Below are 57,671 nucleotides of genomic sequence, written 5' to 3'. Positions count from 1 at the left end.
GAACAGCATTTGATATTATCTCAAAGTTTGCGGATGGCGAACAGACTGTTTCGGTTGAGGACTTACCAAGTAATCATCGTCGGTATTTCGTCACTCTTTTGACGATCCTTCAGGAAGCTGGAGCAGCGACGGAATGCGGGGTAAATCGCTTTGAATTGAATAGCGATTTTGAGCTTCCTGATTTCGATCTTCTGGTTGAGAGTGTGCTGGAAGAAAGCCCGCAAGACATCGCCGCTGCAACCATTCTTGCAACCACACGCAAATTCGTTCTCGATAGCCTTGACCTTGATAGTTTTGAGGGCGATGACTTCGAACATTCCAGTGCGATGCTCGAGCAATACTGGTATTCCTCCCCGGAAGCACAAACACGAAGCCAGAGTATCTCTGAATGGCTTAGAACCGCGCTTGCGACCTGGGACACAGACACGCCGCTTCATGTACTGGATCTAAGCGGCTCAGGGCTGAATCTGGCCAAAGATATTCAACAGATACTCCCTAGCCAAGTAACAAAGGTTTCGATCGCTGACAGCAATCACAAAAGCGCTGCGCGTTTGTCTGCCAGTGTTTTGGATGAACCTAACATCACTGTATTTGATACGAGCAATCTGGATAGTAATCACACTTGGGGTGCTGCGTTAGAACAGGGACCATTCGATGTCATTGTATCATCTGGCCTTCTTCACGAAGCATGTCAGAGCGAGGCAAACCTCTTTGAAAAACTCGGGCAATCACTGACAGAAGGCGGACAGTTCCTCGCGATCGAACCGCTTTCAGATGTTTTCCATGATGTAACTTTTGGTCTGTCTGAAGACTGGTTTGCCGGCTCAATTTCCGACGAGTATCCAGTCGGCCCGCTGAAAACAAGCAATGACTGGCTGGATCAGTTTACCTCGACATCGTTCAACGCTCCAATCGCAATTGAGGCACTCAAAGAAGGTGCATCAATTGTTTTGCTGAATGCGACTGCAAAACCTGTAGACGTAAGTCAGCAGCTTGATCCAACGGCCGATTTACCTGAGAGCAAGGCCATGGTCATTCTGGCAGGTAACTCAAAGCTGGAGCAGGAAATTGCGAAGGCTATACAGAGTGATGAGAGATTAGCAGCCTGTAATATCAAGCTTCTAGATGCAGATAGTGGGCAGTTCGACCTGAATGAAGCCAGCGGTTGGAAGTGCGCGCTTGCTGGTTCTGCTTTCCTTGATGCTGAACTCAAAACCATCATCCATCTGTATGGTCTGGCAGAGGCCGGTGACGCCCCTGTAGACCAAGTCATGAAGCGCTGTGCAACTTGTGTTGGCCTCGTAAAGGCTTATCCAGGTTTAGCCGGTCAACTCGCACTTGTTGCTCCAGGTGGCAGCGGTCATAACGCTGAACTTGAAGCTCCTGCACAAAGTGCAGCCTGGACGTTTGCACGTGTTCTTGGCAATGAGGCTCCAGAACTGACACCTCTTACCCTTGATGTTTGCATTGAAAAAGGTGCCGAAGGCATTGCCTCCGACATATTGGAGGCTGTTTTCTATCAGAATATGGAGAATGAACTCCATCAGCCGCAAAAAAGCCGAGTAGTTTCACGTGTTAAATCCGGGTTTGGCCAATCCACCTGGAAACCTGCAGAGAATGTTGAACTAAACTTCTCAGAGGCAGGTTCTCTCAACCATCTGAACTGGCGTGGACAGCAACGTACTGAGCCATCTGAGGATCACGTTGAGATTAAAGTCGCCGCGACTGGCTTGAACTTCCGTGATGTTATGTGGACTTTGGGCATGCTTCCAGAAGAAGCACTTGAGGACGGTTATGGCGGACCTAATCTTGGCCTGGAAATTTCAGGTACTGTTACACGTACTGGTGAGAATGCCGGCGACCTGTCCGTTGGTGACAAAGTAGTTGCGTTTACGTCTGGTGGATACTCTTCCTATGTCACCTGTCCTAAATTTGCGGTGGCGAAACTGGACCAAAGTCAGGATCTTGTCTCTGCTGCGACTTATCCAGTTGCATTCCTGACTGCTTATTACTCGCTCATCCATCTTGGTGAACTCAAAGAAGATCAATGGGTTCTCATTCACGGTGGCGCAGGCGGCGTTGGTCTTGCAGCACTACAAATTGCAAAGCATGTGGGCGCTAAGGTCATTGCCACCGCTGGGTCTGAAGAAAAACGAGAGATCCTTCGTCTGCTCGGTGCCGATCATATTCTTGATTCTCGCAGTTTGCAGTTCCCTGACAAGGTCATGGAACTTACTGATGGAAAAGGCGTACATTCAGTCTTGAACTCGCTTGCAGGCGAAGCGATGGAAGCAAGCATCAATATTGTACGCCCGTTTGGCCGGTTCCTTGAGCTTGGCAAACGAGACTATTACGCAAACACCAAGATCGGTTTGCGCCCGTTCCGTCGCAATGTCTCTTACTTTGGGATCGATCTGGATCAGATCCTGCTGCATGATAGTGATCTGGCACGCAAGCTCATTGAAGATGTCTTTGAGCTGATCAAAGACGGTACTTTCACGCCATTGCCTCACCGCGTGTTTGAGGGTCGCAATGTTCAGGATGCCTTCCGGCTCATGCAACGGTCCGGGCACATCGGCAAGATCCTGATCACGCCACCAAAACCTGAAGAAGTTAAAGTTCCGCAAGAGCGTACCTCTCTCAAATTTGCTCAGGATGGTCATCATGTGGTGATCGGCGGTCTTGGTGGCTTTGGCTTGGAAATCTGCCGCTGGTTGGCTGATAATGGCGCACGGCGTATTACACTCACAAGCCGGTCTGCAAAGGTGAGCGAGCAACACGAAAAACTGTTTGAGACCTTGGCGGAAAAAGGCGTAACTGTCTCCGCGGTGAGCTGCGATGTCACAGATAGAACAGCAGTTCACGGCTTGCTGAGCGAACTGCGCCAGTCCGCACCACTCAAGAGCATCACCCATGCTGCGATGGTGTTGGATGATGGCATTATCCAACAGCTGGACGAGAAGCGGTTCCGCAAGGTGCTTGAGCCAAAAATTCAAGGTGCAAGTCTGCTGGATGAGCTGACACGTCAGGACGAGTTGGACCAGTTTATCCTGTTCTCCTCTGCAACCACCCTGATCGGGAACCCTGGCCAGTCTCATTACGTCGCTGCCAACGGATATCTCGAAGGACTTGCAAGAGCCCGCCGTAAAGCTGGCAAACCTGCAATTGCTGTCGGCTGGGGTGCGATCGGCGATGTGGGCTTCCTTGCCAGAAATGCTGAGGTTTCCGACAAGCTTTCCAGGCATCTGGGTGAAGCAACCATTAAGGCTCGTGAGGGTCTGGATATTCTCAAGCTTGCCATGGAGCAGGATGATGGGTCCGCACCAGGTGCAGTGGTTCATATTGGCCGTTTTGCATGGGCAGCAGCTCATCAATCTTTATCATTGTTGAGCAAGCCGCTCTTCCGCGAAATCGTTGGCCGCAGCGATACGGATGGAGACAGCGACAGTGCGACCGATATTCTGTCTCTCATTGAAGGCAAGTCGGATACAGAAGCCAAAGAGATTGTCGCTCATATTCTTGCCGGTGAAATTGGCCGCATCCTGCGCCTACCAGCAGAGGACATTTCTCATCAACGCCCACTTGCGGAGTTTGGAATGGACTCCTTGATGGGGCTTGAACTGAGAATGGGAATTCAGAAACGCTTCAATCTGGAGATTCCGCTGGTATCTATTTCGGGCGGAACGTGTTTGGATGACTTTGCTGCGCAAATCCTTCAAAAACTTCGCAAACGCGAAGGTGGAGAGGCTTCTGCTGAGGATGGGTCTCACAACGTTCTGGCCAGCCAACACCTTTCCGATGATCTGGATGACGCTCAAAAATCAACTGTGCGCGAAATCCTAGATACTCATCAGGACAAAACAGCAAGACTTTTGAATTAATGGCCAAATCAGACAAGAAAAAACTAAGCAAAGATGACCGGTTGAATGCTTTGAGCGCTGTCAGGCGCTCAAAGTCTGCCCTTCCAAAGCAGAAGACTGCCAAGCCTCAAGCTGATAAAGCAATCGCTCCAAAGTTTGCGGACCTTCCGGGATTTAAGGAAATTCGCCTTCAAAAAGCAGCGGCGGATCTGTTGCAGATCAACAATCCTTTTTTCCGTGCGCATGACGCACGCGCCGGGGCAACGACACTGATTGACGGAGAAACTTACCTTAATTTCTCCTCCTACGATTATCTGGGATTGAATGGGCATGAAAAGGTCCAGGAAGCTGCCAAAACAGCCGTCGACCACTATGGCATTTCAGCCAGTGCCAGCCGGGTTGTTGCTGGCGAGCGTGTAATCCATACCGAGCTTGAAAACCTCATTGCTTGGATGCACGGCGTTGAAAGTTCTGTTGCTTTTGTCAGTGGCCATGCAACCAACGTCACCAGCATCGGCCAATTGATGCAGCCGGATGATCTGATCATTCATGACAGCTATATTCACAACAGCATCGTCACAGGAGCAAAGCTTTCTGGTGCTGTTCGGCAATCCTTCCCCCATAACAATTTCGAGGCTTTAGAAAACATTCTGGAGCTGCGCGCCCATAAACACCCGCGTACACTGATCGTGGTTGAAGGCGTTTACTCAATGGATGGGGACTATCCGGATCTTCCACGTCTGATTGAGATTAAAAAGAAATACGGTGCCTGGCTCATGGTCGATGAGGCGCACTCCATCGGCATTCTCGGAGAGACAGGCCGCGGCCTCGCCGAGCACTTCAAGGTGGACCCGAGAGATGTCGATATTTGGATGGGTACATTCTCCAAGACATTGGCAGGGTGCGGCGGATACATCGCTGGCTGTAGTGATTTGGTTGACTATCTCAAACTCACAGCCTCAGGTTTCGTGTTCAGTGTCGGCATTGCCCCACCAATCGCAGCAGCGGTTTGTGAAGCCATTCGCCTCCTGGAAGCAGAGCCTCACCGGGTACAGGCAGCACAGTCAAACGGGCAGTATTTCCTTGAGAAGGCTCAGGCGGTAGGTCTAGATACTGGTGTCAGCCAAGGCTGTGCAGTTGTTCCGATCATGATGGGTGATTCATTAAAGGCGACTGTTTTGGCTGCGCGTCTGCTCGATCGCGGGCTCAATGTATTGCCAATTATCTATCCGGCAGTTCCAGAAAAATCAGCTCGTCTGCGCTTCTTCATCACGTCAGAACATACTGAAGAGCAATTAGATCTGGCGATCGAACTGGTGAACGAAGAAATAGCGAATTACGATAGAAATCCTATTTCGATTCAACAGGTTATGTCTGCTTAATTAGTGATATGAAATTAAATCAGCGCTGATAATTAAAGCGCTGATTTGCCAATCTGCGCAGTTTCCAGGGCAGCAGCTTTCCGATACGAATACTCAGCGCCAGCTGCCATGGGAACGCGTAAAACGCCTTTTTCCGTGCAATCGCTTTCATTATTGAAGAGGCAGCTTCCTCTGCCGTGTATTCATAAGGCCGCCAGCTTTTAAACTGATCGGCCATCGGCGTCAGAATATATCCCGGACAAATCACAGATACCGACACCCCCCACTTATAAAGATGGTCCCGCATCGCTTCACCATATGCGATCACGCCAGCTTTTGAGGCCCCATATGCAGGTCCATCAGATATCGGTTGCATTCCTGCCAACGAGCTGATCAACGCAATTCGCCCACATTTACGCTGCTGCATAAATGGTGCGACCGCTGTCAAAACATTGACAGCTCCCCCTAAGTTAGTCGCAATCTGAGCATGTGCTGTCTCTGCCGTCTCGACAGCGCCATCAACCTCATGTGACCCTGTGATGCCTGCATTAGAGATGACCAAATCGAGAGATGTGTGCCGCTCTAACTCTTCAACCCAGTTTTGAAGAGCCACCGCATCACAAACATCAAGCGCTTTCCAGAGTACATTGCTCCCTACCCGCTCAACCTCGCGCACAGTCTCAAGCAGCCGCTCCTCATTTCTCCCAGTCAAGCAAAGAGTTACGCCTTCACCCGCATAAGAAGTAGCCAAAGCTCTCCCCAACCCGGAGCTGGCACCTGTGATGAGAATCGATCTCGGAGAAAACATAAAAAAGGGGCTCCACACAACGCGTATTTCATATGTTTTGGCAAACAGATAGTTAACGTGCAACCTAGATTTCTACGGACTTCCAGAAAGTGTGACTTTCTCCAGAGAAAACAACAGGTAGTTGAACTCCTTTCCAATCACAAATTTGAAATCTATCTCAGATTGAGGTATTAATCTCTTCATTCGAGCTGGGTGTTTTTAACATGCGTATTTTTAATCCGGCAATAAAGTGGATAGAAGATTTATGAATTTATTACCCGACTCGACCAAGTTACGGTCGACCCAAGTATTTTCAGACTTCTTTAAATCCATTGCTGTCATTACACCCTTGCTGGGTCTCCTAGCTGGCTGCGCTGCACTACCTTCAGCTGGCCCTATGTCTGCAGAGATTCAGGCTGGTTCTTCTGATCGACGTGCGGATCCCTTCGACTATCATCTCATTGATCTTGACGATTCCGTTGTATCAGTGCTTTCAGCCTATCAACCTAATGGTTTGTCAAAAGTTTTCACGGGTGAAAAATGGGCTCCAAAACATATCGTTGGCATTGGAGACACTGTTTCTGTTGTCGTTTGGGAACAAGGCATTGATCGTTTATTTACACCGACAGGACAAGCCGGAGGTGTGGAGTTAGGCCCATTCGTGGTAAGCCAAAGTGGCGCAATTACTATACCATATGTAGGAAAGGTAAATGCGCGTGGGAAGTCTGTTGAGCGGCTTCAAGAAGCGCTCCAAGTCGCGCTAGATCGCAAAGCAAATAATCCGCAAGTAATTGTAACACTTGTACAGAACGCAAGCAGTTTAGTCACCATAAATGGCGCTGTTAAAAATCCTGGGCAATATCCCTTAGATCTGAATGGCAAGCGATTGCTCGATGTTGTCGCGAATGCTGGCGGAAACTCACTGCCTGCAACAGAAAGTTATGTGTCGATTACGCGTAATGAGCGTCAGGCAAAGCAGCTGTTGAGCACCATCTTTCTGAAAAACTACGAAAACGTGTATATGCGACCAGGAGATCGTGTCTTCATCACGCATGACCCCCAGACATTCACAGCTTTTGGAGCAGTACCAAAGGTTGGAGAATATCCAATTCAAGCCTCCAATGTATCTCTTATTGAGGCACTAGGCCGTATTGGTGGTCTCGACGAAGCATCTGCAGACTCAAAAGGGTTATTTGTTTATCGTTATGAGAAACCAGAGATTCTTGCAAAGTTGAGCTCAGATTATAAGATTGTGAATAACGTCGGTGTTCCAGTTATTTATCGACTTAATATGCGCGATGCCCGCTCTTATTTCAAAGCGCAGCTCTTCACGTTAAGGGATAAAGACGTGGTATATGTTTCCAGCGCCTATGGGGCCGAGTTAAATAAGTTTGTCAAAATTCTAAGCGGAACTTTGGCGATTGGAAAAGTAGCTCGTACGTTCTGAGTTTGAGGCCAATAAGACACAGCGCACGTCATGTGTCTAAAGCGAAACCAAAGCATATTTCTCAAACTGAATAGTCATGTTATGTTCTATTATGATCATGCTGAGAGTTTGAAATAGGCATTCCCTCGACGATTATATGCACATTTGAAAAGGTGAAGACCTAATATGGAAAAAGGGACAACCGCAAAAGTTGCAAAGATTCGTCGTGCAGATGCATCCGCTCCAGATCAAATTGCGCAATCTGAAAACTCTACTAGAGCGAAACCTGCCGAGCGTCCTGCAAGATCTAAGTCTTCACCCAAAAAGGCAGCTTCAATCGTCGCACTGCCAATTGATACATCAAATAAGACGAAAAAAAGAGACACTGAATCACAAGTTTTCTTTCGAAGTTTGAGACCACAACAACTGAGGCGAAGAGCGTTAGCTCTTTCATTCGCTTTGATGGTTCTTTTGCCTAGTATATTAGGTGCTACTTACTTTCTGCTTATTGCCTCTGAGCGCTACGCATCGTCGATAGGATTTTCAGTTCGTGGAATGGATGGTACATCCGCTGGGGGCGATTTCCTAGGAGCGTTGACTGGATTAGCCAGTGTAGGAACGACAACTACAGACTCCTTTATTCTAATGGATTATCTGGAAGGTAGAGAGGTCGTAGAAAAGCTCTCTAAAGATATCGGTATTGTTAGCCACTTCAGTAAGGATAATGTAGATTTTGCCTATCGTTTGGATCCAAACCTACCAATAGAGGAATTAGTCGCCTATTGGCAAAGTATGATTACAACGAGCTTTGATAATACCTCGAGCATTATTGAGGTAGAAGTTCAAGCATTTTCACCAGAGATGAGCGAGCTTATTGCTTCACATGTTCTTTCTTATGGGGCAGAACTTGTGAACACACTTTCTCAGAGTGCACGTCGTGATGCAGTAAAGTTTGCTGAAGAGGAAGTCCTCCGCGCAGAATTACGCTTAAAGATGATCCGTAGGCGAATAAAGGATTTTCGAAGCGCTGAAAGCTCAATTGACCCGACAAAAAATGCTGAAGTTCAAATTGAGCTTATTGCTGGGCTAGAAAAGCAGCTCTTGGATACTAGGTCGCGACTTGCAACACTTGTTGGAACTATTGATGAGAGTTCCCCGACAATCCGGCAGTTGCGGAAACAAGAAGAAGTTTTAATTAAGCAAATATTAAATAAGCGGGATGAAATAAGCGGGAAAAACCTGACGCGTCTTCAGCCTTTAGCTAGCGGATCAGATCGTCTTTCCTCGCTATCCGCACTATTGGCAAATTACGAAGAACTGGTAGTAGAGCAGGAGTTTGCCCAACAAGCCTACACTTCAGCACTTGCTGGTTTGGAACGCTCGCGCGCGGAGGCAGATCGCCAGCAACGATATCTTGCAGTTTTTCATCCTCCAGCAAAACCACAAGAAGCAATTTATCCGAGGCGCTTGGTCAATTCTCTCATTCTGTTTCTTGGGTTACTCGCCGTTTGGGCACTTGCTATAGTGATTGCTTATTCCATCCGTGACCATCTCAAATAGTTAGTGCATATGGAAGGCGTTATCACCACTCAAGTACGTGTCATTGGTGCATTAGTTCTACGAGAAACTAGAACCGCATTTGGCGACACCCAGTTGGGATACCTATGGGCAGTTGTCACTCCGACTCTAAGCACTCTTGTATTAGTCTTTATTTTCTCTACTGTTGGAAGGGCCCCTGCATTCGGAACAAGTTTTGCTTTGTTTTTTGCCACGGGTGTTTTCCCTTTTCAGACATATTCTAAGTTATCAAATTCATTGATGACGGCAATTAGTTCTAGTCGCGGTCTGTTGAGCTACCCACTAGTCAAAGAAACCGACATTCTATTGTCAAAGTACATTTTGATTACCTTGACATATTTCATGATAATCATTGTTTTTTTTACTACATTAGTTTTGTTCAATGATGCACCTATACCTGTTCGAGTTGAAGAATGTGGAATTGCTTTCTTCATGCTTACGTTACTTGGGTTAGGAGCCGGAGCAACAAATGCAGTCATTTTTAGATTGTGGCCAACCTGGAAGCAATTGGAAGCTATTATAAGCAGGCCTTTATTTTTTCTTTCTGGGATATTCTATGTACCTAGTGATTTTCCGACTGATATTGTAAAGTTATTGTCATGGAATCCCGTTCTTCATGGCATCGAGTGGTTTCGAGAAGGCTACTACGGGAATTATGATAGTATTGTTCTGGATAGAACTTATCTTCTAACTGTCGCTACAATACTTCTGCTTATTGGCTTCTTTGGCGAGCGCCTCTATAGAAAGAAATCTATTAGATGATAGAATTTCAAGAGGTCCATAAAAGTTATCGCCTCAAAGGCGTGACTAAGACAATTTTAAACAAACTCACAACTAGATTTCCAACCGGCAAAAACATCGGCATCTTAGGACATAATGGAGCTGGCAAATCTACACTTATGCGTCTAATCGCTGGTGCAGAGTTGCCTGATAGTGGTCGGATAAAGCGCAACGTGAAAATATCATGGCCTCTAGGATTTGGCGGCGGCTTTGCAGGAAAGATGACTGGTATTGAGAATGTGCGTTTCGTGGCGCGAATGTACGGTGAAGACACTGAGCGCATGGTAGAATTTGTTGAAGATTTCTCTGAGCTTGGCCCTTCGATGACACTTCCGATTCAGACTTATTCTAGCGGTATGAAGGCACGCCTCGCTTTCGGAGTTAGCATGGCGATCAATTTCGAGTGCTATCTTATTGATGAGGTCACGGCCGTTGGAGATCGGCGTTTCAAACGAAAATGCGACGAAGTATTCGAAAGCAAACTTAAACACGCCAATATCATCATGATTTCTCATTCAGAACGAACGATAAAAAAACTCTGCGATACCGCTTGCCTGTTGCATGAGGGTGAGTTGATTATGTATGACTCTGTCGATGAAGCGCTTGCTCAGCATCGCGAAAATCAGCTTAAGTAGCTGGGTGTGGATGTTCTAGTGGATCGATCAGTTCTTATTCTACAATCCCACCCTTCTGCCTTTTGTCGGGCGCTTGTTGAAGAGTTTGAAGCTCGCAAGGTCAAGTACACCATTGTTAATTTTTCTCTCAGTGACTGGTATTTTCGCGTTGGGTTGGGGGCGAAAGCTTATTGGGGGCGGTTGAAGAACTGGCAAAGCAAGCTGGAGCGGTTGATTGATGAGAATGGCATCACGGACATTCTGTACTATGCGGATCGGCGACCGTATCACCGGGTAGCGCATGATGTTGCCATGCAACGGGGCATCAACACGTTTGCCTATGAGTTTGGCTATATGCGCCCGGATTGGATCACGCTGGAGCGTGGTGGCATGGGAGTGTATTCGCACTTCCCGAATGATCCGGCGCAGATTAGACAAAGCGCCGCTGACTTGCCGGAACTGGCAGCTACAAGCCGTTTTCCGCATGCGTTTTTGCAGGAGGCGACCAATGAGGTCATCTGCAACCTGATTCCGATCTTCTTCCCGTATCTGTTCCCGTTTTATCAGCGGGATCGCTACTATCATCCGTTCAGGGACTATTTCAGCTACATTCCGCGCCTGATGCGCCAGAAGCGGCTTGGGCAGGAAGCGGAAGAAGCAATCAACACGCTCATAAAAGAGCAGGCCGAGTATTTTGTCGTTCCCATGCAAATGCAGGGCGATTATCAGATCAGGCATCATTCGCACTACAAGCATCTGTCCGGTTTCATTCGTGAACTTTACAGCACGTTTTCGCAAAGCGCCTCAGCTGCGAGCAAACTGGTATTCAAGCTTCATCCGTTTGACAACAACGTTGAGAACTGGCCGAAGGTCATTCGCGAAATTGCAGCAGAGTTCGGTTGCTTGGAGCGCACAATCATTATTGATGGTGGCAATCTAAATCAGTTGCTCAGGCATTCGCGCGGGTGCGTGTTGGTGAACAGCACGGTTGGCATGGAAGCACTGAAAAGCGGCGTACCAGTGAAAGCCATGGGTATTGCTGTCTATGATATTGCCGGATTGACGGACCAGCGGTCTCTGGATGACTTTTGGAGGGAACCAGCTCTACCGGATGCTGACCTTTATCACGACCTGGAAAAGCTTATGGGGCACACCATTCAAGTTCATGGAAGCTTTTTTAATCCCGAAGGTCGGAAGATCGCGGCGCAAGAGTTTGTGAAACGTATGATGGAGGATGGTGTCAACGGACATGGTGCGTTTGTTGAAACGCCACCGCGTCTGGCGCAAGCCAAAGCTGCTGGCGTTCCCATCCCGGAAAATTGTTACTGGAGTGACAAATGACTTCAGAAAACAAGCGCTGCATATTGCTGCTGCAAGGTCCACTTTCCAAATACTACGCCCGCACTGCACACCATTTGGAGAAACTGGGCGCAAAGACGCTTAAGGTCCATTTTTGTGGCAGCGATGTCCATGACTGGGAGCAAACAGAAGCCATCCATTTTTCTGAACCTGCTGAGAACTGGGCTCTTTTTCTGGAAGCCTTGATTGTTGCGCATGGGGTCACTGATATTCTGCTTCATGGAGACCGGCGCTACTACCATAAAGTGGCCATCGGCGTTGCCAAGCGCTTGGACGTCACCATCATTGCAACCGAGCTTGGCTATCTGCGTCCGGATTGGATGACAGTCGAGTATGGTGGCTGTTCTGCGCTTTCGCATTTCCCGCAGAACAAGCAAGACCTGATGGCGCTGGAGACACAGCAGGCGGATGACACGTCCACCGTCCTTTATCCGGGCAGCTATAAGCAGATTGTGCTGCAAGAGCTCGGTTTCACATTCTACAACGCAGTTCATGCCCGCAAGTTTCCGCATTACCACAATCACCGCACGGAATCTCGTGTGCAGGTTTATGGTGGCTGGCTCAAGGCTCGCCTACAGGCCAAGCGCCGAAAGCAGGAAGCCGATGTTATCTGGGACCAGTTGAAGCAAAGCGGCACACCTTATTATCTCTTTGCCTTGCAGCTGAATGGGGATTTTCAGATCCGGGATCACTCTCCCTTTGCCAGCATTTATGAGGCCATTGAGAAGGTCATCACCTCTTTTGCCCGCAATGCACCAGAGGGGACATTGCTGTTGCTCAAGAGCCATCCGCTTGAATACCGCTTCAAGGAGCTGTCTCGGGCAATTGTTGAGGCCAGCCGGAAGCATGGTGTTGAAGAACGAACGCAGCTCATTCATGGGCAGACGATCAAAGCACTTGCTGAACCATCCCTTGGGATGCTGACCATCAACAGTTCTGCCGGCATTGAAGCGCTTGAATATGGTGTGCCCACCTGCTGCATTCTGCCAACAATTTACGATATGGACGGCCTGACGCATCAGGGCGATTGGGAGACGTTCTGGCGCTCAGCAACACCGCCGGAGCCAGATGTGTTTCGCAAGTTTATCGATGCGTTGAAATCCACCATTCAGGTGCGCGGGTCACTTTACAATGCGGCTGGCCTGGAAGCTGCGGCAAAGGGGACAGCAGAAAAGATCCTCTCCACCTCCTACGCAGAGCAACGCCTGAAACGGGTAGAGCCGCCAAGGATGGAAAAAGCACGGAAAATGGGCGTCACCTACGACTACTTTATGTAGTTGACGACCACACTATGCAATTGGGGAGTACGCATGCAGATCTGTCTTGTTTCCAACGCCAGCGTTTACACTGATGCTGCTTTACATTCTTTGCTGGCATATCCGGAAATCAAGATCTGCGGCCTTGTGAAGTGCACCGCCGTATCTGGCAAGCGCAATGACTGGCGGGCTTATAAAGACCTGATGCTCCGCTCCGGTCCGCTTTATGCGGGATACCTGGGCGCCGTGACAAAGCCGGCCTACCGGATGCCACATGTTCCCAAATGGAAGAGCATGCGGACCTGGGCTCATAGCCTGCAATGTCCTGTTTTACCAACGAATGACGCCAGCGCGCCTCAGACTCTCGACTTTATCGAGCGTTGTAAGCCGGATTTGATCCTCACGGTTCATCTGGGGCAGATTTTGAACGCGGCATTTTACGAGCGGTTTTCCGGCAGGACCTACAACATCCATCCCGGTAAACTGCCGATCTACAAAGGGCCGGATCCGATCTTTCATGCAATTTTGGAGAATGAACAGGCTTTCACCCTCAGCCTGCATGAGAGCATTCAAAAGATTGATGCTGGTAAAGTGCTGGCGGAAACGACTGTGGTGCCGGAAAAGAGAACGCTCTTTCGCACCAACCTTGACCTGTTCCGCAAGACAGGGAAGCTCGTCGCCTCCCATTTCCTCGGCAAGAACGACTGTCCACCAGCGCCGGATGACCGGGCGCCGCGGTATCGCAGCTGGCCCACCAATGGTGATATCCTGAGGTTTTTGGCCCGCGGCAACCGGCTTTAAACCGCACGGTAGGCACGCGGCACGTTAGTCGGCGCGCGCAGCCACTTCCTCTGAGGTCTCGGGTTCAACTCCCGTTTCCTTCTCAGCCGCACGGATACGCTGGCGAGACAGCGAGAACAGGCCTGCACCCACCACGATGATTGCACCGAGAATGGTGCTCCAGATTGGCAGGTCGGAGAACACTAGGAACCCGATCGGGATTGACCAGACCAGCTGAAGATAGTTGAACGGCTGAATGTCGCTTGCCTGTGCCAGCGAAAGAGCTTTCATCAGCAGAAAGTGTGCGGAGGTCCCCGTTGCGCAAATGCCGAGCAGCAGCGCCCATTCCACCTCATCAAACGCCATCATGTGTTGAGAGCCGATGATGGTGGAGAGAACTGTACCCACAATGCCAACATAGAGAAATGACGTGAGCGCGCTGTCATCCTGGCTCGCAACACGGGTAAACAATTGGTAGAGCGCAAAGCTGACCGAGGCAGCCAGCGCCACCACAGCGCCCCAACCGCCGATATTGCCGTCCGGCTGCAGCATCACCAGCAAGCCTGCCATACCGCAGAACATTGCCAGAATGCGGCGCCAGCCAACCGTCTCGCCAAGGAAGAGAGCCGCAAGTCCCGTCACGATCAACGGATGGGCCTGAAAAATTGCCGTTACATCGGCCAGTCCCAGCATGCTGAAGGCGAAGGTGATCAGGCAGATTTCTGCAAACAGTAGAAGGCCGCGAATAATCTGGAGCAACGGACGTTTGGTGCGCACCACATTATAAAGCCCTTGTTCACTGATCATGGCCCAGCCAACCGCAATCACCAGCAAAACCCAAAAGCGCACCATCATGATGAACCAGACCGGATGGTCTGACACGAGCTGCTTGGTGATCGCATCCTGCATCGCGAAGATGAGCGTAGACAGGATTGTAAGCGCGATACCCATGTTTCGTTTGCCGAGGAGCTGAGCCATTTTGTGTCCTTGTTAGCAGCACAAATCCGCTTACCGAGGCGAACCGGAAAGCGAATACAGTGGGAGGAAATGTGCTGAAAAGAATTCTTGGATGCCAATCGACATCAATACTGCACGTATACTGTGATGCATCACAAAGCAAATGCAAAAAGCAAGGGACACTCCTTTTTGCATCACAGTTAGGTCAGGTGCTTTGTTTTTTGAAAAACGGAGCTTAGCAGCCTTCCGTCACTTCCTGCAGGTCGGCAGGCTCGTCACATACTTTCACAAGCTTCGACAACAGGGCGATCACCAGGGGAAAGACCAGCGAGCTGATAACAACAGCAAGCGCGAAGGCGACAGAAAACGACTTGAACCACAGCACAATAAAGTTTTCGACAAACCCGAGGTTCAACACCAGCATGGCAAATGACATCATTATGCTCATGAAGAATGAAATGCTGATACGCAGCAGGTAGCCATAGGTCCGTGGGGAAACATTCATGCACTTATCTCTATTTTTTGTTTGAGGTCAAACTATATGAAATCAAGTCAAACTGTCAAGATACCGTAGCGCATAGCAGTTATGCAGAGCCGTGGTTTCATCATCTCACCAAAACCACCAGTAATTGCATTGTATTTTCAGTATGATCCGACATTAAATTCAGCGAATTATTAAAGCGGCAATGCCTACACTCGCAAATCGGGTCATTTCCCGCGAGGACCCTCGATGTGACCATCATGATGCAATCGAGTCAGGCTCTATGGATACAAACAACAGCTTATATCGCCCTCCGGCACCTCACCCATACACTGAAGGCACGGGGGACTTTGATGGCGTTGAGACAAACCTCCTGAGGCACCTCCCGGAAGAACTTTACAAAGCAGATATCGTTGACATTTCCACGGCAGAGCAACCCAATTACCTGATCAACGACCCGGACCTCATCTCCGTAATTTTTGAAGAGAAACCCGAGATCTTCGTCAAAGCCGAGGGAATGATTGAGCTGTTGCGCCCGTTGCTGGGCGATCATCCTATTGTGACGAGCAACAACCGGTGTGTAGACCAGCGCGATATGATCCGGCCCATCGGCACCATGCGCACCCAGCAGGTGAATTTTGAGCACATCCAGAACTCAATCAACCGGTTCGAAGATTACTGCGAAGAAATTCAAAATGAAAACCGGGTGATAGACCTGTCTTTGCTGCTCAGACGCCTGAATGCAGACATCGCTTACAGAATGCTGTTTTCCAACGAGCTGCCAACAGATGTGTTCAACGAGATCAACTCCCATGCCCGTGACTTTGAGAAGCGCATCTCACAGGTGATCCGTGAGACGGCAGAACAAGGTGTTGCCTGGCAGCTGCCCAAGCTACCGCAAACAGCCATGTATGCGGCCCAGCAACTACGATATCTGGTCAGTATGCTCATTGATGGCAACATCCAGCACAACAGCTTTTCCCATCACAGCTTCTTACATAAGTTTCTCATTGCCCGCTCTCCAGAAACCAATATCCCCTTCACTCGCAAGCAAATCGTGGACCACGTCACCACAATCCTGAACAGTCAGGAGCTGGCTGCCGCAGCTTTGATGTGGGCGTTCTTTGTGCTCTCCCAATGCCCTGAGGCCAAGCAAAAGATCCGTGAAGAGGTCAGCAAAGTGGGCGGGCAGGACAATATTCAGTTCGAGCAGCTTTCACGCCTCAGATATACCCGCAATGTCTTCCGCGAGATCCTGCGGCTTTACCCGCCTATTCCGCACCTGACCCGTCGCGCCAGCAGACCAATCAAACTGGGTAAACTGGACTTGCAGGAAGGTGCGCAGATTACTGTGTCCCCATGGATTGTGCATCGACATCAGCAATACTGGTTCAATCCGGACCGTTTTGATCCTGAACGCTATATGCGCAAAGACCAGCACATCATCATGAAGAGCTTCCTGCCCTTTGGACGCGGCCTGCGCATGTGCACCGGCGCAAGCTCCGCCATTCTTCAAGGCACGCTTATTCTGGCAAACCTCGTTACCCGGTTCGACATAGACATCCTCAACGCCGACAAAGTAGAGCCGGAAGGTGTCCTCTTCCTCGAACCCACCCGCCCCATCGTCTGCAAAGTCACACCACTCCGCAGTTAGGCGGGCATTCCAACATCACAACCGCTCGACGCCAGTCCTCATTCAGTGCTAATGCATTGCTCTGCTGAGTAGCTCCGACATGTGAGGGTGGTTATGTCTGTTGAGTTGAAACCGATGGTATTGGCGGAGGTGCCTGTGCTGAAAAATATGTTTCAGCTCTACCTCTATGACATGTCCAAATACATGCACTGGCCGGTTTCTGCAGCGGGCGGGTTTGAGTTTGATGAGAACATCGTGCTTGCTTACTTCCGCGAAGCCAACCACCATCCCTATTTCATAATGCAGGCTGGCGAGATCGCAGGTTTTGCGCTGGTGCGGCAGTATCCCTATGACACCACGCTGATCGACATGGGCCAGTTCTTCGTGCTTGGAAAGTTCACACGGCAAGGCTTGGGACAAGCGGCCCTGAAAGCCTGCCTGAAGCTGCATCCGGGAGACTGGCAAGTGCGCGTGCTGCCCAAAAACTCTGGAGCACTGGCGTTCTGGACAAAAACAATCTCCGAGTTGACCCATGCCAGCCACACGACCCGCTCCGGTGACTATCAAGGAACAGAGATGACCTTTCTCCACTTCTCCAGCCAAAGCGCTCTGGCCTCCACCACCTAACCAACAGTTGGTGCAAAAGCGTAGCAGAGCATTGCCAACATCAATCACAATGGGTTGAAGGGGCTTTTCGACGGGCGAGCCTCTCCCTATTATCTCATCAAAATTTTAGTGATGATTGAACTCGATCCTATCGGAATGGAGAATTGTATGAGTCAGCAAGCGTTTAAGGCGCATAGCCTTCTTGGTGCATTTGTTGCGGACGCCGCCTCGCTGGGGCTGCACTGGCTCTATGATGTTGATCGCATCCATCATGTCACGCAGGAGCACGATGACTCTGCTGCTTTCGTGCCGCTGACCCCATCTTACTTTGAGGGTGTGCCAGCTTATTTCGCTCATGCCAATCGGCAGGACGGCCAGTTCACCCAATACGGTGAAAACCTTCATCTGGTACTGAAACACTTGCTGGCTCACGACAAACACCTGAAGATGGAAGAGTTTCAGCAGGCCTTTACGGCTCACTTCGGCGCTGGTGGCACCTATAACGGCTATATTGACCGCCCAACACGGGGTACGCTGGAAAACATTGTTAATGAGAAGCTCACCCCCTCTGGCGTAGATGATGATCAGCTTCCTGCGCTCTCCAGGATTCCGGCCGTGCTGTTCGCCTATGAGCAGAGCGAACAGATGCAGGATCAGGTGGAAGCGATTATCCGCTCCACAAATGACAATGAAGAATCCGTCGCTTACGGCTTTATGTTTGCCGATCTTTTGGACCGTGTTGTGAACGGTGATGACTTGCAAAGCGCCTTGTCCGCTGCAGCTGATGCCGCCCATCCTGATATTCAGGAGAAGCTTTTGGCTGCTCTTTCCGCATCAGAAACGGACCCCGTTGCATACGGTGAGAGCACGGGCCGTGCTTGTCACCTTGGCATGGGCGTGCCGCTGAGCTTCCACATCCTCAAGAACACAGGTTCTTATCGCGAAGCGATTGAAGCCAACATTCTGGCAGGTGGAGACAGTGCTGGCCGTTCCATTCTGATCGGCGCAGTTCTTGGCGCAGTACACGGCCTGAATACCAACAAAGGCATTCCACTTTCATGGATTTTGAAAGTCCGGAACAATGCAGAACTCTGGCAGGAATGCTGCGACTTAACCGGGCATAACTAGGGACAAAATCCGAAGATCGTTCCTGGTCTTTTGGGCGGAATAAGTGCAGCATCGAATAATTATGCATGCTGCGCGTATTCGTATGAACGCAGTGTGTTTTTAGCTGCTTGAATGTCCCAAAACGCTTTCTCGGTTTGTTAGGGCTGTCACTGAGTTTCCCTTGTGGGTTGCGATAAAACACCTCAAGGTTGCAGGCGCACCTCTTTCAAACCAAAGTGTTTCCAATGGTCTTTCGCCCCCGCAATAGCAGCCTTAACCGCAGGAATTTCCTTAAAACTTCAGCCTCTTCCGTCGTTGTTGCCGGCCTGTTTGATCTGAACCTCAACAAGCCAAACGTTTCATCCAGCGGCAAGAGTGTGATCATTATTGGCGCAGGCATTGCGGGCCTGACAGCGGCCCGCGAGCTGATGGATTCTGGCTACACTGTGCTGGTGCTGGAGGCGAGCAACAAGATTGGCGGCCGCATCCGCACCAACCGAGCGCTCGGTGTTCCCATCGAGGAAGGGGCCGGTTGGATCCATGGGCCAGAAGACAATCCGATCATGAAACTTGCGGAGCAATCCGGCCAGAAAACCTTTGTTACAAAAGATTCCAACTTTGCCGTCTTCAACCACAGAGGCAAAAAAATTTCTAATCAGATGATCTCCGAGATGGGACAGGAGCACCGGCAGATGCTGGATCTGATTGGCTCCGGCATGACAAAAGATATGCCCCTTTCCGAGGCGCTGGAGCATATGGCGCCGAAAATGTCTCGTGACCCGATCTTCAAATGGATGACATCCGCTTACACCGAGTTTGATACGGGCAGTCCGGTCAACGAACTTTCTGCCATGTACTTTAATCAGGATGATATGTTCCACGGTGAAGATGTGGTTTTGGTAGACGGGTACGACAGGCTTTTGGAACCTCTCACCCATGGGATCGCAATACTCACCCGCAAACCGGTGCGCCGTATCGCGTACCATGATCGCGCTGGTGTCTTTGTACAAACGGACAAAGAGATTTTTGAGAGTGATTTCGTGATTGTCACAGTACCGCTCGGCGTGCTCAAGGCGCAGGACATCGAGTTCATTCCGCCCCTGCCCGAAATACATAGGAACGCAATTGAACGCGTTGGTATGGGAGACGTCACAAAAGTGGCGATGAAATTTGACGAGCTCCACTGGCCTGAAAACACACAGTATTTTGGCTTAATGACGCAAACTCAGGGCCGCTGGAATTATTTCCTCAACCATAAGCCCTTTATCAACGCAAACGTACTCACCGCACTGAGCTTCGGCAACTATTCCCGCATGATAGAGACCATGGATCACGACTATATGCTTGAAGATGCTATGAAAGCCGTACGCACCATGTTCGGTTGGGACACGCCCGATCCCCGTCACTACATCGCAACCCGCTGGTCGCAGGATCCTTACACAAAAGGTGCTTTCTCCTACGCCAAAGTTGGCTGTAATCCCTATGATTTCAATGTGTTATCCGAACCTGTCAGCAGATGCCTTACCTTAGCCGGAGAACACACAAATTTCCAGTACCACGGGACCGTTCACGGCGCTCACCTAAGCGGTAAGAAGGCAGCAAAAATCGCAATGGAAACAATGATGTAGAGGAATGCTGTTTTCTGGAAATCTTGAGTCTACACACAGAAAAAGCCGCAGGAGAGCAATCCCGCGGCTTTATCTTTTTCAAGAATTACGTTGTTAATACAGTGCTTTACGCCTTCGCGTCGATCTCTTCGAGCACATCCAGAAGCTGGTGCGGAAGGCCAATTGTGTAATCCGGCTCTTCATCCACATTTGCTGGCTCTGTCGGATAGCGCGGTGTCCAGTTGATCCAGACAGATGTCATCCCTAAGCGGTTGGCGCCCGCCACATCACGCTCAAGGTTATTCCCCACCATGACACAGCCTGCGTGGTCCGCTTCTTCCAGCCCCAAAAGCTTGACTGCTTCAAGGAACATCCGCGGATCCGGCTTGTGGCAACCAACGGCTTCTGAGATCGACCGCGCATCGAATTTATGCCAGAAATCCATAGCCTTATGGACATTCTCAAAGCTCTCCACCAGACCATCAGCAACCAGCGCAACCATGTAGCCACGCTCCTTGAGCCAGTCCACCAGCTTATCCCCGCCCGGGATCGGCTCCGCAGAGAGCACTAATTCCCCCTCAACGAAAATCTGGGAGCCCTCGTCGATCAAAGTATCCCCGCTGTCGAGGAACACAGCCTTCACGCCTTTCGCCTCTTTTCGCAGCTGAGCCAGAACAGAGCGAACCCGAGACGGAACAGAAGCCTTCAACTCTTCCCAAGGCATCATCTCAACAGAGCGCAGATCGAGGATCTGGTCGAAATGATAAGACGGTTTGAACGCCTTAGATTCCATATACTTACGAGCGACATGATGATCATAAGGCTTCAGGTCAGCCAGCTCTGCAGCAAACATATCCTGTACAAGAATGGTACTTGATCCCGCCCGCTCACCACAGCAGATGCAAGTCACCGCAAAGTTCGCCCGCAGCGCTTCAGAACTCGCTGCAAAAGCGTGTTTTCCCGGTTCAGAATAAAGGATTACCCGCCCTTCTTGCAGCGGCACCTGATGGTCCCAGGTGCTCAATTCTCCCGCACAGCCATGCGCACTGCCTTCAACACGCATCACCTCACCGGCTTCACTAAGGTAAACCCAGATGTGCTCGAGCTCATACAGGTGTTGGATATCCCAGTCCCACCAGATGGCATACTCGATTGCAAGCGCAGCGCCATTTAGCTTTATTTTATGGGCGCTTGAGACGGATATGCCGTCCTGATCATAGAGCGTATACCCCAGTGCTGACGGGAGGAAAGGTTCTTTGTCGTCAAACCGAATAACAGGCGCATGCTGCTTCACCAGCTCTGCAATATCTGCCGATGTTGCCTCAGAAAAAGACAGAGGGGCTGCGGAAATGCTCAATTGAAACTCCTTGATCTTCTTGTCCTGCAAGAAAGTTGGCGCCTTACGCAGCACCTTTAGAAAGAGGAAGAGAACCCTTACGGGGATGGGAAACGGAACGCCGCTGTTTCAGCTCAACCGGCTTGGTCTCATGCAGACGCTTGCTGGAAGGATTGCGTATCTTTTCAATGATATAGCGGGCAGCAGACGCTCCCATCTCTGCAATTGGTTGCTGGATAGTGGAAAGCTGCGGTGAGGTGATACTGCTAATCGGGATGCCATCGTACCCGAGAATGGAAATGTCCTCTGGCACACGTAAACCACGGTCAAAGCACGCATGCATCGCACCAATGGCCGCTGTATCCGTAATCGCAAAAAGCGCCGTGATTTCAGGGTTCTGATCCAGCAATTCATTGGCGGTTGCATACCCCAGATCATAACGCTTACGCTCATTAGGCTCTGGCAGGTAGACAGACTTCTCAATCTGATATTCGCGGGCAACTTCCAGTATGCCGCGCATACGTAAGTTACCAACGCTCTCACGACGTGGATCATGATCGGCTTTGGTCGCGAGCACGCCGATATGTTTATGCCCCAGAGCAACGAGATAGCGCATACCAATCCGGCCCCCCTCAGTGTTGTCGCAAACCACAAAGGATTCAGAGCGACGCCCCGGAAGAATATCCACGTAGACCGTCGGAATATCATTGGCTTGCAAGCGCTTAACGTTCTTCAGTGTCTCAGCTGCCGAGTTGGACGGACGAACGATTGCACCAGCCACCTGCATCTCGATCATGGTCTGGGTGTACTTGCGCTCCCGCTCCGCTTCTCCCCGTGTGCAGCAGGAGAGGACCTTGAAGCCTTCGTCATGCAGCGTCTTCTCAATGGAGGCATAAAGCATGGTTGCGAACGGGGATTTCTGGTTCTCCAGGAACAACGCGACCAGATTGGAATCTTGCCGGCGCAAAGAGGTTGCCAGACGGTTGGGGCGATACCCCAACTCATCAATGACAGCCTGAATCTTTGCACGGGTTTCATCCTTTACCCGCTCATCCTTGTTCAACACACGAGAGACGGTTGCCGTTGAAACACCTGCTTTTTCTGCTACATCCCGGATACTTGCCATCAGTGCTACCCCGCCATCGCTTCAAGCTGGTCTACTGGTGTATTTTGCACCACATCGGGATGATGGCAAGCAAGCAGATGGTCCGTACTGACCTCACCAAGCGAAGGATCAGAACTCTCGCAAATACTTGTGGCATAACGACATCTCGGCGCGAATGGGCATCCCTTTGGCAAGTTGGCCGGGTCCGGTACATTGCCTTCCAGACGGATGCGCGTGTCATCCGCGTGGGCATTCGGCACCGGTTCCAGAATCGCACTCATCAACGCTTCGGTATAAGGATGCCTTGACGTGTTGAAGATCGTCTCCGTATCTGCCAGCTCCACAATCCGCCCTGCATACATCACAGCAACACGGTCACTGATATGGGCGACCACGCTGAGATCATGGCTGATGAACAGGTAGGTGAGGTTCAGCTCTTCCTGAAGGTCTTTCAGCAGGTTGAGGATCTGCGCCTGTACGGAAACATCCAGAGCAGAAACCGCTTCATCCGCAATAATCACCTTCGGATAAGGAGCCAAAGCACGTGCAATTCCAATACGTTGACGCTGACCACCACTGAAAGCATGCGGGTAGCGTTTGAGGAACTCTTTTGAGAAGCCAATTTTATCCAGCACCTCAAGAACACGCCCTTCAATGTCCTTTGAGCTCTTCAGCTCCTGCCCAACTCGCAGCACTTCGGCGATGATATCATAAACCGCCATGCGAGGGTTGAGTGAGGAGTTCGGGTCCTGAAACACCATCCGAATATCCGCCCAGTATGGACGCAACTGACTGTCCGTTTTGCCAGTCAGCTCAACGTCTTCCTCGTTTGGACGGAACAACACCTTGCCCGTGGTCGCCTTGTGCAGGCCGATAATCGTCTGACCCAATGTGGACTTGCCGCAGCCAGATTCCCCAACAAGACCAAGGGTTTCACCACGCCAGATGTTGAGCGAAACATCATTCAGCGAGCGCACTGTTCCCGTTTGACGGTTGAAGAAGCCTGAGCGGATCGGGAAGTGTTTGCTCACGTTCTGTAGCTCAAGGATTGGCGCAGCTGTGCGGTCTACCGGGTTTGGGACATGCAGGCAGTCATCAACTTGGGAGGTCGACGCATGTAGTGGGACAAGTTCTGCCTGTGCCCCAAACCCGTGACAGCGGACGCTTTGCACCCCACTGATCGCGGTAAGCTCTGGTAGTTTTTCGTTACAAAGACCGGTGACAAAGTGGTCACAACGCTCTTGAAATGGACAGCCCCTGGGCCGGTTCTGAAGGCTTGGTACAACGCCCGGAATGGCATTGAGGCGTGCACGGCGTTTTCCATCTGTGTGAGGCAGAGAGGCCAAAAGACCCTTTGTATAAGGGTGTTGCGGGTTAGTGAGGATCTGCTCAACAGGCCCCTGCTCCACCACATTGCCCAGATACATGATCACCACCTCATCGGCGATATCTGCCACCACCCCCAGATCATGAGTGATGAACAGCATGGACATATTGCGGGTCTTCTGCAGATCACGCATCAGGTCCAGAATAATAGCCTGCGTGGTCACATCCAGCGCGGTGGTTGGCTCATCGGCAATGAGAAGGCGTGGGTTACAGATCAGGGCCATTGCAATCATGGCACGTTGGCGCATACCACCAGACAGTTCAAAGGTGTAGCTGTCGAACCGGTCAGCAGCAGAGGGAATGCCCACCAGCCGCAACATCTCAATCGCCTGAAACTTGGCTTCTTCCTTGCTCAGGTTCGTATGCCAGCGCAGCACTTCTACAATCTGATTACCAATGGTGTAGAGCGGAGACAGCGAGGTCATCGGCTCCTGATAAATCATGGAGATCTCATTGCCTTGAATGGCGCGAATATGCTTGGCTTTTGCAGGACCTTGGGCAAGATCAAGCAGATTACCACTCGCACGCTGGTATTCTATGCTGCCGCTTTCAATGGCAGCGTGGTTGTCCAGAATACGCAGTAGCGCCTTTGCGGTGACAGACTTTCCGCAGCCGGACTCCCCCACCAGACACACCGTTTTTCCCTCGGGAATGGAAAAACTGATGTTGTCCAGCGCGGTTACTTTCCCATCATCTCCTGAGAAGGAAACACTGAGATCCGTGACGTTAATCATGGGTTTCATGGTTTCAATCCTCACTTGGAATACGGGTCGGCAGCATCACGCAAGCCGTCACCAAAGAAGTTGAGTGCAAGCACAGCGATCACGACCATCACGCCCGGCCAGAACAGCCATGGAGCATTGGCGATAGAGCGGATGTTCTGCGCTTCCTGCAGCAGGACACCCCAGCTGACCACGGGCTGGCGCAGGCCAATCCCCAGGAAGGACAAAGACGTTTCAGCAACAATCATGCCCGGAATGGCAAGCGTCACCACCGCAATGATATGACTGATGAAACTTGGTACCATATGGCCTACCAGAACACGTGGAACAGAACATCCGTCCAAACGAGCGGCTTTTACGAAGTCCTCCGATTTAAGAGAGATAAACTTGCCGCGCACCACACGGGCCAACCCTGTCCAACCGATGATCGACAGGATTACCGTGATCAGCAAGTAGGTCTGCAAAGGCGGAGTATCTGGCGGAATTGCAGCGGCGAGGCCGATCCAGAGCGGGATACTTGGTAAAGATTGGAGGAACTCAACAACACGCTGCGTGACCGTATCCACCCAGCCCCCGAAGTAGCCGGAAAGACCGCCGATCAGCACACCCAGCACGAGGCTCAAGGCTACGCCTACAAGACCGATCGTCATGGATACGCGCGTGCCGTGGATGGTGCGGCTCAACACATCGCGGCCAAGACGGTCCGCTCCCAGCAAAAACATGCGATCACGTTTTTTGACCGGCCCAAACAGGCGGCGCTCAGCAGGAATCAAACCAAACAGATTGTAAGGCTTACCTTTGACGAAAAAGCCCAGCTTCACAACACGGCGCGGGTCTTCAACAAAGGTACGGCGCCCTGAGTTGTAGTCAATCTTGGAGCGGTATCCCAACACATGCGGCTGAAACACTGTACCGTCCTTTGTTTCCAGCAACCAATGAATGCTCTGCGGCGGTGCATAGGTGTTGCGCACGCTGAAATCATTGGGGTCATGAGGCGCAAGAAACTCCACGAACACAGCGATCAAATAGATCAGGAGTGTGATGATGCCACCCAACATGCCGAGTTTATGTTTGCGGAAACGGCGCCACATCAGGCGCCATTGGCCCTCATAAGCGCGTGAACTTGTTGGTGCACCAGCGAAATCAGTAGCGCTCATTACAGCCCCCCATTGTTGAACTGACGACGGATACGCGGATCAAGCCAGGCTAGTAGAATGTCAGAGAACAACGTTCCAATCACAGTCAGGAAACTGAGGAACATGATAAGGGCAGCAGCCAGATACATATCCTCCTGACGCAACGCATCAAACAATAACGGGCCTGTGGTTTGCAAACCAAGCACAATGGAAACAATGGTGGAGCCAGACACGATCTGCACAAACAGTTCGTTGAGACTGGACACGAACGGGTTTAACGCATGACGAACCGGATACTTGGTGAGCACCCAGTGCTCCGGCATGCCTTTGGCGCGGGCGGTGACCACATAAGGACGGTGCAACTCGTCCAGCAAGTTTGCTCTGATGGTGCGGATCACGCTTGCAGTTCCAGCAGTCCCTAAAACGATCATGGGAATCCAGATATGGGCCATCAAATCACCGACACGGGCAAAGGACCACGGCGCATTGACATAATCCGGTGAGAACAGCCCACCGACATTTTGGCCAAAATAGCGAAACGAAACATACATCAGCACAAGCGCCAGCAGAAAATTTGGCACAGCAAGGCCGATAAAACCGAGGAAGGTGGCGACATAATCGCCAAGAGAATATTTGCGAACAGCGGAGAAAATACCAACGGGAATGGCGACAGTCCAGATGAAGACCATGGAGCAAATCGAGAGCAGCGTTGTCATGCCCAGACGGTCCCAGATCAGTTCTTCAACCGGAAGCTCATAACTGAAAGAGCGCCCGAGGTCTCCATGCACTACCATCTTCCAGACCCAGTCAAAGTACTGAGCCAGAACGGATTTATCCAATCCATATATTTTCCGCAGACCTTCGGCTTCAGCAGCGGTGATGTAATCTCCATCCAGCGATGCTTCCAAAACCAATCGGTCAATATAGTCTCCGGGTGGCAGCGTGATCACCAAAAACGCGACGAGTGAAATCGCGAGCAAGGTTGGGATCATCAGCAGGACCCGTTTGACAACAAACATTCCCATTTAAAGCAGATATCCTAGTTGCAAGGCTCTGCCCCTCCACGCGAGGAGGGGCAGTTTGGTTCAGGCGATCGATTACTTCTTGGAAGGATCGATGTAGAAGCTGGAGAAGTTCACAGGTGCAGGACCCGGATACAGCCAGCCTTCCAACAGTGTGTCAGGCACATTACGCAGCTTGTTGCTGATGGAGCGGAAGCCACCGCCCGGCAACGCAATGCCCATGGACAGGAAGTTGTCTGCAGAAAGCTGCATGAACTCTTCCATCAGCGCCGTTTGCTCATCACCCACCCTGGTTGGCACCAGATCAGTAATTTCGTACATGCGCTTCACGCCTGCTGGCGGCTCGGTTGGTACAACGCCCTCACGAACGGTTGCGTTGGCATCCTTTTTCAGGTCATGCCATGCATCCCAGCCTTCCCAGTTGCCATGCTCTTTAAAGTTGGTCAGGCGCTCAAGGTTCACCAGTGGGAACTGGCCGCAGCCATTTTCACCTACCCAAATGGTGATCTCTTTGTCAGCACGACCCAGTGTTGCCATGTGGATCTCATCACTGGCCACACTCACCACAACCTCAAGACCCTGCTCCTGCCAGTCTTTCGCGATGATCTGCATCATATCCACCCAGTCCGGGCGGAAGCCTTCATTCACATGAACAATGAACTTGAATGGCTTGCCATCAGGGCCGACACGCTTGCCATCTGGACCCATCGGCAGAATCTTATCGAGATGTTCCGCTGCCAGATCAGGATCAAACTCAGTATACTGGCGCGCCAACTGATCGTTGTAATACGGCGATTCAGGACGCGGGCTGACCTGATACGGTTCCCCCTGCCCCAGATACACTGCATCAATGATCAGGTCGCGGTCCATGGCAAGTGACAGACCAATACGGAAGTCTTTGCTCTGGAACACCTGCGCCTTGACCGGGTCAGGGTGGTTCATGGCAAACATGAACTGAGCATTGTTGTAGTTACAGCTGTTTGCTGTCACGAGGCGGTAGTCACCGCGCTCTTTGTTATCGAAGAAAACAGAGCGATTTGGCGGCGTTGAAATGTTGCGCGGAGAGATGTCGATCTCGCCCTGTACGGTTTTCAGCAGCGCAACTTCCGGATCTTTCGCCAGTACCCATGTGCGCTTGTCGATGTAAGGCAGCTGGTTGCAGGAGCTGTCGACTTTCCAGTAATACGGGTTGCGCTCAAAGGTGAACCGCTCTTTGCCAAGAACCGCTTCTGTTGGACGCCATGCAAGCATGGTTGGGCGATTTGGATCATTGTGCTCGGCGTTTTTGCCGTAAGTACCGATACGACCCAGCCACCATTTACCAAAGTCAGCCTCACCCGCATCTGCCATCATCTTGGCAACGCCGTCCGGATTTAGGTCTTTCATGAAGTCTTTGACATAGTGCTCAGCAAACTGAACTACGCGCTGGCCATACGGGGATGCCATATCCAGCATGAAGACACCGTTTGGCTGGCTCCATGAGAACCGCACTGTTGTGTCGTCCAGCGCTTCAACCTTCGCTTCTTCGCCATTTACGATGAACATCTTGCGAGGACCCTTGGGGTTGATCTCGCGGTTGGTTTCAATGTGGTCCCACCAGAACTGGATGTCCTTGGCAGAAAACGGCTTGCCGTCAGACCATTTCAGGCCTTCGCGCAGTTTGAAGGTGTAGGTGGTCGCATCCGCTGAGATGTCCCAGCTCTCAGCGATGTTGGGCAGGACCTCAGAGCCATCTGGGCTCCAGCGTACAAGTGGGTCGTATCCGTAACGACGGTAATCACCGATACGCGAACCGGCATAAACGTCGGTCATCTCACCACCATAGGTGCCAATGCCCTCAATCCCGTCTACAACGAGTGGATTAACCGGCAAGCGCTCGGCAACAGTTGGCAGACCCGACATCTGGTCCAGAAGTGGGGCCTGATTATATGCTGAACATTGATTGGCAGAAGCTGCTGCTGTGGCTACCACAAGGGCCAGCGCGCTCACTGCTCCGCCGAAAACCATTTGCCGACTACGTTTCAAACTCATTGCAAAATTCCTCCGCAAGCTTTGTGTAAAGACTACCAGCAATTGGAATCACTGTAATCCTTTTCACTTTTTTGCTTCTACATATGACACTCATATGACGAATCGGCGTCTTATATTGAAGCTTGCCAGCAGGTCTCCTCCCATACCTACACCCCTAGGTGATCTATATTATTCGCAGAATTGCAACAGTTGTGAGTTTCAATTTCACTTGTTACGCCCCGAAAATTAGTATAAACCCATAAATCACAGCCATGAAACATCAAAGTGTAACGTTTACATGTTTTTGGTCGTATTTTTACATGACTGTTTTATGAAACTCTGATTCATAGAGACCCGCTCCCACGCTCTTATGAGTGTTACATAATAATATATTTTCGCGAGGACTTTTTTGGCATGACAGATATTCGTCGTGTAGCTGAGGTAGCGGGCGTATCCACGGCCACGGTGTCGCGGGTCGTCAACAACACTGGCCCAGTGAATGCCAAAACCCGAGAAAAAGTTCAGCAAGCCATCCTTGAGTTGGATTATCGGCCCAACAAGCTGGCCAGCAGTTTGCGGCAAAAAGAAACCCGCATCGTCGGCATTCTTCAGACTGATCACAGCACACACTTCAGTTCAATTTTCGCAGATGCTGCCGAAGACACGCTCTTCAATCATGGCTTCACTACGATCATGAGCAACACCTACGGTGAACGGGCAATGGAAAAGGAGCAGATTGAGTTTCTGCTCGACATGCGCGTTGGCGGTATTCTGCTGCGACCATTTAAAGACACCTCGCACATCCCTTCTCTTATCCATCGTCTTGAAAAAGCGAATGTGGCCTGCGTTCTGGTGGAAAGTTATCCCGTCGATCCGTTGCAGTTTCACGCCAACCTCAACAATGTGCAGGGTGGACACATCGCCATTCAGCATCTGCTTGAGTTGGGTCACCGCTCCATCGGTATGCTGCTGCCGTTTGAACCGTGGCATACGGAAGGCCCGCATGACTTACGCCTGGCAGCCGTTCAGCGCGCAATTGCAAAGTTTCCAGAGCCCGTTGAGCTTCACATCAGACGGGACAATGCGAAAGATCAGGTCGCCTTTGGATTTGAAGCCACCCGTGCTCTGCTAAAGACTTCACCCGGCATCACGGCTATCTTCGGGACAACAGACCTGCTCGCTGCCGGGGCTCTCCATGCAGCGCAGGAGATGAACCTCTCCGTCCCCTCAGACCTTTCGATTATTGGATATGACGACAGCTATGTCGCCTCCTCCATGCATCCCCGCCTGACTACGGTTTCCCAACCCATTGACGCCCTCGGTGAAGCAACAGGAAAACTGCTGCTTTCCGCTATTGAAGACCCCACAATCCCACCTCGCTCCATTTCCATTTCCAACATTTTGAAGGTTCGAGACAGCTCCGGACCCGCCCGTACTTCCTAGGACATTTCATAATGATTACAGATTTCTTTCCAAATGCCGATCCCGCTCATACTCTCTGGTACGATACATCCGCCGCTCACTGGAACGAGGCCTTGCCACTCGGAAATGGTCACCTCGGCGCAATGGTCTATGGCAACCCGCTAAACGCCCGCATTCACCTCAACGAAGATACGCTTTATTCGGGAGAACCAACGCGTATTTACCCCGTTCCAGAAATTGCGGATCAAATTGACCATGCTGAAAAGCTTTTGAGAGACGGAAAACTCTTTGAGGCGCAAGAGTTCGTGCGTAAGAATTGGACGGGGCGACAAGGTCAAGCTTACCAACCAGTCGGCAATCTGTTCATCGCGATGGCAGACCAAGGCGAAGTATCCAACTATCACCGTGCGCTGGATATCCGTCACTCATTACATCATGAGTGTTTTGAGCAAGGTGGCGTGAAATACACACGCACCAGCTTTGCCAGCTATCCGGATAATGTCATCGTCGTTCGCCTGACAACAGACAAGCCGGGCACACTCGCCCTCAGCTTGCGTTATGACAGCCCGCACCCGACATGCCGTACAACGCAGGAAGCTGACAACACGCGCTTGCATCTTCGCGGCCAAGCACCCGCCTTTACCAGCAGCCGTGTGATTGAGCGCATCGAGAATGATCAGGAACAGACCCGGAATCCCGAGATTTTTGGCACAGACGGCAAACTCCGCCCCTTTGCTGAGAATGAGCAGGACGGACATCGCGGCGGTATTGTTTACAGCGAAGATGGCTTGGGGGAAGGTACGTATTTTGAGGCAGGCCTTTCTGTTGAGTTGGAAGGCGGGAATATTCGCCCAGAACGCGGTGAACTGCATGTTGAAGGCGCAACAACCGTTACCCTTCGTATTGCGATGGCAACCAGCTTCAACGGACCGGACAAAAGCCCTAGCCGTGAAGGAAAAGATCCGGCTCCTATCGTAAGAGAGGCATTGGAAGCTGCAGGCTCTATTCCTTATGAGGGCATGCTGCAAAAACACATGGATGATGTGTTGAAGCTGTTTGACCGTGTATCGCTCAAACTAGGCAATGATCCCATTCCCGATCTGCCAACCAGCACGCGGCTGGAGCAGTTTCAGGACAAAGGCGATCCAGCGCTTGCCGCATTGCAGTTCCAGTATGGTCGTTATTTGTTGATTGCGTCTTCTCGTTCAGGCAGTCAGCCACCAAACCTGCAAGGCATCTGGAACAACCTACGCCGGCCGCAGTGGTCCTCCAATTATACGATGAACATCAATCTGGAGATGAACTACTGGCCTGCCGAGATCACAGGCCTTTCCGAACTGCATGAGCCGCTCTTCATGCTAATTGAAGAACTGGCAATCTCAGGAGCTCGCACAGCCAGGAAAATGTTCAATGCTCCTGGATGGTGTGCGTTCCACAACACCACCATCTGGCGTGACAGTGTACCATCTCCGTGTGACCCAGCCTCTGCATTCTGGCCCATGGCAGCAGGCTGGTTGCTCTCTCATATGTGGGAGCACTTTCTTTACACTGGCGACAAAGAATTCCTCAAGAACCGCGCTTACCCTTTGATGAAATCTGCAGCGGCATTCTACGAATGGTGGCTCTGTGAGAACAAAGAGGGTTATCTGGTACCGAAGGTCAGCACCAGTCCGGAAAACCGGTATCTGGACGAGGATGGCCATGTCATCACAGTCGATCAGGGCAGCACCATGGACTGCGCCATTATTCGGGAGACCTTCACCAACACCGCCGCTGCGGCCCGACTACTGGGACTTGATGACGTTCTTGCAGAGACATTAGAGACGAAGGCTGCACGGTTGTTACCTTACCAGATCGGAGCACAAGGTCAGGTGCAGGAATGGTCTCAGGATTTTAAAGAGTTCATGCCAACGCATCGCCACTTGTCTCACCTCTATGGCTTGTTCCCTTGTGATCAGATCGGCAAAGACACACCAAGGTTGCTGAAAGCTTCAGTACGCTCTCTTGAGATCCGCGGAGATCTGGCAACCGGGTGGAGCATGGGCTGGAAGATTTGCCTCTGGGCCCGCGTTGGTGATGGTGATCATGCCTACAAGATCATCCATAACATGTTCAACCGCGTGGAGAATGAAGCACCGAAGAGTGAAGATGGCGGCCTTTATGGTAACCTCATGATCGCGCATCCGCCATTTCAGATCGACGGCAACTTTGGTTACACGCGCGGCGTTGCCGAGATGCTGATGAACACGACCCACAACGGCATTCAGCTCTTGCCTGCTTTGCCAAGCGTGTGGCCGAAAGGAGAAGTTCGTGGTCTGCGTGCCCGTGGCGGTTTCGAGATCGATCTTATCTGGGAAGATAACAAGCCCACTCAGGCCCAAGTCATCAGTCACCAGGGAGGCGATCTGACTTTGCTTTGTAAGACGCCATTTGGGGGATCTACTTTTGATCAGACCCTACAACTTTATGTGGCGAAACAAAAAACTGTCGCGGGAGAAACGTTGGCACTGGCCTTTGACGAAGCCCTACTGGCCTCCTAGTCCGTAAAATCTGCTAGAAAATGAAGTGACTAATTGTAGAATTCAACTGAGAACTTCGCGTTACTTAGACGGATTCTACAGTTCGCAGTAAATCGGTTGCACTGCAACAAATGTTTCGGTGAATTTCTTGATATTTCATTGGCATTTCATACCAAGGTTGAAGCAGAGTTGAAGTCAACCGCGTTCTGCGGTCCCAAGACGCGATAGCATCGCACCTACAAAAATGAACAAGTCCGCAGTCTTTCTCGCAATGGGGAAGGCCCTTTCCATATCTCCGTTTTGTCTGGCCCTCAGGCAAGACACTCCACATCTATCGGAATACGCCAATGATTAAGACCATTGTCTGGGGCGAAAACGTCCACGAGCAAAAAAACAAAGTTGTTGCCGACATCTATCCTGATGGGATGCACAATCACATTGCTGCTGCTTTGAACAATGATCCAGAAATTTCTGCAACCTCCGCAACTTTGCAAGATCCAGAGCACGGCCTGACTGAAGAACGTCTTGCAGACACAGATGTTCTGATCTGGTGGGGCCACGCAGCGCACGGAGACGTTTCTGACGAAATCGTTGAACGTGTGTGTGAACGTGTCTGGTCTGGCATGGGCATGATCTTCCTCCACTCTGCGCATTTTGCAAAACCTTTCAAGCGTTTGATGGGCGCCCCCTGTAACCTGACATGGCGCGAAGCTGGCGAGCGTGAGCGTCTTTGGGTTACATCCCGCAACCACCCAATCACTGCAGGCATTCCAGACAGCTTTGAGCTGGAAAATGAAGAAATGTATGGCGAACCATTTGGTGTGCCGGAGCCGCTGGAAACCGTCTTCATCAGCTGGTTCCAGGGCGGTGAAGTCTTCCGTTCCGGCCTGACTTACAAGCGCGGTGCAGGCAATATTTTCTATTTCCGCCCAGGCCATGAGACTTATCCAACATACCACAACGAAACCGTACAGCGCGTCATCGCCAACGGTGTGAAGTGGGCCTACAACCCGCAACCACGCATTGCTGATCCGAATGCGGCTCCAAATGTGCCAGTAGATGAAGCACCAGAGAAAATTGAAGAACGCGGACCACGCCTGCACGAAGCAGGCGAGGAAGGGTATCGTTGATGCGTCTCGTTATTGTAGGAACCGGCGGCATGGCAAACAGCCATGCCAACAAGTTCGGTGAAATCGACGGTGTTGAAATCGTTGGCGGCGTTGACCGTAATGAAGAACGCCTGACGGCCTTCTGCGATAAACACAACATCGCCAAACGCTTCACCTCACTGGAAGACGCTCTTGCATGGGGCGAATTTGATGCGGTGGCAAACGTCACGCCTGATGCTGTCCATCACCCAACCACAATGCCGCTTCTGACAGGTGGCAAACACGTCTTCTGCGAAAAGCCACTGGCAAGCAATTTTGCCGATGCTGACGAAATGGCAACTACAGCCGAAAAAGCCGGTCTGATCAACATGGTCAACCTGTCTTATCGCGACGTGTCAGCCCTTCAAAAAGCTCATGAGCTGATTGCAGCAGGTGAAATTGGTGAAGTTCGCCATTTCGAGGCCTCTTATCTGCAAAGCTGGCTGACCCAACCTGCATGGGGTCATTGGGACAAAGAAGAGAAATGGCTCTGGCGCCTTTCTGAGGCGCACGGGTCACTGGGCGTTTTGGGGGACGTCGGCATTCACATTCTCGACTTTGCCGGGTTTGCGATTGGCGCGCCGTACCAGTCTATCTCCTGCCACCTGAAGACCTTTGACAAAGCACCGGGCAATCAGATTGGAGAGTACAAACTGGATGCCAATGACAGCTTCACCATGATGGCAGAAACCACATCTGGCGCTGTTGGTGTTGTTCATGCCAGCCGTTTTGCTTCCGGGCATATGAACAATCTGCACCTTCAGGTTCACGGCACCAAAGGCGGCATCAAGGTCACCAACACCGGTGGTCTGGGTGAGTTGTTCGTCTGTTCAGGCCCAAACCTTGAGAAGGCGGAATGGGAGCAGATTGAGCTTGCTCCAACACCAAACAACTACCGTAAATTTGCAGAGGCCGTGCAATCTGGTGTGAATGGCCACCCAACCTTCCGCCATGCAGCGAATCTTCAGCAAGTCCTTGACCTCGCCGTTGAAAGCAGCACGGCCGGCGGGCGGCGGGATATCCCGATAACCGCACAGCTGCAGAACGCATAATCAACAAAAAGGAGAGCAATTGCTCTCCTTTTTTGATCTGCAATCTACCCTTGTATACTCCGTGAAAACTATGGACAATAATTAGAACTAAAGCTCTAGTTATAAATGTAGTGGTAAATATTCTTTTCCAAACACCCAAAGAAACATCGGTACGATGTTGAACGCAAATTCTATTTCAACTCAAATGCCGCATAAGACTTAATGTTGCGCAAAAATGCACCATGCAGTACTAATACATCAACAAAATTTATAATATAAATACACACCAATACTTACGCATACTTCGGTGTTTAGATTTCATTATTCCTAAACGAAATATTAAAGACAATTATAACTAAATCTTTCCCTTAATTATCTGAAGTGAAGCATTGCGATTATCTTTGAGTTTAATTATTCAGTGCATGCAATTTTATTTCGAGTCTAGCCGAGGATCTTGTGCCAGTACCTCCTGAGCTTCTTTCAGTTGCAGTAGAGCAATGTTCTGAAACCATCATGGTTGCAGATCATGAAGGTACAATTGTCTATGTGAATTCGCAATTTGAGAAAGCGACCGGCTACTCCGCAGAATACGCTGTTGGTCGAAATCTGGACTTCCTGCGCTCCGGTAAGACACCACGAGAAACCTTTGATGATCTCTGGGCAACCTTGAACCATGGCAAGCCATGGGAAGGTGAATTCATCAACCGGCGCAAAGATGGCTCCGAGTACGTCGAGCACTCCAAGATCTCTCCGGTTGAATGGCAAGGCGGCAGCGCGAACAAGAAGTACTATCTGGCGATCAAGAAAGACATCACGGCTAAAAAAGAGAGCGAAGAGGAGCTTTCCAAGCTCGCTTACACGGATGCTCTGACCGGCTTGCCAAACCGCGCGCACTTTCTGCAAGAGTTGGAAAGCGCTGTTGCGACGACTAAGGATGGTTCAAACCAATGCGCTGTCATTTATATGGATCTGGACCGCTTTAAAGAGATCAACGATACATTGGGGCATGATGCTGGCGATCAGTTCCTGGTGCAGGCCGCTAAGCGCTTTGAGAGCGTCTTGACCAAGAATTCCCTGCTCTCTCGCCTTGGTGGTGACGAGTTTGTCATTTTGCTGCGAGATACTTCCAACGCGGAAGCCGAAATGACGGTTCACCGTCTGGAGACAGCAATGGTCGCCCCGATTGATTTGGGCGAGCAATCTCCAATTCTTTCTGCAAGCATCGGCGTTGCTGTGAGCCAATTGGCAAGTGCGTCCAGCAGCACCATGCTCAAGCAAGCCGACATTGCCATGTACCATTCCAAGTACAACAATCTCGGCTTCAGCTTCTACACCTGTCAGATGGAAGAAGCCGTCGTTCGCAAAGTTCTAATTTCCGAAAAGCTCACAACTGCGATCGAGGAAGGCAACTTGCGGCTCAAGTATCAGCCAATTGTAGAGTTGAAGAACGACAAGCTTTATGGCGTTGAAGCGTTGATGCGTTGGGAAGACCCGGACCTTGGTGCGATCTCCCCCTCCGAGTTCATTCCGATTGCCGAATGTCAGAATATGATCGACGACATTTCAGACTGGCTCTTCCGCGAGACAGCCTGCCAATATCGTCAATGGGTTGCTGAAGGGTTCGAGTTCGCAGGCCGCATCGCAATCAACCTTTCGGAACGAGAGCTGGCAAAGCCAAATCGTGTGGTCGAGATTCTCGCTCTGCTGCAGAGCCTGGAAGTTCCACCAGAAATCTACGAGATTGAATTGAGTGAGTCTGCATTCATCAACGAAACAGGCCATACTCAAACCAATCTGGATGCCCTTGCCAATGCTGGCATGATCATCGCCATTGATGACTTTGGCACCGGCCATTCTGCGCTTTGGCAACTACGCACCCAAAAGCTGGACAAGCTTAAGATTGATCATAGCTTTGTGCAGAGGATGGAAACAGATCAGGCCACACGCGATATTGTTGAAGCAATCACCGCGATGGCCAGTCTGCTCGACCTGAAGGTTATTGCAGAAGGCGTTGAAAACCTGACGCAAGTTGACCTGCTCAAAGATATCAAATGTTGCTATGCGCAAGGCTATCATTTCGCCAAGCCTCTAACGGCAAAAATCTTTGCCACTGACTGGCTTGGAAAGGCTCAGGCAGTCGCCTAAGCCTTCAGTTCCGCGAGTTCAAACTCACGACCATCTTCACCCAGAGAAAACTCCGCATAATCCTTGATGGCTTCAGCCACGGCAGGTCTGGACGCATCATCAATGTGGTACAGCACCCAGCGACTGCCTGCTTTTCGCGGCAAGTCTTTTACATCTGCCCAGGAGCCATGCCCGTTTGCGGCAGTCATGTACTCGCACTCTATGAAGGCAAGGTCCGCCTGCGCAGCAAGCTGCTCCCCTTCTGGAGACAAAAGGCCATCGCCTGAATAAAACAGGGTTACAGTTTCGCTTTTGAGCTGCAGGCTGCGGTTTGGAACTGAATGATTACTGGCGGTGGTCGCCGCATTCCAAGGCCCAACGACTGCCAAGCCCTCAGAATCTTGCCAGTGGAGGTCAAACCCCAGGTCTTTTTCCGGCCAGTACGCAAACTCCATAAGCCGATACAAAGCCTGATGCTGAGAAGCCTGACGAAAGATAGTCAACGGCTTCGAGCGCTTGAACGATTTCATGTAATTGAGCAGCGTTGTTAAACCAAGACAATGATCCGGATGGCAATGCGAGATGTAGATGCAGCTGATATCTTCAGCTGTCATGCCATTTGCAAACAACGCCTGAGGCACGGTTGGGCCGCAATCAATAAGAAGCTTGAACTCACCTTCTGAGATCAACAAAGATGAGTTCGTTTTTTGCGGATCATACGCGTCGCCACAACCAAGCATTTTCACATGCATACTGTTCCCCCTCGCAGTGATCCCCCAGTTTTAAAGCAGAGAGTTTTAACAATCAAAGCATTATGCCGAACTGGTGGCTGATCTACGCCGCTCCCCCCAAGACTTTTTCCAGATGCCACATATAAATGGCGGACCCAAAGATGATGGCAGCGCCAACAAGAGTCAGTCCGTCAGGAAACTCACCAAAGAACATCAACCCGATCAGCATCGCCCAAATAAGGCTGCTGTAGCTGAAGGGTGCGATGGTTGAAGCCTCACCAAAAGAAAATGCTTTCACAATGGCGTAGTGCCCAAAACCAGACACTGCGCCGATCAATGTCAGCAGAGCCCAACCCTCCAAATCAGGCGCCTGCCAGAAAATCGGCGTAAACAGAGAGGTAACGACAGCTCCCAGCAGAGCTGTATGAAACAGCACTGTCGACGGACTATCAAACTTGCTGGCGTACCGCGCCACGATATGACCTGCGGAATACACCACAATGGTCGCCACAGCGATCAACGCGCCAAGATCAAGTACACCTGCACCTGGTTTTACAATCAACAGCGCTCCAATGAACGCCACGAGAATTGAAGCCCAACGCCGCAAACCTACCTTTTCGCCAAGAATTGGAACAGACATGGCCGTCACCATCATAGGAGAAAGCAAGGCTATGGCGTGAAGCGTTGCGACGGGGATTAGCTGCGCAGCAGCGACCGAGCCAATTGTCATAACCAAAACAAGAATTGCACGCAGATACACGACTGACCCGTTGTTGGGTGTGATCATGGTTTTCACGCGGGGCGCCAAGAAGATCAGCATGAACAGCAGATGGAAAAACATCCGGCCCCAGACCACCTGCAGCACCGGATAGGACAAAGACAGATACTTGCCGACACTATCGACAATGACGAACATAAACATGGCTGCCACCATCCAGAGGATACCAAATTTAACGTTCCCCTGAGCTGGGGCATGCGAAACCATCTCACTCATAACTGGCCTGCGAATTCCGGGATTGTGCCGTTGTTCCCGCAGAAATTCGCCAGCGAGCGACACATCATTAGATTTTGAGGGAAGGTGCTGAAACTTATGTCCAGACACCAAAGAATAGATTGCCACCTATCGCAGTTTTTCTTGGTTTTCTATGACTTTCTGCCGCTGAATGTTGAATAAATTGCAGCGTTTGGCAGATCTATTTTTTGGGTGCCAATTGTTATTGTTTATTACCAAAATGACGCGCAGATATATTTGTAAATTACTCAGCCTGTGAGCAACTTTCTTCGTCTCTCTTTCCAAAAGCACTTATCTCTCCCAACCAAAAGCAAATCCGACAATACGTGAATCAGCCGTGCGGGTTGACGAAGCTCGAATTTTCACTTAACAATTACGTTAATTAAAGAGATGGTGAAATGAATACACAAACCAACTTGCCGGAAGTTTTTGGAGCTTTGGCCGACCCGACGAGGTTTGCCATTGTCGAACGACTTCTCAATGAAGGAGACTTGCCAGTCGGACAACTGGCCGAACCCTTCAAGATGTCTGCTCCAGCCATATCCCGACATCTTAAACTGCTTGAAAGCGCTGGCCTCATCGAACGACGCGTCGAAAAGCAATGGAGGGTGTGCGCATTGAAGAAAGAACGTTTTGCAGACCTGCATCAATGGATCGAGCGTTACCAAGCCTTCTGGAACACCAGTTTCGACCGATTGGAAGCGTTACTCGATAAACAGCAAGGGGAAGACAATGACGGCAACCGATAGCATGACACAGGACGAAACCATACTGCGCATCACACGGGACTTCAAAGCTTCTCCCGAAAAAGTCTTTGATGCCTGGACAAATCCAGAGATGCTCGCGCAGTGGTGGGGACCTGAAGGTATGACCACACCAGAATGCGAAATGGATGTACGCTCCGGTGGCAAATGGAAAACCACCATGACGTCCACCAAGGAAGGTGGAGCTTATACGGTTTCGGGCATCTACAAGGTTCTGGATCGTCCTAACCGCCTTTGCTTCACATGGGGCTGGATAAATGATGGCGTTCGCGGCCACGAGACAGACGTTGAGGTCACCTTCGAGCCGATCAAGGATGGCACCCGGATGACCATGTTACAAAAAGTATTCGCCGATCCAGAGCAGACCAAAAACCACAACCACGGCTGGAGCAGCAGCTTCAACGACCTGCAACGCTTCGTCGAAAGCTAAGACGCTCTCCCCTCCTAAAAAGCGCCCATTCACGATCCGATATCGTGGGTGGGTGCAGCTAGCTAACTTTCATAATTCATCCCACTAAAACTAAATTACAGCTTAGACAAGGTAGCTTTCATGTTGATATGCCTGTTAGAAACCCAGCTCAGAGTTAATCAACACATCGAATAAGACGACCCATCACCAACTTTTCTTTGCAAAGTACGAGCAGCCTAAATTTATAAGTGCATTACAAAACTGTAGTAACTTTATAGTTTGTTGCAAAACTGTCGTACAAGATGTATCGCAAAAATAAAATCCGACTTTAACCTTAGAGAACAGTCCCTTGATCAACAACCTGCCAATCTCTGCCTTCATCATTAGCCAAGATGAAGAAGATCGTATCTTGATGGCAATCAATAGTGTGAAAACGTTGGTTGATGAAGTAATTGTTGTAGACTCAGGATCAACAGACAACACAGTCGCTCTTGCAGAAAAAGCTGGAGCTAAGGTCATCTACAATAAATGGGACGGGTACGGTAAGCAAAAGCGCTTTGCTGAAGATCAATGCAGAAACACTTGGTTACTCAACATAGATGCCGATGAAGAAATCACTTTAAAACTAGCTGATGAGATCACAGAAATTTTCACATCAACTCCGCGTGCAGATATCTACAAAGTACATATCGTCGACGTTTTCCCGCATGAAAAGACAGCAAAAAAGTGGGCATATGGTTACTGGCAATATCGTCTTTACAACAAAGAAAAAGGTCGTTTTTCATCCTCGAGTGTTCACGACACAGTGAGACCACATGAGGAAGCTAAGATAGCAAGATTAAAAGGCAAAGTTGATCATCGCTCGCAACGATCAATTCAGTTTACAGTAGAAAAATTCAATCGCTATTCTGATATGCAAGTTCAGGATATGATTTCCAGAGGACGACGAATATCACCGCTGAGATTACTAACAGAATTCCCTCTCGCGTTTTTGAAAAGCTATTTTATACGTAGAGGTGTGTTTTATGGGCTATGGGGCATCGTAGATGCTCACAACTATGCCTATTCCAGGTTCGTTAGACTAGCTAAATATTACCAGTATCAATTGATTGAAAGGGCAAAAAAGGCTAATAAGAAGCGATGAAACATATGTAGGTTTGTACAGGTACCATCGTGAAGCCGCTCATCAGTTATTTATTAACCGTATATAATAAGGAACAAGAACTTCCACAAACAATCCAGTGTTTACAAAACCAAAGTGGTTTAGACGGCGCACAGGTAGAGTTTATCTTTGTAGATGACTGTTCATCTGATCGTTCAATCGAATTTCTCAAGATTGAAGCGGCAAAAGATTCTCGTATTAAGATAATTGAGAACAAGCAAAATCGCGGTCCATCAGTTCGAATTAATCAAGCTGCTAAGCATGCTAGCGGCAGTTACTTAATTCCACTCGACGCAGATGACTTCCTCACTTCCAATGGTACCCGCACCTTACTCAACATTGCAGGAGACACTGGAGCAGCCCTTGTTTTCGGAAAATCAAAACGTGGTTTTCAGACGCAGGCCCTCGTCGATGTCAGCTCACTTGTCACTGTTGCAAAAGATCCATTGGCCTATTGCGCTCGAAAACAGATCGTACACATGGGCTTTCTTGTTGACTCTCAACTATGGAGAACAGCTGGTGGAGCCGATGAACGGATATTCATCCAAGACCAGTCTTTGCCCTTAAGCTTGAGTGCAGCTGCTAATCGACTCGCTTATATCCATGATGTTGTGTATTGGCTGCGGCCCCAAACGCGCAACAACTTAAGCGCGAACACAACTCAACAGCACCATGATCGTTTCTTTTCTGCCCTCTTCCAATTAGAAAAGGCAAACATTTCGTACCCAGCAAAGCAATATTTAACAAAGCAAATTTTCTCATCTCGTTGGAAGCTGTTACGAGATACAAGAAAGATAAACTCTTATTTTTCTGAAGCTTTTTTGAGCTACATCTGTAATAAATTATCCCCTAATGCTGAAATATCTAATGAAAAACTACAATATTACATAAAAGAAATGTTATCCCATAACGGTGTCAGGCGGCTCAGTTTTTCGTAAAAATTCAATAAAAGAAAGAAAATTCTAAGGCAAATTTATAAAGAATGGTTAAGCAGAACCAACCAATTCAACAATGCAGGCATGAGCTGGTGATCGAACTCTTCTGGGCCCTCCATCGCACCGAATACGTGATCTGTGTTGATGACAGCAAGTTGCTTTGGTCCCGAATGGCGACGCAGCCAGATTTCACTGACGGTTGGTTGAGGGAAAATGACTCGGTCATTTATGGCAGCAACGACCAACATCGCTCCGGCAAAGCCTGATTGTTCAAGAACTGGCGGGACTTCGGGCAAGTCGTGAAAAAACTGGGCTTTAATCTGAATCTTGGTTCCCCATGGAAACTCCGCGGAAACCAGTCTATCTGGATCTGATAAGGCCGAACAGGTTCTGACTTTCTCACCAACCAAATGCCGGAACGTCTTCCTCGGGTGCACAGTTGGCGCCAGTAAAGCAATGCCATCAAGATCAGGCCGTTTGGTTGCTGCGCAGCCAGCTATGTAGCCACCTTGGCTCCATCCAACCAGGATGAGTTTGGAAAATGAAAATTGATTTTGCCTGCGGACCCAATCAATAACTGCAACAGCATCATCTCTCTGGCTGTCGAATGTAATATCTTCCCAAGCCCCGTCACTGTCACCAGACCCACGAAAATCAATGCGCAAGGAAGCATAGCCAACTTCGGCTAGTATACGAGCCATACGAGAGAAGATGCCTTCCTCTGTCCCTTTGATCGCCAGCTCATCGCGGTTTCCATGAAAGCCATGCAGAAGGATCAACAAGGGTGTCGTTGCCTCCGTCGCACCAGCGAGTGTCCCGATAATCTTTTGCTCTCCGATTGGGATCGCGACTGTTTGCTCTTTTAGTTTTACATCCAGCACCTTGCTTGCCCTTAAGCTTCCATCGTATTGCAGCACAAAGCTTAGTGGAACATTGGCAAAACTATACTGAAAGTTATTCAGCTGCGATCAGCTGCCTGGTGTAAGCAGCTGATCGCGTTCTGCTTTAAAGCTGCGCGTCAAACCATTCTAAGATATCCGGAACGACGTGTTCATCAATCATCTGCGGGCCTTCAAATGCACTCCAAACATGATCTGTATCGAGCACGATGAGCTTCTCTTCGCCATCATGATATGCCATCCACGCCTCACCAATTGCTGGCTGTGGTGTGATCAGAGCATCCTTAAGACCCATCATTACAAGCAATGGCCCGTCGAAGTGCGCCATCGCTGCTAATGGACTGGTGATTGGCATTTCCTGATAGAACCGGGCTTTCAGTGTTGTTTCAACACCCCATGGCAAGCTTCCTGTGATCGGCGTTTCAGGATCAGCAGTCATCGCTTTGTTCACCAACTCCGTTCCGAAGAGACCCGTAAACGTCACCAACGGATTGGTTGCGGGCGCCATTAAAACTACGGTGTCCACATCTGGTCGTGCAGCAGCTGCATGGCTGGCAACAAGCCCACCCTGGCTCCATCCAATCAAAGCAATCTTAGTGCCTTTGAATTGCTTCTGGGCACGCACCCAGTCAATGGTTGTGACCGCATCCTTAATCTGCCCGGAGAACGTTGTGTCCTCCCACTTTCCATCACTTTCGCCTGAGCCCCGAAAGTCAATCCGCAGCGATGAAACACCGCGCTCGGCCAGCAAACGTGCCATGCGAGAGAAGACACCTTCTTCAGTTTCCTTTACCGGTAGCTCGTCACGCGTTCCGGTAAAACCATGCAACAGAATTGCGATTGGGGCGTTTTCTTGTGCTGCGGTCTCCAAAGTACCGACCACACTCTGGCTGTCGACAGGAATGGAGACAACACGTTCTGCGGCGCCCGCAGATTGCATCATAAACAAGTTGATTAAGCCAAGTACTCCAACGCCCGATGCAATAAACTTATTCGACAAATACATTTCAACTATCTCCCTCAAAATTCTTAATTCAGAAACACGCAGGAGTATAACCAGCAAAATTTGCTCAGCAATGGTTGAAAAACTCAACGCCATTTAGGTCAAGTAAAACACGGAGTTCCTCTTGCTAATCCCGTGACAAATAAGGGAATATAGCCACGTCAATCAGGGGAGGTGTTTGATATGGCTAACGGGCGCAATGTGCTCTGGATCATGTGTGATCAATTACGGTTTGATTATCTGAGCTGTTACGGTCACCCGCATCTGCACACTCCACATATTGACAAACTGGCGGAACGAGGTGTTCGGTTTAACCGCGCTTATGTTCAATCTCCCATTTGCGGCCCATCTCGCATGAGTTTCTATACAGGGCGTTATGTGCGCTCTCACGGCAGCACGTGGAACGGCATACCGCTTCGTGTCGGGGAGCCAACGCTCGGGGATCATTTGCAAGAGATTGGCGTGCGCAACGTGTTGGTTGGCAAAACCCATATGCGTGCAGATTCTGACGGCATGGCCCGCCTCGGCATCTCTCCGGAAAGCTTCATTGGTGCCCGCGTTGCTGAATGCGGGTTTGAAGTGTTCGAGCGAGATGACGGACTTCACCCCGATGGGTTATACTCTCCAAATCCGCAATACGACAGTTACCTCCAAGCCAAAGGATACCATGGCCCAAACCAATGGGAGCAATGGGCGAACTCCGCTGAGAGCGAGGACGGTGAGATCCTCTCCGGCTGGTTGCTTGGTCACGCTGACAAACCAGCGCGGGTTCAGGCTGAACATGCCGAAACGCCTTACATGATCCACCGGTTCAAAGACTTTGTTGCCGTTGCTGGTGAAGAGCCATGGTGTGTGCATCTTTCACTTATCAAACCTCACTGGCCCTATATCGTTCCAGCCCCCTACCATGACATGTATGGGGCAGATGATGTTCTGCCTGTCGTTCGCTCAGATGACGAGAAGCAAGATCCGCATCCTGTGTTTCAGGCTTTTATGGGTGAGCGCGTTTCCAAGGCGTTTTCCAATGATGAGACCCGAGCAAAAGTCATTCCTGCCTACATGGGCCTGATCAAACAGATCGACGATGAAATCGGCAAGCTCATGGCGTTTCTCGACGAAAAGGGCCTGACAGACACCACCATGATAGTGTTCACCTCCGACCATGGAGATTACTTGGGCGATCATTGGATGGGCGAGAAAGAGCTCTTCCACGAACCATCTGTCAAAATTCCGCTGATCATTGTTGATCCAAGAGCAGAGGCTGATGAGACACGTGGCAACGTCAGCGAAGAGTTGGTCGAAGCAATCGATCTGGCGCCGACCTTTGTCGAGTTCTGTGGCGGCACGCCCAAATCAAACGTGCTTGAAGGCCGCTCTCTCTTGCCGTTGCTCGAAACTGTTGAACCTGTTCAGTGGCGTGAGTTTGCCATTAGTGAGTACGATTATTCCATGCGCAATGCGCGGATGGATCTTGGGTTGCCGGTGGTAGATTGCCGCCTTGCGATGATCATGGACAAGCGCTGGAAGTTCATCCATGCAGAAGGCTTCCGCCCTATGCTCTTTGATCTTGAAGAAGACCCTCAGGAGCTGAATGACCTTGGCGCTGATCCCGCATTTACTGCAGAACGGGAACGCATGAGCGAGGCTTTGTTTGCCTGGTATCGCAAGCATCACACTCGCATTACGATGACCGACGAACAAATCAAAGCCAACGCAGGCAAAGAGCTTCAGGCCGGTATTCTCATCGGATATACCGATGAAGAAGAGTTGGAAGAGGCCAAGCGCGAGCAAGGCCTCCTCTGATTGCATGGAGAGGGAGCTTCACAGCTCTCTCCGTTTACAGCTTCAAGAAGCGTGCGATTTCTTCAAGAATGTCCTCATGGATCTGTGCCCGATCAGTTCCTTCAGGATCATCACATACCGGATCATCATTTTCAGCTGCCAGCACGGCAGGCCCTTCTGGCTTACACTCCGCCAGAAATGTGAAGTGATGTCCGGGTTTGACGACAGCAAGGTTCGCATTTTCCAGCTTAGCTACCAGGTTACTGCCTTCTGGTCCCACATCAGCCGCTTTCCATAGGTTCTCTTCACCAATGTTTAGCAAGAGCACAGGTTGCTTAACCTCCATCAGGCTTTGTTCGTCAATGACATAAGTAAAGCCGGGGTCGACGGCAATCGCGGCAGTAACCCGACTATCTTGCGCCTCTTTTGAAAAGCCTGCAGGTAGTCTCGAAAAATCAACGCCGCCCTTGGAGAGAAAGACGCAGTCTGCTTGTCCCTTGCCAATCCCGTTGCAGTACTCGTTGTACTGATCGCCCTTAAACCGCAGACCTGCCAGGTTCAGTGCGGTCGCCCCTCCCAAAGAGAATCCAAGTGAGGTAATACGACCTTCATCAATATAGTCAGCAAAAGCCGGATCATTCAGAAGCTCATCCAGTGCGGCCGTCAGATCTTTGGCACGCTCATCAAGGCGCAGTGACCGGCGGGGCGAGGAATCGCCGGAGGTGCTGCCCGGGTGATTGACAGCGAGGACCATTGCGCCTTTCAGTGCCAATCCGGATGACAGCCATGAAAGCCCATCCATGTTACCGCCGGAGCCATGCGAGAGCACAATAAGTGGATGCTTGCCCTCTTTGATTGCGGCGCCAACATAGGCGGAGGTGCCCTTAAACACCGCGTTGTCGCCAATCACATTGCGGTAGGTTGGTGTTTTGATCGGATACCACACAGACGCTGCAACAGCAGACGTGCGATGAGAGGCCGATACGATAAGGCGGTCATAGCCTGCAATCTGCTGATCCGCCAAAGCAGACGTGCAGGCCATTGCTAAGAGTGTGCCAAGAACCAGAGTTTTCATGTTGCTATCCTTTGTTGTGATAGCAATGTGGTAGGTGGCTCAGTCCTTTAGAGCGTCCTGAAACGCGAATTAGGTCTCCCATATCGTGTTTCAGGACAAAGGAAGTATCAAGTGCGCATCTCGCTGTTGCTCAGCGGGCCGTTGCGCAGCTCGGTGATGTACTCGGTCACAGCGGAAGACAGCGATGCAATCTGCTGGTTCATCTCAACCGCAGATCCGATCACATGCTCAGCAGCATTTTCCGTTTCATTCGCATAAGTCGAAACATCCGCCACGTTGCTGGCCACAAGCCGTGTACCAGAATAAGCCTCGGCAATATTCTGGGCGATCTCGGTGGTCGCTTCTGCTTGCTGTCTTGCAGAGAGCGAAATGGAATCCGTGACGCTTTCAATCTTGGAAATGGATTCTGCTACCTGCTTAAACGAGACAACTGTTTCTGCAGTCGCTGACTGGATGGCCTCAATCTGACCGGAGATCTGACCGATTGCATCAGAAGTCTGACCTGCCAGATCCTTTACCTCACCTGCCACAACGGCAAAGCCTTTGCCCGTTTCCCCTGCCCGCGCTGCTTCAATCGTCGCATTGAGCGCCAGCAAATGCGTCTGCTCAGCAATGGAGCTGATGAGTTCCACAACATCGCCGATGGTCTCGGCGGCGGCGCTCAAGCTGCTGATCTTGGTTTCGCCAGCTTCAACTTCCTGAACAGCTGTTCTCGTAACATCAGCAGTAAATTTCACTTGATTGCCGATCTCTGCGGCAGAGGCAGAAAGCTCCTCAACAGCAGCAGATACGGTCTGCACATTTGCGGATGTCTCTTCAGACGCCACGGTCACGGCAGATGCGCGCTGAAGGGTCAGGCCGGCGGATTGTTCCATCTGCTGCGCATTGTCGCTCATGTTCTGGCCCGAGCTGGAAAGCAGGTCTGTCGCATTGCGGGTCAGCTGTTCAAAAGCATCAGTTTGACCAGAGAAATCACAGATCCGGTTTTGTACCTTCGCGATCGCCTCATTCACCTGAGTTGCATAAACCAGAAACGAGCCTTGCAGCCCGCGCGTGACAACGCGGCGATAATACTTGTTCGCTGACAAAGCGTGCGTGGATGCCACCATTTCGCGAATAAAGGAATCTGTCTTGTCAGTGGAGTAATTCACACTCGCAAGCAGGTCCTTCAGTTCACCATGATCCATTCCCACAAGAGTGCGTGCTTCCAGATCACCACTTGCCTGCAAGGTCGCGATTTCTGTCACATGCTTCAGCACGCGCCGTACCTTAAGCACGAAAAATAGTAAGAGCACTGCTGCCACACCAGCCAGACCAGAGAGGATTGAAAGCAGGTTGCTCTCCCCTCCCATTCCCTGAAGCGCAATACCAACGCAGATTGCAGCCGTCAGGCAACTCAGGAAGACACTCTTAGAGAGTGAGGATAAATTCATCATAGGTCACCCGATTATCGGAGAGGTAGTTCGCCAGAAACTCAGAGCTATTGTGTTGCCCGTCTTTCCGGCTCTTTGGAGCCTGCTCCATCTCAATGAGCTGCTGGTAGAACGGAATGATCGCGTCATTGAGGATCTTTCGCTCTGGCACTCTGCGTGTTGAATGATATCCGATGATCTTTCCTGCATTGTCGAAGGTGGGAGTCACATGGGCGAACACCCAATAAAACTCACCGCCCCGGCAAAGGTTCTTCACATACGCAAAGACCTCCTGCCCATCCGCAATCCGCTTCCAAAGAAGCTCGAAGACGCACCGAGGCATGTCTGGATGACGAATAATGCTGTGTGGCTGACCTATGAGTTCCTTGTAGGAGTATCCCGCAATCTCGCAAAAGATCTCATTACAGTACGTAATGCGGCCCTTTAGGTCGGTCTTGCTAACAATGATGTCTGCCTCACTGAATGTTTTTTCAGTATCGGACAGATGTGCACCCGGCGACATAGCTGCCTCTATGTTTTTCTATTTCGTTACTTAAGTGAATAAAATTCAAGCAGACAGAATATGTATTTCATAAATTGACGAGCAGTTAATATAAAAAACGATTATTATTAATTCACCAAGTCATTCCTTAGTATATTCAGCATGCATATGTTATTCTATACATATATATCAGCGTTTTGTATTTATCTTTGCGGCACAACAAAGACAAAATACTTACGTGCAATTCTATAAATTCGAACTATTACAACTCTAAAATGCTATTCCTCCTGGAAATATATAAATGAAATCATTTTGTTTAATCAGGACAAAATAAAAGGCAGCTTAGAATATCTAAGCTGCCTTCCAATTTTTAGAATTTTGAGTGTGTTAGCCGACTTTCGCGACCGCAGTCAGGAAGTCATCAACTTCTCTGCCTAGCGCACGCGTACTTTCAGTCACCTCTGTAGAGGCTGTCAGCACACGTGAGGACGCGGTATTAGTTTCACTCACTGCATCAGAGACCAACGTCATATTCTCGTTTACGCTGGATGTTCCCACAGCAGCTTCCTGCACGTTGCGGCTAATCTCAGTTGTCGCAGCCCCCTGCTGCTCAACAGCCGTCGCAATTGCAGAGGTAAATGCGGTAACCTCATCCATTGTATGCGAGATGCCCTCGATGGAGGATACAGCATCTGTTGTGGAGTTCTGAATCGCAGAGATCTGGGAACTAATTTCCTCTGTAGCCTTGGACGTCTGGTTGGCAAGTTCTTTCACCTCAGCCGCAACTACTGCGAATCCCTTACCAGCTTCTCCAGCACGCGCCGCTTCAATGGTCGCATTCAGAGCCAGCAAGTTGGTCTGCTCGGCAATTGCCTGAATCAGCCCGACAACCTCACCAATCTTGACTGTGGCATCGGCCAGCTCATTGATGCGGTCGTTGGAAACGTGCGCACTCTCAGTTGCTTTGGCAACAACAGAGGTTGTCGCGCTCACCTGACGTGCAATTTCCTCAATGGAGCTGCTCAGCTCTTCTGCGGCGGCAGAAACCATCTGCACGTTGTTGGCAGCATCAGTGGAAGAGGCCGCTGCCCGCTCTGTCTGATCAGAGGTACCGCGAGCAAGATCTGCCATCACGCTGGCTGTCTCGCCCATCTCACCCATGCTGTCATTCACAGAGGTCAGCAAGTTTGCGGCTGTATTTCTGAAGTCAGTGATCAGCTGCTCAATTTCGCGCTGCTTTTCAGCGTCCTTTTCAGCAACATGTGCCTGCTCTTCGCGCAAACGTGCACGTTCCAAAGCGTTATCACGGAAGACCTGAACCGTGCGGCTCATGTCACCAATTTCGTCTTTGCGCTTTGCGCCGGCAATCTCAACATCGGTATCGCCATTTGCCAGACGCTCCATGATGCCAGTCAGACGCTTGGTCGGACGAGTGATGGCAAGAGACAGGCCCAGTGCAATCAACGCACCAAGTACAAGACCAACAGCAACAGTCGTTGCAATCAGATTGGTTGCAAGGTCACCAGCTGCACTCGCATTTTCAGCCTCAGAGGCTGCAATGTCGATGATCTGTCCCTGAACTGTTTCAGATTGCTCAGTGAGCTTTGTAACAAGGCTGGCAAGTTCTTTCTTACCGTTTGCCATTGAGCCGAAACCAGAGCGGATCGCAGCGATTTCTTTGATGGCATCTTTAGAGGCCTTCACGCCGCCTTCAATGTCTTTCACACCCGCTTTAAACTCGCGGCCTGCTGCGCCAAGCTGATCAATCTCCTTGGAGACTTCCTCAGACTTCACACCAGACCCTGCACGCAGGAAGGAAAGAGAAGACGAGCTCACAGCCAGTGTCTGGCGTGTGATGTTGGAAACTGAGGCCAGTGCGGCATCAACCTGCTGCTTACGATCAACCGCTTCAGCCTGCTTCCTGTTCGCATCATCAATAGAGCGATAGGTAAAGCCGATGACCAGCTGAGCCGTTTCGCCGAGCACATCAATACTTGCAGTGATGTCCTGGCGCAGCGAATACATCTCGGAGAAGTCCGTAGAATCGCGCAGGGCTTTCAGTTTATCAACCAGCGTATCTGAAACACCTGCCAGACTTTGAAGAACCTTGGCATCCAGATGTGACAGCTGGATTTTTTGCAGTTTCTTGATCTCACGGCGCGCTTTCGCTGCGCTGAGCAATGTCTTGCGCAGTGCGCCTTCTTCAGAGCTTGTTGTCGCCTTCACGAAGAAGTAGCGCATGTTCAGGGCCTGGCTCTGAATAGTCGCAACAAGACGGCCTGCTTTGTCAGCTTCTTTCAGCTGCTCTTTGGCCAGCTTGTCCTGCTCAGTTGCCGAGGCCGCAATCTTTGAGATGTCAGCCTGAACCTTTTTGCCAATCATCTGAAGATTGGCAACAGCAGACATCATCTTGGCAACCTGAGATTCCTGAATATCAGTCGACATACGAACACGACTGAACAGACCTTTCAGAGCCCGCACATTTTCGTGGGTCTCTTCAAAGGCGGTACCATCTTTGCCATCTGCAACAACCTGCTCATGAAGAGCTTCCAGATCTGCGCCCAACAGATTCAGCTCATCAGCCGCAGCGGTTGCATCATACTTGCTCAAGCTGCGCAAATAAGTTTCGCGCGCTGATGTCGTATCATGCAGGCCCTGCATTAAACGCATGGTTGCATTTGTCATCTCTGTTTGCTTGGTGAGCTGAGAGATAGAAAAGATTCCGATCCCACCAGCTGCAGCGGAAAGTAAGAGTACAATAATGAAGCCACCGCCGATTTTCATCGACAGCTGCAAATTCGTAAATAGCTGGAGGACCCGCCTCATGACCCGATTTCTCCCGAATAGAAGTCATTGCCCATGACTTGGCGGCATCCTAAGCTTGTAAATCTCAACCAGTGGTTAACCCGTGGGTATTTAAGGCATTAATTGAGTAATTTCTGAAAGTTTTATCGTTTTATGCGCTCATCATCTATTTATTATAAGTGCAATTAATCATTACATTTTTAACAATCAAGAATCAACAACCTGTAGTAGAAGTGCCTCAAGTGCAGTACGCAGATTGCCGGAGAGCGCTTGCGGCCTGCGTGTCGCACGATCTACGTACACATGCGTAAAAAAACCTTGTGCGGCTGCTCTCTCAGCATCTTGCGCAAACAAGGCCAGTTCGTATCGCACGGAGCTGTTGCCCAGGTGCCCGACACGCAGCCCAATATCGATCTTTTCCGGGTAGGCAATCTCAGAGAAGTACTGGCAGCCAGATTCCACAACCAGCCCTATTTCATCCCCCTCATGTATGTTGAGGGCATCGTTTTCGATGAGGTAGGCGTTCACAGCACTATCGAAATAGCTGTAGTAGACCGCATTATTGATGTGCCCATATACATCGTTGTCTTCCCAACGGGTTTGGACATCACTGAAGAACGCGTAATGTGCACGGGTATGCGCAGCCGGCTTTTTGGGTTTGCTCATCGTCTATGGTCTCCGCTTCAATCCGTTCTCAAAGAGCCTGCTGGTAGATCTTCAAGGCGCTATCCTCATCCACCTCACGTGGATTATTCACCAGCAACCGCGTTTGCTTCATCGCCTCACTGGCCAGGTTCACGACGTCCTGCTCACCAATACCCACTTCGCGAAGCGTTGTTTCAACCCCTAGAACTTTGGAAAGCTCTGCCAACCGGTCTGCAAATACGCTGCCTCGATTATCCGCCGGAATTTCTGAAAGTTCCGGAAACACCAGAGGGGCAAGCTCAGCATAGGCCTGCGCACAGGTTGGCAAGTTGAACCGCATCACATGCGGCAGAACCAGCGCATTGGAAACTCCATGAGGCACATGAAAGATGCCACCAATCGGATAAGCCAGCGCATGCACAGCCGCCACCGGGGAATTGGCAAACGCCTGCCCTGCCAACATAGAACCAAGCAACATATTGGAACGTGCCTCTTTATCCTGCGGCGTGTTCACGGCTTTTTCGATATTCGCACCCAGCAAACGCAAGGCTTCCTGCGCCAACACTTTAGACACCGGGTTGTTGTTTGCAGATGTCGACGTGTAGGCCTCAATTGCATGCACCATCGCATCAATGCCAGTTGCAGCCGTGACATGTGGTGGCAGGCCAACCGTGAGATCCGCATCCAGTATTGCCACGTCAGGCAATAGGGTCGGAGACACAACGCCCTTCTTCTCGGCCTCACCCGTCGTAATGATGGAGATTGGCGTCACTTCAGACCCTGTGCCAGCCGTTGTTGGGATAAGGATCAGGGGCAATCTTTTCCCTTTAGCCATTCCAACACCGTAGATGTCAGCGAGCTGCTCTCCTCCCCCAACGAGCAGTGCGACAAGCTTGGCAACATCCAGCGAGGACCCACCGCCCAGACCGATAACACCGTCCACATCAGCCGCTTTTGCCAATTCTGCAGCGTGCAAAACGATGGCTTCTGGCGGGTCAGCAACAACATCATCGAACAAGGTGACGTCTATTCCAACAGTTTCCAGCTGAGCGATCACAGGCTCGACAAGACCTGCCTTCATCAGTCCTTTATCACTCACCAGAAAAACACGCTTGCCGATGGTTTTCAGCGTGAGCTCATCCAACTTCTGAACCGCACCGGGCTCACATACAACGCTGGCCGCCGTGTTAAATACAAAGCCTGTCATTTCATTCCCCCCTCATTGCTCAGCGCAGGTGGCAGATTTGAGCAATGCAGCGAGAATGCCTCAGCCATCAAGCAAGGTCGAGCACAATTAAAGTCGTAACTGCTTGATGGAATGCTTAGACAACTTCCTCTGAAATCACGGGTTCCACGTCTGGCGCTTTGCCGAGGTTAAGTACGGCAAGCAGCCCAATCAACGCTCCACCACACATAATAGCACCGCCCGCAAAGAAGGGCATGGATACAAACCACTGCTCTGCCAAAAAGGCGCCGATCGGAATCGCAATCAGCATGAGACCCGATTGCAACATCTCGCCAACCGAAGTGATACGCCCCAGCAAATGCTCAGGCGTTTGCTTAACAACGATTGCCCCAAACGGCACCGTGATAAAGCTGGTAAAGGCGCCGCCAACGAACCAGAGAGCCATCTGTTCCTGCATCCCAAAAGGCACTGAACTGAACGGAATCCAGCCCACGACTATGGTGAGAGCGCCCCCGAAGAAAGAGCCAATCACCATCAGCAGGTGCAAGTTGACACGATCTCCTATCTTGGCCGTCAGATAAGTTCCGATAAGCCCGCCAACGCCAATCGAACCCAGGATAGGTCCAGCCGCACTCTCTGGCTGACCGGTTTCCTTGATGAGGAGCAACAGGACAGCCTCATAAAGAAAGACGCTGAATATAAAGAGGCAGATGAGCGCCATGCCTAAAAGAAGACGCGGTGTTTTCCAAAGATAAGCCAAACCAACCTTGGCATCATTCACCACACTGCTTTTCTCGGTGCTTTCCTCTGAGGCATCGTTAGCGTCCTTTTTCAGCACCCCTAACAAGCTCAGGCAAATCAGAGAAGCTACGGCAAAGCTCGCGCCCCCCAACAAGAAGACAGAGTGTGGGCTCCAGATGGCAAGCAAAGCACCACCCAAAACTGGCGCAAAGACCTTGGTAGATTGAATGACGAAATGATCCACGCTGACCGCTTGTGTCAGCATGTTTGACGGCACGATTTTCTTCAACGCCAGTTGCTGCGCAGGCATAAAGGCGGCTGACACCGTGGCTTTGAGAAACACAAAAGCGATAAGGAGCGAAAGACTGGTTGCAAAGAAGAACATGCCAACCATCAACCCGGCTCGGATAAGCAAACCGGCGATCAGCACAGGGCCAGCACCAATCCGGTCAACCAGAACACCGGCTGGCAGGCCGAAGATCACACGGGGCAAGGTCGCAGCCATGATGACACTGGCAACCTCGGTCGCGCCCATTTCCCAGCTGTAACTGACAAGCACCATGATAGCGATGAAATCGATCCAGTCCGCGAATGCTGCCGGAACAAGAACACCAAAAAATCGACGAAACGCGCTCAGCTTGAACAATGCCAACACGGAAGTATTTACTGCCTCACTCTGCGCCACGAAGCCCGCCCCAATTTCATTTGATTGATAACACCAGAAAAATCAGCGCACAAAATATCGCGCTCACCAAATTTGCAATCCCGTCAGCTTAACTGAAGCTAATCCAGATACAAGGCGTGTATAGGTGAAGAAAATTGGCCGAAATACAGCAAGCAAATGAACTGTAAGTGAGAAATGAGGCGAGCCTTTCTCAATCAGTGGCTAGTTTAACAAAACAAGCCACTCATCTTGGCTAGATCAAATCTTGTGGCCGTCACTGGAACTATCGCCACTTAAAATATCGAGGTGGCGATCTAACCGCCGCCTTATCCGCTTCTTGTTAAGATAGTCAATCTTATGAAGAGGCAGCAATTGATGGTTCAGGTACGGTTTTACGTCAAAGCTCTTGATGTACTTATTGCCTGCAGTATCGAGAACAATGCCCATATTTTCTGGTCTGTCGGCAAAACAGGAAACGTGGTTCTGACGTAAGATTTTAAAGTAATCAATCAAAGCGCGAATAAGTTCTTTGTCCTCAACCCGGCCATGGCGACTGATGTAATCCCGGATACTTCGGATTTCCGGGTGCCAAAAGTTGTCGATCTTCTCGGTCAGCAAAGCAGGTCCGCGATCCGTCTCCACAATCCCGTAGACTTTCGCAAAAGACTGGTGGTCTTCCAAACCAACATCCTGAATGTGCTGCCACCCCAGCAACTCATCCTGATTGCCGCTTAAACGCTGTTTCTTGTAACCTAATTTCGCACGCACCGACCGAAACAGGTCTTTCAAAAACCCACGGCTTTTGACTTTGCGCTCACCAGCCTCGTACCGGTCAAACTTCAGGAGCTTCGTTGGATCAGACGCACATTCATAAGTGTCGCGGAATCCGCCCCCACGAATGAATTCTCCCACCTGAAACACTTGATCTTCCTGAAACACAGTCAACTTTAAGCCAGTCTTTTTTGTAAATTTGAGCCACTTACATAACAAATTATAATGGTTTGAAAAGCATCTTTCTTGCCACACATACTTAAAGCATTGCTTCCAAAGATCTTTATTTCATCTGCATGCGCCTTAACCGGACTTTTCAGGGTTTGAGGGATAATTGGTTCAAAGACAAAACGGACACGAACTCCGGGAACCAGCAGGATGCAGATCTGCAGTGCGCGTGAAATTGCGGCCTTTGTGGAAGATGGCGACACCATCGTCATTGGCGGCTGTGGGCGGGGCCTTGCAACGCCGGAAGCTTTGCTGGAGGCCATTGAGCAGCGGTTTCTTTCAACAGGGCAACCCAAAAACCTATTCATCATCAACTCGCTCTCCATCGGAGATGGTGACAAACGGGGGCTGAACCGGTTTGCTCATAAGGGAATGCTGCGCGGCATTATCACCTCTCACTTCGTTCTCACTCCTTCCCTCCAAAAACTGATCTCTCAAGACAAGCTGGAAGCTTATTGCCTTCCGGCTGGTGTTATTCAGCAGTTGATCCGCGAAATTGGTGCGGGTCGTCCCGGTCTCTTCACCCGCACCGGACTGGGGACGTTTGTTGATCCCAGACATGGCGGCGGTAAATGCAGCAAGTCTTCCAAGCATGAGCTTGTGGAACTGCTTCATCTGCATGGTCAGGAATACCTCCGGTACCGCCCGTTCAAGATCGACCTTGCTCTGATTTGCGGGTCTGCGGCGGACACGAAAGGCAATCTCAGCCTTGATGAAGAAGCCGTCACACTTGATTGTCTCAGTTTGGCGACGGCTGCGCATAACAGTGGTGGCCATTGTTTTGCGCAGGTTAGAAACGTGGTGCAGACCGGAAGCCTACCTGCCCGCTCTGTTGCGGTTCCGGGAGTGTTTCTGGATGCGATTGTCGAAGCCCCCGGCCAGACTATTGCCTATGACACGCCGTACAGCCCTGCTCTCAGCGGGGATATCAAACCCTCTCATACAAGAGTTCAAAACGAACCCAGCGAGATTGCCCGCAAGGTGATTGCTCGCCGGGCTGCGGAGGAGTTGATTGAAAACGCAGCCGTGAATATCGGCTTTGGCGTTCCTGCTGGCATTCGCTTTGCTGAGCAGCGCAAGCAGTTGGCGGAAAGGATCTGGCTCTCTTGCGAACACGGACATCACAACGGCCAGTTTCTGGGAGATTCTCTTTATGGCGCAGCTCTGGGGTCTGAAGCACTGCTTTCTTCACTGGATCAGTTTGATTTTTATAGCGGCGGCGGGCTGGATATTGCCTTTCTGGGCATGAGCGAAGTGGACCGGCATGGGAATGTGAACCTGTCCAAAGTGAATGGTAAAATCGTTGGGCCGGGCAGCTTCATCGACATCTCACAAAACGCCAGAAAGCTCGTGTTTTGCGGTTTACTGACGGGCGTGGATTCTCAGGTTGAGTACCGCAAAGACAAACTCAAGGTGACGCGCAATGGCACCCACACAAAGTTTGTGGAGCAAACAGACCACATCACCTTCAATGCCTTAAATGCCAAAACCAATGGGCAGGAAGTGCTTTATGTGACCGAGCGCGCCGTCTTCCAGCTGGGGCCTAATGGGCTAGTGCTGACTGAAGTTGCCCCTGGCATAAAGCCCAAGCGGGATGTACTGGCGCATATGGGGTTTGCCTGCAAAGTGGATGTGCAGCGCAAGATGCCGGAGCACATATTCAACGCATTGTAGCCGTTACAAACACGAATAGCACCGCACGGCTATGCCGGCAGTGTTGGAGCTTAAATTCCCGAAAGACGGGAGGAGCAAGGCGAGCAGGCAACACCTGCGCTACTTGTTGTAGTTAGTT

Annotated in this window: 45 protein-coding genes (1 of these 45 only partly in view); 24 read left to right on the top strand and 21 right to left on the bottom strand. The window is 50.5% G+C overall.

All coding sequences use genetic code 11. From position 1 onward, the window contains the following. A protein-coding gene (locus PsW64_RS06195) for a type I polyketide synthase (protein ID WP_063303043.1) crosses the window boundary here: on the top strand, positions 1–3,881 show its 3' portion. Its footprint begins 3,682 nt before the window's first position; the window shows 3,881 of its 7,563 coding nt (coding positions 3,683–7,563); the start codon falls outside the window, past its left edge; it ends in the stop codon at positions 3,879–3,881. Continuing rightward, the gene (locus PsW64_RS06190) at positions 3,881–5,242 is read left to right on the top strand and encodes an aminotransferase class I/II-fold pyridoxal phosphate-dependent enzyme (protein ID WP_063303042.1); all 1,362 of its coding nucleotides are present in this window, start codon (positions 3,881–3,883) and stop codon (positions 5,240–5,242) included. Before PsW64_RS06195 ends, PsW64_RS06190 begins: the two co-directional genes overlap by 1 nt. 19 nt (positions 5,243–5,261) lie before the next feature. On the opposite strand, the gene PsW64_RS06185 is transcribed toward PsW64_RS06190, so the two are convergent. After that, positions 5,262–6,029 carry an SDR family NAD(P)-dependent oxidoreductase gene (locus PsW64_RS06185; RefSeq protein ID WP_063303041.1) on the bottom strand — a complete coding sequence of 256 codons (768 nt, stop codon included), beginning with the start codon at positions 6,027–6,029 and terminating at the stop codon, positions 5,262–5,264. Positions 6,030–6,273: 244 nt separating this feature from the next. Between PsW64_RS06185 and PsW64_RS06180 the strand changes: the two genes are divergently transcribed. The 7 genes from PsW64_RS06180 to PsW64_RS06150 all read left to right on the top strand — a co-directional run bounded on the left by PsW64_RS06180 (position 6,274) and on the right by PsW64_RS06150 (position 13,822). Further along, positions 6,274–7,455 (top strand): polysaccharide biosynthesis/export family protein, encoded by a 1,182-nt coding sequence (locus tag PsW64_RS06180; protein ID WP_082831027.1) that lies wholly within the window; start codon positions 6,274–6,276, stop codon positions 7,453–7,455. 165 nt (positions 7,456–7,620) lie between these two features. Continuing rightward, entirely contained in the window at positions 7,621–8,994 is a 1,374-nt protein-coding gene (locus tag PsW64_RS06175) for a hypothetical protein (RefSeq protein ID WP_063303039.1), read from the top strand. A gap of 9 nt (positions 8,995–9,003) precedes the next feature. Continuing rightward, positions 9,004–9,774 (top strand): ABC transporter permease, encoded by a 771-nt coding sequence (locus PsW64_RS06170; protein WP_063303038.1) that lies wholly within the window; start codon positions 9,004–9,006, stop codon positions 9,772–9,774. After that, the gene (locus tag PsW64_RS06165; RefSeq protein WP_063303037.1) at positions 9,771–10,427 is read left to right on the top strand and encodes an ABC transporter ATP-binding protein; all 657 of its coding nucleotides are present in this window, start codon (positions 9,771–9,773) and stop codon (positions 10,425–10,427) included. Before PsW64_RS06170 ends, PsW64_RS06165 begins: the two co-directional genes overlap by 4 nt. 18 nt (positions 10,428–10,445) lie before the next feature. Continuing rightward, complete coding sequence (locus tag PsW64_RS06160; protein WP_208980594.1) at positions 10,446–11,747, top strand: capsule biosynthesis protein; 1,302 nt, start codon at positions 10,446–10,448, stop codon at positions 11,745–11,747. Beyond that, a complete protein-coding gene (locus PsW64_RS06155; RefSeq protein WP_063303036.1) occupies positions 11,744–13,042 on the top strand; it encodes a capsular biosynthesis protein in 1,299 nt (432 codons plus the stop codon). Before PsW64_RS06160 ends, PsW64_RS06155 begins: the two co-directional genes overlap by 4 nt. Before the next feature lie 33 nt (positions 13,043–13,075). After that, positions 13,076–13,822 (top strand): formyltransferase family protein, encoded by a 747-nt coding sequence (locus PsW64_RS06150; RefSeq protein WP_063303035.1) that lies wholly within the window; start codon positions 13,076–13,078, stop codon positions 13,820–13,822. Positions 13,823–13,846: 24 nt separating this feature from the next. Here the strand turns inward: PsW64_RS06150 and PsW64_RS06145 are convergent, their stop codons facing one another. Together PsW64_RS06145 and PsW64_RS06140 are read right to left on the bottom strand one after the other, a co-directional pair. Next, the gene (locus PsW64_RS06145; RefSeq protein WP_063303034.1) at positions 13,847–14,779 is read right to left on the bottom strand and encodes a DMT family transporter; all 933 of its coding nucleotides are present in this window, start codon (positions 14,777–14,779) and stop codon (positions 13,847–13,849) included. A gap of 214 nt (positions 14,780–14,993) precedes the next feature. Further along, positions 14,994–15,263 (bottom strand): DUF2798 domain-containing protein, encoded by a 270-nt coding sequence (locus PsW64_RS06140; protein WP_063303033.1) that lies wholly within the window; start codon positions 15,261–15,263, stop codon positions 14,994–14,996. 259 nt (positions 15,264–15,522) lie between these two features. Here PsW64_RS06140 and PsW64_RS06135 point away from each other — a divergent pair, with 259 nt between their 5' ends. From PsW64_RS06135 to PsW64_RS06120, 4 genes are all read left to right on the top strand, one after another. Further along, the gene (locus PsW64_RS06135) at positions 15,523–16,893 is read left to right on the top strand and encodes a cytochrome P450 (protein WP_063303032.1); all 1,371 of its coding nucleotides are present in this window, start codon (positions 15,523–15,525) and stop codon (positions 16,891–16,893) included. A gap of 93 nt (positions 16,894–16,986) precedes the next feature. Further along, the gene (locus PsW64_RS06130; RefSeq protein ID WP_063303031.1) at positions 16,987–17,499 is read left to right on the top strand and encodes a GNAT family N-acetyltransferase; all 513 of its coding nucleotides are present in this window, start codon (positions 16,987–16,989) and stop codon (positions 17,497–17,499) included. Between the two features lie 147 nt (positions 17,500–17,646). Next, positions 17,647–18,606: an ADP-ribosylglycohydrolase family protein gene (locus tag PsW64_RS06125; RefSeq protein WP_063303128.1), complete on the top strand. Its 960-nt coding sequence runs from the start codon at positions 17,647–17,649 to the stop codon at positions 18,604–18,606. Between the two features lie 224 nt (positions 18,607–18,830). Next, entirely contained in the window at positions 18,831–20,213 is a 1,383-nt protein-coding gene (locus PsW64_RS06120; RefSeq protein ID WP_063303127.1) for a flavin monoamine oxidase family protein, read from the top strand. A gap of 106 nt (positions 20,214–20,319) precedes the next feature. Here PsW64_RS06120 and PsW64_RS06115 read toward each other — a convergent pair whose 3' ends face one another. The 6 genes from PsW64_RS06115 to PsW64_RS06090 all read right to left on the bottom strand — a co-directional run bounded on the left by PsW64_RS06115 (position 20,320) and on the right by PsW64_RS06090 (position 28,930). Continuing rightward, complete coding sequence (locus PsW64_RS06115) at positions 20,320–21,549, bottom strand: HAD family hydrolase (protein ID WP_063303126.1); 1,230 nt, start codon at positions 21,547–21,549, stop codon at positions 20,320–20,322. A 43-nt stretch (positions 21,550–21,592) separates the two neighbouring features. After that, positions 21,593–22,654, bottom strand: coding sequence for a LacI family DNA-binding transcriptional regulator (locus PsW64_RS06110; RefSeq protein WP_063293509.1), 1,062 nt, complete (start codon positions 22,652–22,654; stop codon positions 21,593–21,595). Positions 22,655–22,659: 5 nt separating this feature from the next. Further along, positions 22,660–24,762, bottom strand: a complete 2,103-nt coding sequence (locus tag PsW64_RS06105; protein WP_063303030.1) for an ABC transporter ATP-binding protein — start codon at positions 24,760–24,762, stop codon at positions 22,660–22,662. A gap of 11 nt (positions 24,763–24,773) precedes the next feature. Further along, positions 24,774–25,898, bottom strand: coding sequence for an ABC transporter permease (locus PsW64_RS06100; protein ID WP_063303029.1), 1,125 nt, complete (start codon positions 25,896–25,898; stop codon positions 24,774–24,776). Beyond that, a complete protein-coding gene (locus PsW64_RS06095) occupies positions 25,898–26,902 on the bottom strand; it encodes an ABC transporter permease (RefSeq protein ID WP_063293506.1) in 1,005 nt (334 codons plus the stop codon). Before PsW64_RS06095 ends, PsW64_RS06100 begins: the two co-directional genes overlap by 1 nt. Positions 26,903–26,974: 72 nt before the next feature. Further along, positions 26,975–28,930: an ABC transporter substrate-binding protein gene (locus PsW64_RS06090; protein ID WP_063303028.1), complete on the bottom strand. Its 1,956-nt coding sequence runs from the start codon at positions 28,928–28,930 to the stop codon at positions 26,975–26,977. A gap of 393 nt (positions 28,931–29,323) precedes the next feature. Here PsW64_RS06090 and PsW64_RS06085 point away from each other — a divergent pair, with 393 nt between their 5' ends. The 5 genes from PsW64_RS06085 (at position 29,324) to PsW64_RS06065 (ending at position 37,174) form a co-directional block, all read left to right on the top strand. Continuing rightward, positions 29,324–30,352 (top strand): LacI family DNA-binding transcriptional regulator, encoded by a 1,029-nt coding sequence (locus PsW64_RS06085; protein ID WP_063303027.1) that lies wholly within the window; start codon positions 29,324–29,326, stop codon positions 30,350–30,352. Positions 30,353–30,363: 11 nt separating this feature from the next. Further along, a complete protein-coding gene (locus PsW64_RS06080) occupies positions 30,364–32,871 on the top strand; it encodes a glycoside hydrolase family 95 protein (protein ID WP_082831026.1) in 2,508 nt (835 codons plus the stop codon). A gap of 326 nt (positions 32,872–33,197) precedes the next feature. Further along, complete coding sequence (locus tag PsW64_RS06075; RefSeq protein ID WP_057461049.1) at positions 33,198–33,980, top strand: ThuA domain-containing protein; 783 nt, start codon at positions 33,198–33,200, stop codon at positions 33,978–33,980. Next, positions 33,980–35,050: a Gfo/Idh/MocA family protein gene (locus tag PsW64_RS06070; protein ID WP_063303026.1), complete on the top strand. Its 1,071-nt coding sequence runs from the start codon at positions 33,980–33,982 to the stop codon at positions 35,048–35,050. The genes PsW64_RS06075 and PsW64_RS06070 overlap by 1 nt, the downstream gene beginning before the upstream one ends. 435 nt (positions 35,051–35,485) lie before the next feature. Continuing rightward, positions 35,486–37,174 carry a putative bifunctional diguanylate cyclase/phosphodiesterase gene (locus PsW64_RS06065; RefSeq protein WP_063303025.1) on the top strand — a complete coding sequence of 563 codons (1,689 nt, stop codon included), beginning with the start codon at positions 35,486–35,488 and terminating at the stop codon, positions 37,172–37,174. On the opposite strand, the gene PsW64_RS06060 is transcribed toward PsW64_RS06065, so the two are convergent. Together PsW64_RS06060 and PsW64_RS06055 are read right to left on the bottom strand one after the other, a co-directional pair. Next, positions 37,171–37,905 (bottom strand): MBL fold metallo-hydrolase, encoded by a 735-nt coding sequence (locus PsW64_RS06060; RefSeq protein WP_063303024.1) that lies wholly within the window; start codon positions 37,903–37,905, stop codon positions 37,171–37,173. The two genes, PsW64_RS06065 and PsW64_RS06060, sit on opposite strands and share 4 nt — an antisense overlap. 82 nt (positions 37,906–37,987) lie before the next feature. After that, the gene (locus tag PsW64_RS06055) at positions 37,988–38,878 is read right to left on the bottom strand and encodes a DMT family transporter (RefSeq protein WP_063303023.1); all 891 of its coding nucleotides are present in this window, start codon (positions 38,876–38,878) and stop codon (positions 37,988–37,990) included. Between the two features lie 416 nt (positions 38,879–39,294). On the opposite strand from PsW64_RS06055, the gene PsW64_RS06050 reads away from it, so the two are divergent. From PsW64_RS06050 to PsW64_RS06035, 4 genes are all read left to right on the top strand, one after another. Beyond that, positions 39,295–39,645 (top strand): ArsR/SmtB family transcription factor, encoded by a 351-nt coding sequence (locus PsW64_RS06050; protein ID WP_063303022.1) that lies wholly within the window; start codon positions 39,295–39,297, stop codon positions 39,643–39,645. Continuing rightward, positions 39,629–40,090 (top strand): SRPBCC family protein, encoded by a 462-nt coding sequence (locus PsW64_RS06045; RefSeq protein WP_208980593.1) that lies wholly within the window; start codon positions 39,629–39,631, stop codon positions 40,088–40,090. The genes PsW64_RS06050 and PsW64_RS06045 overlap by 17 nt, the downstream gene beginning before the upstream one ends. 328 nt (positions 40,091–40,418) lie before the next feature. Next, on the top strand, positions 40,419–41,213 hold the full coding sequence (locus tag PsW64_RS06040; protein WP_063303020.1) for a glycosyltransferase family 2 protein: 795 nt from the start codon (positions 40,419–40,421) through the stop codon (positions 41,211–41,213). A 29-nt stretch (positions 41,214–41,242) separates the two neighbouring features. After that, the gene (locus PsW64_RS06035) at positions 41,243–42,169 is read left to right on the top strand and encodes a glycosyltransferase family 2 protein (RefSeq protein WP_063303019.1); all 927 of its coding nucleotides are present in this window, start codon (positions 41,243–41,245) and stop codon (positions 42,167–42,169) included. Positions 42,170–42,204: 35 nt separating this feature from the next. Here PsW64_RS06035 and PsW64_RS06030 read toward each other — a convergent pair whose 3' ends face one another. Next, positions 42,205–43,047 (bottom strand): alpha/beta hydrolase family protein, encoded by an 843-nt coding sequence (locus PsW64_RS06030; protein WP_063303018.1) that lies wholly within the window; start codon positions 43,045–43,047, stop codon positions 42,205–42,207. A 124-nt stretch (positions 43,048–43,171) separates the two neighbouring features. Beyond that, entirely contained in the window at positions 43,172–44,071 is a 900-nt protein-coding gene (locus PsW64_RS06025) for an alpha/beta hydrolase family protein (RefSeq protein WP_063303017.1), read from the bottom strand. Positions 44,072–44,251: 180 nt separating this feature from the next. On the opposite strand from PsW64_RS06025, the gene PsW64_RS06020 reads away from it, so the two are divergent. Beyond that, entirely contained in the window at positions 44,252–45,871 is a 1,620-nt protein-coding gene (locus tag PsW64_RS06020) for an alkaline phosphatase family protein (RefSeq protein WP_063303016.1), read from the top strand. Positions 45,872–45,905: 34 nt separating this feature from the next. On the opposite strand, the gene PsW64_RS06015 is transcribed toward PsW64_RS06020, so the two are convergent. The 8 genes from PsW64_RS06015 to PsW64_RS05980 form a co-directional block, all read right to left on the bottom strand. Further along, positions 45,906–46,925: an alpha/beta hydrolase family protein gene (locus PsW64_RS06015; RefSeq protein ID WP_063303015.1), complete on the bottom strand. Its 1,020-nt coding sequence runs from the start codon at positions 46,923–46,925 to the stop codon at positions 45,906–45,908. 107 nt (positions 46,926–47,032) lie between these two features. Further along, complete coding sequence (locus PsW64_RS06010) at positions 47,033–48,358, bottom strand: methyl-accepting chemotaxis protein (RefSeq protein WP_063303124.1); 1,326 nt, start codon at positions 48,356–48,358, stop codon at positions 47,033–47,035. Then, the gene (locus tag PsW64_RS06005) at positions 48,336–48,860 is read right to left on the bottom strand and encodes a PAS domain-containing protein (protein ID WP_063293494.1); all 525 of its coding nucleotides are present in this window, start codon (positions 48,858–48,860) and stop codon (positions 48,336–48,338) included. The genes PsW64_RS06010 and PsW64_RS06005 overlap by 23 nt, the downstream gene beginning before the upstream one ends. 366 nt (positions 48,861–49,226) lie before the next feature. Further along, positions 49,227–51,623 carry a methyl-accepting chemotaxis protein gene (locus PsW64_RS06000; RefSeq protein WP_208980592.1) on the bottom strand — a complete coding sequence of 799 codons (2,397 nt, stop codon included), beginning with the start codon at positions 51,621–51,623 and terminating at the stop codon, positions 49,227–49,229. Positions 51,624–51,851: 228 nt separating this feature from the next. Next, a complete protein-coding gene (locus PsW64_RS05995; protein ID WP_063303013.1) occupies positions 51,852–52,310 on the bottom strand; it encodes an acyl-CoA thioesterase in 459 nt (152 codons plus the stop codon). A 28-nt stretch (positions 52,311–52,338) separates the two neighbouring features. After that, a complete protein-coding gene (locus PsW64_RS05990; protein ID WP_063303012.1) occupies positions 52,339–53,496 on the bottom strand; it encodes an iron-containing alcohol dehydrogenase in 1,158 nt (385 codons plus the stop codon). A gap of 115 nt (positions 53,497–53,611) precedes the next feature. Then, positions 53,612–54,901, bottom strand: coding sequence for an MFS transporter (locus tag PsW64_RS05985; protein ID WP_063303011.1), 1,290 nt, complete (start codon positions 54,899–54,901; stop codon positions 53,612–53,614). Between the two features lie 237 nt (positions 54,902–55,138). Next, complete coding sequence (locus PsW64_RS05980; protein ID WP_208860291.1) at positions 55,139–55,801, bottom strand: YrbL family protein; 663 nt, start codon at positions 55,799–55,801, stop codon at positions 55,139–55,141. Between the two features lie 228 nt (positions 55,802–56,029). Between PsW64_RS05980 and PsW64_RS05975 the strand changes: the two genes are divergently transcribed. Next, complete coding sequence (locus PsW64_RS05975) at positions 56,030–57,553, top strand: acyl CoA:acetate/3-ketoacid CoA transferase (protein ID WP_063287657.1); 1,524 nt, start codon at positions 56,030–56,032, stop codon at positions 57,551–57,553. Positions 57,554–57,671 lie beyond the last annotated feature (118 nt).

The sequence above is a fragment of the Pseudovibrio sp. W64 genome (assembly GCF_001623145.1).
GTDB lineage: Bacteria > Pseudomonadota > Alphaproteobacteria > Rhizobiales > Stappiaceae > Pseudovibrio.
The sequence above is the reverse complement of the archived record's forward strand: the minus strand, read 5'-3'. Positions and strand labels throughout refer to the sequence as shown.

What these genes read in the sequence shown, in the direction of transcription:
- PsW64_RS06190 (WP_063303042.1), top strand. Translation starts at nt 3,881, where the DNA reads ATGGCCAAATCAGACAAGAAAAAACTAAGCAAAGATGACCGGTTGAAT.
- PsW64_RS06185 (WP_063303041.1), bottom strand. Translation starts at nt 6,029, where the DNA reads ATGTTTTCTCCGAGATCGATTCTCATCACAGGTGCCAGCTCCGGGTTG.
- PsW64_RS06180 (WP_082831027.1), top strand. Translation starts at nt 6,274, where the DNA reads ATGAATTTATTACCCGACTCGACCAAGTTACGGTCGACCCAAGTATTT.
- PsW64_RS06175 (WP_063303039.1), top strand. Translation starts at nt 7,621, where the DNA reads ATGGAAAAAGGGACAACCGCAAAAGTTGCAAAGATTCGTCGTGCAGAT.
- PsW64_RS06170 (WP_063303038.1), top strand. Translation starts at nt 9,004, where the DNA reads ATGGAAGGCGTTATCACCACTCAAGTACGTGTCATTGGTGCATTAGTT.
- PsW64_RS06165 (WP_063303037.1), top strand. Translation starts at nt 9,771, where the DNA reads ATGATAGAATTTCAAGAGGTCCATAAAAGTTATCGCCTCAAAGGCGTG.
- PsW64_RS06155 (WP_063303036.1), top strand. Translation starts at nt 11,744, where the DNA reads ATGACTTCAGAAAACAAGCGCTGCATATTGCTGCTGCAAGGTCCACTT.
- PsW64_RS06150 (WP_063303035.1), top strand. Translation starts at nt 13,076, where the DNA reads ATGCAGATCTGTCTTGTTTCCAACGCCAGCGTTTACACTGATGCTGCT.
- PsW64_RS06145 (WP_063303034.1), bottom strand. Translation starts at nt 14,779, where the DNA reads ATGGCTCAGCTCCTCGGCAAACGAAACATGGGTATCGCGCTTACAATC.
- PsW64_RS06140 (WP_063303033.1), bottom strand. Translation starts at nt 15,263, where the DNA reads ATGAATGTTTCCCCACGGACCTATGGCTACCTGCTGCGTATCAGCATT.
- PsW64_RS06135 (WP_063303032.1), top strand. Translation starts at nt 15,523, where the DNA reads ATGGATACAAACAACAGCTTATATCGCCCTCCGGCACCTCACCCATAC.
- PsW64_RS06130 (WP_063303031.1), top strand. Translation starts at nt 16,987, where the DNA reads ATGTCTGTTGAGTTGAAACCGATGGTATTGGCGGAGGTGCCTGTGCTG.
- PsW64_RS06125 (WP_063303128.1), top strand. Translation starts at nt 17,647, where the DNA reads ATGAGTCAGCAAGCGTTTAAGGCGCATAGCCTTCTTGGTGCATTTGTT.
- PsW64_RS06120 (WP_063303127.1), top strand. Translation starts at nt 18,831, where the DNA reads ATGGTCTTTCGCCCCCGCAATAGCAGCCTTAACCGCAGGAATTTCCTT.
- PsW64_RS06110 (WP_063293509.1), bottom strand. Translation starts at nt 22,654, where the DNA reads ATGGCAAGTATCCGGGATGTAGCAGAAAAAGCAGGTGTTTCAACGGCA.
- PsW64_RS06105 (WP_063303030.1), bottom strand. Translation starts at nt 24,762, where the DNA reads ATGAAACCCATGATTAACGTCACGGATCTCAGTGTTTCCTTCTCAGGA.
- PsW64_RS06100 (WP_063303029.1), bottom strand. Translation starts at nt 25,898, where the DNA reads ATGAGCGCTACTGATTTCGCTGGTGCACCAACAAGTTCACGCGCTTAT.
- PsW64_RS06095 (WP_063293506.1), bottom strand. Translation starts at nt 26,902, where the DNA reads ATGGGAATGTTTGTTGTCAAACGGGTCCTGCTGATGATCCCAACCTTG.
- PsW64_RS06090 (WP_063303028.1), bottom strand. Translation starts at nt 28,930, where the DNA reads ATGAGTTTGAAACGTAGTCGGCAAATGGTTTTCGGCGGAGCAGTGAGC.
- PsW64_RS06085 (WP_063303027.1), top strand. Translation starts at nt 29,324, where the DNA reads ATGACAGATATTCGTCGTGTAGCTGAGGTAGCGGGCGTATCCACGGCC.
- PsW64_RS06080 (WP_082831026.1), top strand. Translation starts at nt 30,364, where the DNA reads ATGATTACAGATTTCTTTCCAAATGCCGATCCCGCTCATACTCTCTGG.
- PsW64_RS06075 (WP_057461049.1), top strand. Translation starts at nt 33,198, where the DNA reads ATGATTAAGACCATTGTCTGGGGCGAAAACGTCCACGAGCAAAAAAAC.
- PsW64_RS06070 (WP_063303026.1), top strand. Translation starts at nt 33,980, where the DNA reads ATGCGTCTCGTTATTGTAGGAACCGGCGGCATGGCAAACAGCCATGCC.
- PsW64_RS06060 (WP_063303024.1), bottom strand. Translation starts at nt 37,905, where the DNA reads ATGCATGTGAAAATGCTTGGTTGTGGCGACGCGTATGATCCGCAAAAA.
- PsW64_RS06055 (WP_063303023.1), bottom strand. Translation starts at nt 38,878, where the DNA reads ATGAGTGAGATGGTTTCGCATGCCCCAGCTCAGGGGAACGTTAAATTT.
- PsW64_RS06050 (WP_063303022.1), top strand. Translation starts at nt 39,295, where the DNA reads ATGAATACACAAACCAACTTGCCGGAAGTTTTTGGAGCTTTGGCCGAC.
- PsW64_RS06045 (WP_208980593.1), top strand. Translation starts at nt 39,629, where the DNA reads ATGACGGCAACCGATAGCATGACACAGGACGAAACCATACTGCGCATC.
- PsW64_RS06025 (WP_063303017.1), bottom strand. Translation starts at nt 44,071, where the DNA reads ATGTATTTGTCGAATAAGTTTATTGCATCGGGCGTTGGAGTACTTGGC.
- PsW64_RS06020 (WP_063303016.1), top strand. Translation starts at nt 44,252, where the DNA reads ATGGCTAACGGGCGCAATGTGCTCTGGATCATGTGTGATCAATTACGG.
- PsW64_RS06015 (WP_063303015.1), bottom strand. Translation starts at nt 46,925, where the DNA reads ATGAAAACTCTGGTTCTTGGCACACTCTTAGCAATGGCCTGCACGTCT.
- PsW64_RS06010 (WP_063303124.1), bottom strand. Translation starts at nt 48,358, where the DNA reads ATGAATTTATCCTCACTCTCTAAGAGTGTCTTCCTGAGTTGCCTGACG.
- PsW64_RS06005 (WP_063293494.1), bottom strand. Translation starts at nt 48,860, where the DNA reads ATGTCGCCGGGTGCACATCTGTCCGATACTGAAAAAACATTCAGTGAG.
- PsW64_RS06000 (WP_208980592.1), bottom strand. Translation starts at nt 51,623, where the DNA reads ATGAAAATCGGCGGTGGCTTCATTATTGTACTCTTACTTTCCGCTGCA.
- PsW64_RS05995 (WP_063303013.1), bottom strand. Translation starts at nt 52,310, where the DNA reads ATGAGCAAACCCAAAAAGCCGGCTGCGCATACCCGTGCACATTACGCG.
- PsW64_RS05990 (WP_063303012.1), bottom strand. Translation starts at nt 53,496, where the DNA reads ATGACAGGCTTTGTATTTAACACGGCGGCCAGCGTTGTATGTGAGCCC.
- PsW64_RS05975 (WP_063287657.1), top strand. Translation starts at nt 56,030, where the DNA reads ATGCAGATCTGCAGTGCGCGTGAAATTGCGGCCTTTGTGGAAGATGGC.